General features: G+C 41.2%; 53 protein-coding genes, 2 tRNA genes, 2 rRNA genes and 1 CRISPR repeat array (1 of these 58 only partly in view). Of the genes, 27 read left to right on the forward strand and 30 right to left on the reverse strand.

What is annotated here, in order from left to right:
- Positions 1 to 507, reverse strand: partial view of a BMP family lipoprotein gene (locus tag TES1_RS05280; RefSeq protein ID WP_042680871.1) — the 5' end (the start) only. The gene continues 819 nt to the left of window position 1, outside the view; 507 of the gene's 1,326 nt are visible here — the first part of the coding sequence; it begins with the start codon at positions 505 to 507; the stop codon falls past the left edge of the window.
- A 132-nt stretch (positions 508 to 639) separates the two neighbouring features.
- On the opposite strand from TES1_RS05280, the gene TES1_RS05285 reads away from it, so the two are divergent.
- Complete coding sequence (locus TES1_RS05285; RefSeq protein WP_042682735.1) at positions 640 to 1,095, forward strand: hypothetical protein; 456 nt, start codon at positions 640 to 642, stop codon at positions 1,093 to 1,095.
- Positions 1,096 to 1,100: 5 nt separating this feature from the next.
- A CRISPR array of direct repeats spans positions 1,101 to 3,298; the repeat unit is 30 nt; unit sequence ATTTCAATTCTTCTAAAGTCTTATTGAAAC.
- Positions 3,299 to 4,994: 1,696 nt separating this feature from the next.
- Positions 4,995 to 5,252, forward strand: a complete 258-nt coding sequence (gene cas2, locus TES1_RS05290; protein WP_042680872.1) for a CRISPR-associated endonuclease Cas2 — start codon at positions 4,995 to 4,997, stop codon at positions 5,250 to 5,252.
- Here the strand turns inward: cas2 and cas1b are convergent.
- Entirely contained in the window at positions 5,249 to 6,217 is a 969-nt protein-coding gene (gene cas1b / locus TES1_RS05295) for a type I-B CRISPR-associated endonuclease Cas1b (RefSeq protein ID WP_042680873.1), read from the reverse strand. The genes cas2 and cas1b overlap by 4 nt on opposite strands.
- 321 nt (positions 6,218 to 6,538) lie before the next feature.
- Between cas1b and TES1_RS10910 the strand changes: the two genes are divergently transcribed.
- Together TES1_RS10910 and TES1_RS05305 are read left to right on the forward strand one after the other, a co-directional pair.
- Complete coding sequence (locus TES1_RS10910; protein WP_144080598.1) at positions 6,539 to 6,676, forward strand: DotU family type IV/VI secretion system protein; 138 nt, start codon at positions 6,539 to 6,541, stop codon at positions 6,674 to 6,676.
- Positions 6,673 to 7,527: a hypothetical protein gene (locus TES1_RS05305; RefSeq protein ID WP_042680875.1), complete on the forward strand. Its 855-nt coding sequence runs from the start codon at positions 6,673 to 6,675 to the stop codon at positions 7,525 to 7,527. The genes TES1_RS10910 and TES1_RS05305 overlap by 4 nt, the downstream gene beginning before the upstream one ends.
- Before the next feature lie 161 nt (positions 7,528 to 7,688).
- Here TES1_RS05305 and cas4 read toward each other — a convergent pair whose 3' ends face one another.
- From cas4 to TES1_RS05350, 8 genes are all read right to left on the reverse strand, one after another.
- Positions 7,689 to 8,201 (reverse strand): CRISPR-associated protein Cas4, encoded by a 513-nt coding sequence (cas4, locus tag TES1_RS05310; protein WP_042680876.1) that lies wholly within the window; start codon positions 8,199 to 8,201, stop codon positions 7,689 to 7,691.
- A 70-nt stretch (positions 8,202 to 8,271) separates the two neighbouring features.
- Positions 8,272 to 8,622, reverse strand: coding sequence for a hypothetical protein (locus TES1_RS05315; RefSeq protein WP_042680877.1), 351 nt, complete (start codon positions 8,620 to 8,622; stop codon positions 8,272 to 8,274).
- 316 nt (positions 8,623 to 8,938) lie between these two features.
- A 23S ribosomal RNA gene (locus tag TES1_RS05325) occupies positions 8,939 to 11,963 on the reverse strand.
- A 125-nt stretch (positions 11,964 to 12,088) separates the two neighbouring features.
- A tRNA-Ala gene (locus TES1_RS05330) sits at positions 12,089 to 12,165 on the reverse strand.
- A 53-nt stretch (positions 12,166 to 12,218) separates the two neighbouring features.
- Positions 12,219 to 13,713: ribosomal RNA gene (locus tag TES1_RS05335) — 16S ribosomal RNA — on the reverse strand.
- The 16S and 23S rRNA genes sit together here with 1 tRNA gene alongside, the layout of an rRNA operon.
- Positions 13,714 to 14,080: 367 nt before the next feature.
- Positions 14,081 to 14,935 carry a ribose-phosphate diphosphokinase gene (locus tag TES1_RS05340; RefSeq protein ID WP_042680879.1) on the reverse strand — a complete coding sequence of 285 codons (855 nt, stop codon included), beginning with the start codon at positions 14,933 to 14,935 and terminating at the stop codon, positions 14,081 to 14,083.
- Positions 14,936 to 14,947: 12 nt separating this feature from the next.
- On the reverse strand, positions 14,948 to 15,646 hold the full coding sequence (locus TES1_RS05345) for a DUF1614 domain-containing protein (protein ID WP_042680880.1): 699 nt from the start codon (positions 15,644 to 15,646) through the stop codon (positions 14,948 to 14,950).
- Complete coding sequence (locus tag TES1_RS05350) at positions 15,643 to 15,996, reverse strand: ASCH domain-containing protein (protein ID WP_042680881.1); 354 nt, start codon at positions 15,994 to 15,996, stop codon at positions 15,643 to 15,645. The genes TES1_RS05345 and TES1_RS05350 overlap by 4 nt, the downstream gene beginning before the upstream one ends.
- Positions 15,997 to 16,136: 140 nt before the next feature.
- Here TES1_RS05350 and TES1_RS05355 point away from each other — a divergent pair, with 140 nt between their 5' ends.
- Both TES1_RS05355 and radB read left to right on the forward strand, forming a co-directional pair.
- Entirely contained in the window at positions 16,137 to 16,772 is a 636-nt protein-coding gene (locus tag TES1_RS05355) for an MBL fold metallo-hydrolase (protein WP_042680882.1), read from the forward strand.
- An 11-nt stretch (positions 16,773 to 16,783) separates the two neighbouring features.
- Positions 16,784 to 17,449 (forward strand): DNA repair and recombination protein RadB, encoded by a 666-nt coding sequence (gene radB, locus TES1_RS05360; RefSeq protein WP_042680884.1) that lies wholly within the window; start codon positions 16,784 to 16,786, stop codon positions 17,447 to 17,449.
- A gap of 28 nt (positions 17,450 to 17,477) precedes the next feature.
- Here radB and TES1_RS05365 read toward each other — a convergent pair whose 3' ends face one another.
- Entirely contained in the window at positions 17,478 to 18,893 is a 1,416-nt protein-coding gene (locus TES1_RS05365; RefSeq protein WP_042680885.1) for a DUF402 domain-containing protein, read from the reverse strand.
- Entirely contained in the window at positions 18,859 to 19,617 is a 759-nt protein-coding gene (locus TES1_RS05370) for a hypothetical protein (protein ID WP_042680886.1), read from the reverse strand. The genes TES1_RS05365 and TES1_RS05370 overlap by 35 nt, the downstream gene beginning before the upstream one ends.
- A 122-nt stretch (positions 19,618 to 19,739) precedes the next feature.
- On the opposite strand from TES1_RS05370, the gene moaA reads away from it, so the two are divergent.
- The 3 genes from moaA (at position 19,740) to TES1_RS05385 (ending at position 21,860) form a co-directional block, all read left to right on the forward strand.
- Complete coding sequence (gene moaA / locus TES1_RS05375) at positions 19,740 to 20,663, forward strand: GTP 3',8-cyclase MoaA (protein WP_042680887.1); 924 nt, start codon at positions 19,740 to 19,742, stop codon at positions 20,661 to 20,663.
- A 157-nt stretch (positions 20,664 to 20,820) separates the two neighbouring features.
- Positions 20,821 to 21,294, forward strand: a complete 474-nt coding sequence (locus TES1_RS05380; protein ID WP_042680888.1) for a magnesium-dependent phosphatase-1 — start codon at positions 20,821 to 20,823, stop codon at positions 21,292 to 21,294.
- Positions 21,294 to 21,860 carry a DUF366 family protein gene (locus TES1_RS05385; protein WP_042682736.1) on the forward strand — a complete coding sequence of 189 codons (567 nt, stop codon included), beginning with the start codon at positions 21,294 to 21,296 and terminating at the stop codon, positions 21,858 to 21,860. Before TES1_RS05380 ends, TES1_RS05385 begins: the two co-directional genes overlap by 1 nt.
- Here the strand turns inward: TES1_RS05385 and TES1_RS05390 are convergent, their stop codons facing one another.
- Positions 21,861 to 22,460 carry a hypothetical protein gene (locus tag TES1_RS05390; protein WP_042680891.1) on the reverse strand — a complete coding sequence of 200 codons (600 nt, stop codon included), beginning with the start codon at positions 22,458 to 22,460 and terminating at the stop codon, positions 21,861 to 21,863. It abuts the gene before it with no gap.
- Between the two features lie 68 nt (positions 22,461 to 22,528).
- On the reverse strand, positions 22,529 to 23,428 hold the full coding sequence (locus TES1_RS05395) for a PhoI (protein WP_320406868.1): 900 nt from the start codon (positions 23,426 to 23,428) through the stop codon (positions 22,529 to 22,531).
- A gap of 121 nt (positions 23,429 to 23,549) precedes the next feature.
- Here TES1_RS05395 and lysS point away from each other — a divergent pair, with 121 nt between their 5' ends.
- The 6 genes from lysS (at position 23,550) to TES1_RS05425 (ending at position 30,038) form a co-directional block, all read left to right on the forward strand.
- Complete coding sequence (lysS, locus tag TES1_RS05400) at positions 23,550 to 25,130, forward strand: lysine--tRNA ligase (RefSeq protein ID WP_042680897.1); 1,581 nt, start codon at positions 23,550 to 23,552, stop codon at positions 25,128 to 25,130.
- Positions 25,131 to 25,267: 137 nt separating this feature from the next.
- Entirely contained in the window at positions 25,268 to 25,849 is a 582-nt protein-coding gene (locus tag TES1_RS05405) for an indolepyruvate oxidoreductase subunit beta (RefSeq protein WP_042680899.1), read from the forward strand.
- Between the two features lie 130 nt (positions 25,850 to 25,979).
- Positions 25,980 to 26,894: a phosphate signaling complex PhoU family protein gene (locus TES1_RS05410; RefSeq protein WP_042680901.1), complete on the forward strand. Its 915-nt coding sequence runs from the start codon at positions 25,980 to 25,982 to the stop codon at positions 26,892 to 26,894.
- Positions 26,895 to 26,956: 62 nt separating this feature from the next.
- Positions 26,957 to 27,877, forward strand: a complete 921-nt coding sequence (locus tag TES1_RS05415; protein ID WP_042680903.1) for an isoaspartyl peptidase/L-asparaginase family protein — start codon at positions 26,957 to 26,959, stop codon at positions 27,875 to 27,877.
- Positions 27,878 to 27,879: 2 nt separating this feature from the next.
- Complete coding sequence (locus tag TES1_RS05420) at positions 27,880 to 29,085, forward strand: MFS transporter (protein ID WP_042680905.1); 1,206 nt, start codon at positions 27,880 to 27,882, stop codon at positions 29,083 to 29,085.
- Positions 29,085 to 30,038, forward strand: a complete 954-nt coding sequence (locus TES1_RS05425) for a radical SAM protein (RefSeq protein WP_042680907.1) — start codon at positions 29,085 to 29,087, stop codon at positions 30,036 to 30,038. Before TES1_RS05420 ends, TES1_RS05425 begins: the two co-directional genes overlap by 1 nt.
- Here the strand turns inward: TES1_RS05425 and TES1_RS05430 are convergent.
- Together TES1_RS05430 and TES1_RS05435 are read right to left on the reverse strand one after the other, a co-directional pair.
- Positions 30,024 to 30,548, reverse strand: coding sequence for a hypothetical protein (locus tag TES1_RS05430; protein ID WP_042680909.1), 525 nt, complete (start codon positions 30,546 to 30,548; stop codon positions 30,024 to 30,026). The two genes, TES1_RS05425 and TES1_RS05430, sit on opposite strands and share 15 nt — an antisense overlap.
- A gap of 34 nt (positions 30,549 to 30,582) precedes the next feature.
- Positions 30,583 to 31,512: a serine/threonine-protein kinase RIO2 gene (locus tag TES1_RS05435; protein WP_042680911.1), complete on the reverse strand. Its 930-nt coding sequence runs from the start codon at positions 31,510 to 31,512 to the stop codon at positions 30,583 to 30,585.
- 91 nt (positions 31,513 to 31,603) lie between these two features.
- Here TES1_RS05435 and TES1_RS05440 point away from each other — a divergent pair, with 91 nt between their 5' ends.
- A complete protein-coding gene (locus tag TES1_RS05440; RefSeq protein ID WP_042680913.1) occupies positions 31,604 to 32,716 on the forward strand; it encodes an MFS transporter in 1,113 nt (370 codons plus the stop codon).
- On the opposite strand, the gene TES1_RS05445 is transcribed toward TES1_RS05440, so the two are convergent.
- Positions 32,703 to 33,902 carry a proteasome-activating nucleotidase gene (locus TES1_RS05445; RefSeq protein WP_042680915.1) on the reverse strand — a complete coding sequence of 400 codons (1,200 nt, stop codon included), beginning with the start codon at positions 33,900 to 33,902 and terminating at the stop codon, positions 32,703 to 32,705. The two genes, TES1_RS05440 and TES1_RS05445, sit on opposite strands and share 14 nt — an antisense overlap.
- A gap of 201 nt (positions 33,903 to 34,103) precedes the next feature.
- On the opposite strand from TES1_RS05445, the gene cas6 reads away from it, so the two are divergent.
- On the forward strand, positions 34,104 to 34,853 hold the full coding sequence (cas6, locus tag TES1_RS05450; RefSeq protein ID WP_042680917.1) for a CRISPR-associated endoribonuclease Cas6: 750 nt from the start codon (positions 34,104 to 34,106) through the stop codon (positions 34,851 to 34,853).
- Here cas6 and TES1_RS05455 read toward each other — a convergent pair.
- Positions 34,810 to 35,715: an MraY family glycosyltransferase gene (locus tag TES1_RS05455; protein WP_042680919.1), complete on the reverse strand. Its 906-nt coding sequence runs from the start codon at positions 35,713 to 35,715 to the stop codon at positions 34,810 to 34,812. The genes cas6 and TES1_RS05455 overlap by 44 nt on opposite strands.
- Positions 35,716 to 35,769: 54 nt before the next feature.
- On the opposite strand from TES1_RS05455, the gene TES1_RS05460 reads away from it, so the two are divergent.
- Positions 35,770 to 37,092, forward strand: a complete 1,323-nt coding sequence (locus tag TES1_RS05460; RefSeq protein ID WP_042680921.1) for an HAD-IA family hydrolase — start codon at positions 35,770 to 35,772, stop codon at positions 37,090 to 37,092.
- A complete protein-coding gene (locus tag TES1_RS05465) occupies positions 37,092 to 37,463 on the forward strand; it encodes a DUF2304 domain-containing protein (protein WP_320406860.1) in 372 nt (123 codons plus the stop codon). The genes TES1_RS05460 and TES1_RS05465 overlap by 1 nt, the downstream gene beginning before the upstream one ends.
- Here the strand turns inward: TES1_RS05465 and TES1_RS05470 are convergent.
- Genes TES1_RS05470 through TES1_RS05480 form a run of 3 tightly spaced genes read right to left on the reverse strand, consistent with a single transcriptional unit; the run spans position 37,460 to position 39,215 of the window.
- A complete protein-coding gene (locus TES1_RS05470; RefSeq protein WP_042680925.1) occupies positions 37,460 to 38,005 on the reverse strand; it encodes a deoxycytidylate deaminase in 546 nt (181 codons plus the stop codon). The genes TES1_RS05465 and TES1_RS05470 overlap by 4 nt on opposite strands.
- A 59-nt stretch (positions 38,006 to 38,064) precedes the next feature.
- The gene (locus tag TES1_RS05475; RefSeq protein WP_042680927.1) at positions 38,065 to 38,844 is read right to left on the reverse strand and encodes a M48 family metallopeptidase; all 780 of its coding nucleotides are present in this window, start codon (positions 38,842 to 38,844) and stop codon (positions 38,065 to 38,067) included.
- A 5-nt stretch (positions 38,845 to 38,849) separates the two neighbouring features.
- Positions 38,850 to 39,215, reverse strand: coding sequence for a BlaI/MecI/CopY family transcriptional regulator (locus TES1_RS05480; protein ID WP_042680929.1), 366 nt, complete (start codon positions 39,213 to 39,215; stop codon positions 38,850 to 38,852).
- Positions 39,216 to 39,372: 157 nt separating this feature from the next.
- Between TES1_RS05480 and pyrH the strand changes: the two genes are divergently transcribed.
- The 4 genes from pyrH (at position 39,373) to TES1_RS05500 (ending at position 43,826) form a co-directional block, all read left to right on the forward strand.
- Entirely contained in the window at positions 39,373 to 40,056 is a 684-nt protein-coding gene (gene pyrH / locus TES1_RS05485; protein ID WP_042680931.1) for a UMP kinase, read from the forward strand.
- A 62-nt stretch (positions 40,057 to 40,118) separates the two neighbouring features.
- Positions 40,119 to 41,816 carry a pentapeptide repeat-containing protein gene (locus TES1_RS05490; protein WP_042680933.1) on the forward strand — a complete coding sequence of 566 codons (1,698 nt, stop codon included), beginning with the start codon at positions 40,119 to 40,121 and terminating at the stop codon, positions 41,814 to 41,816.
- A gap of 44 nt (positions 41,817 to 41,860) precedes the next feature.
- Positions 41,861 to 43,180: an NAD(P)/FAD-dependent oxidoreductase gene (locus TES1_RS05495; protein ID WP_042680935.1), complete on the forward strand. Its 1,320-nt coding sequence runs from the start codon at positions 41,861 to 41,863 to the stop codon at positions 43,178 to 43,180.
- Positions 43,181 to 43,220: 40 nt separating this feature from the next.
- Positions 43,221 to 43,826: an RNA 2'-phosphotransferase gene (locus TES1_RS05500; protein ID WP_084340026.1), complete on the forward strand. Its 606-nt coding sequence runs from the start codon at positions 43,221 to 43,223 to the stop codon at positions 43,824 to 43,826.
- Here TES1_RS05500 and TES1_RS05505 read toward each other — a convergent pair.
- Complete coding sequence (locus TES1_RS05505; protein WP_042680937.1) at positions 43,810 to 45,045, reverse strand: MFS transporter; 1,236 nt, start codon at positions 45,043 to 45,045, stop codon at positions 43,810 to 43,812. The genes TES1_RS05500 and TES1_RS05505 overlap by 17 nt on opposite strands.
- Positions 45,046 to 45,216: 171 nt before the next feature.
- On the opposite strand from TES1_RS05505, the gene TES1_RS05510 reads away from it, so the two are divergent.
- A tRNA-Leu gene (locus TES1_RS05510) sits at positions 45,217 to 45,304 on the forward strand.
- A 226-nt stretch (positions 45,305 to 45,530) separates the two neighbouring features.
- Here the strand turns inward: TES1_RS05510 and TES1_RS05515 are convergent.
- The 6 genes from TES1_RS05515 to TES1_RS05540 form a co-directional block, all read right to left on the reverse strand.
- Entirely contained in the window at positions 45,531 to 46,706 is a 1,176-nt protein-coding gene (locus TES1_RS05515) for an NAD(P)/FAD-dependent oxidoreductase (protein WP_042682740.1), read from the reverse strand.
- The gene (locus TES1_RS05520) at positions 46,696 to 46,989 is read right to left on the reverse strand and encodes a (2Fe-2S)-binding protein (protein ID WP_042680939.1); all 294 of its coding nucleotides are present in this window, start codon (positions 46,987 to 46,989) and stop codon (positions 46,696 to 46,698) included. The genes TES1_RS05515 and TES1_RS05520 overlap by 11 nt, the downstream gene beginning before the upstream one ends.
- Complete coding sequence (locus TES1_RS05525; RefSeq protein ID WP_042680941.1) at positions 46,986 to 47,492, reverse strand: 4Fe-4S binding protein; 507 nt, start codon at positions 47,490 to 47,492, stop codon at positions 46,986 to 46,988. Before TES1_RS05525 ends, TES1_RS05520 begins: the two co-directional genes overlap by 4 nt.
- Positions 47,489 to 48,925, reverse strand: a complete 1,437-nt coding sequence (locus tag TES1_RS05530; RefSeq protein WP_042680943.1) for an FAD-dependent oxidoreductase — start codon at positions 48,923 to 48,925, stop codon at positions 47,489 to 47,491. Before TES1_RS05530 ends, TES1_RS05525 begins: the two co-directional genes overlap by 4 nt.
- Before the next feature lie 175 nt (positions 48,926 to 49,100).
- A complete protein-coding gene (locus tag TES1_RS05535; protein WP_042680945.1) occupies positions 49,101 to 50,237 on the reverse strand; it encodes an NAD(P)/FAD-dependent oxidoreductase in 1,137 nt (378 codons plus the stop codon).
- Entirely contained in the window at positions 50,230 to 51,717 is a 1,488-nt protein-coding gene (locus TES1_RS05540) for an FAD-dependent oxidoreductase (protein WP_042680947.1), read from the reverse strand. The genes TES1_RS05535 and TES1_RS05540 overlap by 8 nt, the downstream gene beginning before the upstream one ends.
- Positions 51,718 to 51,871: 154 nt before the next feature.
- On the opposite strand from TES1_RS05540, the gene TES1_RS05545 reads away from it, so the two are divergent.
- Both TES1_RS05545 and TES1_RS05550 read left to right on the forward strand, forming a co-directional pair.
- The gene (locus TES1_RS05545; protein WP_042680949.1) at positions 51,872 to 52,849 is read left to right on the forward strand and encodes an ornithine cyclodeaminase family protein; all 978 of its coding nucleotides are present in this window, start codon (positions 51,872 to 51,874) and stop codon (positions 52,847 to 52,849) included.
- 72 nt (positions 52,850 to 52,921) lie between these two features.
- On the forward strand, positions 52,922 to 53,917 hold the full coding sequence (locus TES1_RS05550; protein ID WP_042680951.1) for a proline racemase family protein: 996 nt from the start codon (positions 52,922 to 52,924) through the stop codon (positions 53,915 to 53,917).
- A 147-nt stretch (positions 53,918 to 54,064) separates the two neighbouring features.
- Here TES1_RS05550 and TES1_RS05555 read toward each other — a convergent pair whose 3' ends face one another.
- Both TES1_RS05555 and TES1_RS05560 read right to left on the reverse strand, forming a co-directional pair.
- On the reverse strand, positions 54,065 to 55,537 hold the full coding sequence (locus TES1_RS05555) for a sodium-dependent transporter (protein ID WP_042680953.1): 1,473 nt from the start codon (positions 55,535 to 55,537) through the stop codon (positions 54,065 to 54,067).
- Positions 55,538 to 55,853: 316 nt separating this feature from the next.
- A complete protein-coding gene (locus tag TES1_RS05560; RefSeq protein ID WP_042680955.1) occupies positions 55,854 to 57,017 on the reverse strand; it encodes an OBG GTPase family GTP-binding protein in 1,164 nt (387 codons plus the stop codon).
- A gap of 140 nt (positions 57,018 to 57,157) precedes the next feature.
- Here TES1_RS05560 and TES1_RS05565 point away from each other — a divergent pair, with 140 nt between their 5' ends.
- Positions 57,158 to 57,610: an Lrp/AsnC family transcriptional regulator gene (locus tag TES1_RS05565; protein ID WP_042682741.1), complete on the forward strand. Its 453-nt coding sequence runs from the start codon at positions 57,158 to 57,160 to the stop codon at positions 57,608 to 57,610.
- Positions 57,611 to 57,671: the final 61 nt, after the last annotated feature.

The following is a 57,671-nucleotide window of genomic DNA, read 5'->3' on the forward strand; positions in this document are numbered from 1 at the left end:
GGCTGAACCTTCGTTTTCCTTGAAGAGGATACTCATGACGTTTGGCTTGTCTGGAATATATCCGTCAATGATTGCGAACTTCTGGTTGGGGAACTCATCTGCAACTTGCTTGACAGCGTCAGTCATCATGAAACCAACTGCAATGATTATATCATACTTTCCGCTTTGAGCAAGAACTCTAAGGTTTGGTAAGTAGTCACTCTCACTCTTACTTTGTACTTCCTTTAATTCAAGTCCAAAGTCCTTTGCTGCTCTTGAAGCACCTAAGTAAGCCATATCGTTAAAGCTCAGATCACCTCTTCCACCAACGTCATAAACGATTGCTATTGCACCTTTGACTTTGGGTTTCTCTGTTGATGTCTGTGTTTGAGCGGGAGTTGTTGTTTGTTGAGCAGGAGTTGTGGTCTTCTCAGGTGTTGTGGTTTTTTCTCCTCCGATACAGCCACTAGCAACTACGCTAAATGCCAACACACCAATTAAAAACAAAGCCAATATTGACTTTCTCATGTGGTAACACCCCTGGAAGTTTTCTCATTCATGAAAAGATACACCCTTAAATATATATTTTGTGGTAGGTTTCCTCGGGTTTTTTGGAGATTTTTCGAAAAATTATTAAGGCTCTTTCACATTATCACCGGCATGTTAAAGGAAATAATACAGCTAAGTAAAGGTGTAATATTAATTACTGGAAATGCAAAAAAGATTACTAGAATCCTACTCAACACTTGGCTTTCGAATGGAATGACGTTTTTAGTGGAGTATTTACCTTTTGATGTAAGATACCCAGAGAATGTTTTTATTGGGGATTTAAATAAGGGTGTGGAATTTGATGGCTACCTAATTTACAACCTCCTTTCCCGATCAAAAAACGAAAGAGCAAGAATTTATGAATGGATAAAAGAGCACCACGATAAATTAATTTTAATCTACGAAACCAAATATATGAAGGATTCTGCGCTCCGTTATGGAATTAAAGAATTAATTAATTATTTAATTGCATATAAAAGGGAAACACTCGGGTTTGAAAGAATTGATGTCTATAAGTTCAAAGAGGGAAAGGTAGTTGAGAAGAAAACTTTTGTGAGAAGAGTATGAGCTAGATTTCAATTCTTCTAAAGTCTTATTGAAACTGGGTCACAATCAACTTCGAAGGCGACGCTGACAAGGATTTCAATTCTTCTAAAGTCTTATTGAAACGCACCGCTCCAAGTCGGCAATGCATTGATGCTGTCAAGATTTCAATTCTTCTAAAGTCTTATTGAAACCTGATCACCGAGGCTAAGCTTTGATGGGTTGAGCAATATTTCAATTCTTCTAAAGTCTTATTGAAACCGTAAGTATCGTTGAACTTAACCCAAACCAAGTAATTATTTCAATTCTTCTAAAGTCTTATTGAAACGGTCTTGCAAAGCCAAGATACAGCTTCTATATACTCATATTTCAATTCTTCTAAAGTCTTATTGAAACCTCCGCGGGGGGACTTAGATGTGAGGCTTAAGAAGTTTGCATTTCAATTCTTCTAAAGTCTTATTGAAACATCTTCCAGGACAAAGTGCATGGTCCAGGAAGATATATTTCAATTCTTCTAAAGTCTTATTGAAACCATCGGCATTAGGATCCCAAAAGAGGTTGCCGAACTGAATTTCAATTCTTCTAAAGTCTTATTGAAACTCACTTTGAGGGTGTAGTTGCCCATCTTTGGCAGAGGAGTATTTCAATTCTTCTAAAGTCTTATTGAAACTGAAAAGTGCATGATAAAGCCTTAATCCACCCTTCTTCGATTTCAATTCTTCTAAAGTCTTATTGAAACAGGAACTCGGAATAACAAAACAAAAACTCAAGAAGCTATTTCAATTCTTCTAAAGTCTTATTGAAACATAGCGAGCCGAGACAGGGAATAAAAGCTGATGTGGTATTTCAATTCTTCTAAAGTCTTATTGAAACCGTAAGTATCGTTGAACTTAACCCAAACCAAGTAATTATTTCAATTCTTCTAAAGTCTTATTGAAACTTGAGGAGTTAAGAGAGAAGGGCTACGAGGATGCACTAATTTCAATTCTTCTAAAGTCTTATTGAAACGGGGAGAACAGAAAAGCCTAAGCATTGACGACGAAGTTATTTCAATTCTTCTAAAGTCTTATTGAAACCTAACTCTAAGATCGATTAAACTGTATTGCTGAGCGAATTTCAATTCTTCTAAAGTCTTATTGAAACCCCCAGCATGGGGATAGGGGTTAGGCGTCATAGGAATATTTCAATTCTTCTAAAGTCTTATTGAAACCAATAACTTCCCTCTCAAGAGGTTCAGGATAGAAGTAATTTCAATTCTTCTAAAGTCTTATTGAAACAAATGTTTTGCGATGAAGCTACAGCAATCTTTATTCAATTTCAATTCTTCTAAAGTCTTATTGAAACTTCGCTCTACTTAGAAGTTTTGCACCTTCCTCTATAAAATTTCAATTCTTCTAAAGTCTTATTGAAACTCTTACCGACATTTCATCAGGCTTGAACGAGAACAGAATTTCAATTCTTCTAAAGTCTTATTGAAACAAGTAGAAAACAAAAAGGTTTTAGAGATTGAGCTTTTATTTCAATTCTTCTAAAGTCTTATTGAAACCCGTGCATTGTTCCCGCAATCCCCTTGCCAGGAACAATTACATTTCAATTCTTCTAAAGTCTTATTGAAACCTCCGCCAACTCTTAGTATGCCTAAACCTCCCGAATCTCTATTTCAATTCTTCTAAAGTCTTATTGAAACTTGAAGACCGATTTGAGGCTGATTTTAGATGGAAAGGATTTCAATTCTTCTAAAGTCTTATTGAAACCGCCAAGTGCCCAAAGTACTACACAAAGAAAGAAGACATTTCAATTCTTCTAAAGTCTTATTGAAACTCAATGCAAACCATCTGCCATCGTGCTTCACATCGTCTATTTCAATTCTTCTAAAGTCTTATTGAAACTCTCACCGACAACTATCATCGCCGTCATGATTTTTGTATTTCAATTCTTCTAAAGTCTTATTGAAACTGAACCGCTATGGCAACCTTTGCCCCTGCTGCTACGTATTTCAATTCTTCTAAAGTCTTATTGAAACCAATTACATGCTTAGAGAAGCTATTCTCAAGGTCGAGGTATTTCAATTCTTCTAAAGTCTTATTGAAACACATCATTCACGATGAAGCTACAGCAATCTTTATTCAATTTCAATTATTCTAAAGTCTTATTGAAACTTCGCTCTACTTAGAAGTTTTGCACCTTCCTCTATAAAATTTCAATTCTTCTAAAGAAGAATTGAAATCCTTTCCATCTAAAATCAGCCTCAAATCGGTCTTCAAGTTTCAATAAGACTTTAGAAGAATTGAAACCCTTTCCATCTAAAATCAGCCTCAAATCGGTCTTCAAGTTTCAATAAGACTTTAGAAGAATTGAAACCCTTTCCATCTAAAATCAGCCTCAAATCGGTCTTCAAGTTTCAATAAGACTTTAGAAGAATTGAAACCCTTTCCATCTAAAATCAGCCTCAAATCGGTCTTCAAGTTTCAATAAGACTTTAGAAGAATTGAAACCCTTTCCATCTAAAATCAGCCTCAAATCGGTCTTCAAGTTTCAATAAGACTTTAGAAGAATTGAAACCCTTTCCATCTAAAATCAGCCTCAAATCGGTCTTCAAGTTTCAATAAGACTTTAGAAGAATTGAAATAATTGACCTTTTAGAGGACTATGGCATAAGTAAGGTTAGTTTCAATAAGACTTTAGAAGAATTGAAATAATTGACCTTTTAGAGGACTATGGCATAAGTAAGGTTAGTTTCAATAAGACTTTAGAAGAATTGAAATAATTGACCTTTTAGAGGACTATGGCATAAGTAAGGTTAGTTTCAATAAGACTTTAGAAGAATTGAAATAATTGACCTTTTAGAGGACTATGGCATAAGTAAGGTTAGTTTCAATAAGACTTTAGAAGAATTGAAATAATTGACCTTTTAGAGGACTATGGCATAAGTAAGGTTAGTTTCAATAAGACTTTAGAAGAATTGAAATAATTGACCTTTTAGAGGACTATGGCATAAGTAAGGTTAGTTTCAATAAGACTTTAGAAGAATTGAAATAATTGACCTTTTAGAGGACTATGGCATAAGTAAGGTTAGTTTCAATAAGACTTTAGAAGAATTGAAATAATTGACCTTTTAGAGGACTATGGCATAAGTAAGGTTAGTTTCAATAAGACTTTAGAAGAATTGAAATAATTGACCTTTTAGAGGACTATGGCATAAGTAAGGTTAGTTTCAATAAGACTTTAGAAGAATTGAAATAATTGACCTTTTAGAGGACTATGGCATAAGTAAGGTTAGTTTCAATAAGACTTTAGAAGAATTGAAATAATTGACCTTTTAGAGGACTATCTCTTTGTTTGACGAAAACCACACATTTCTAACCAAATTTCAATTCTTCTAAAGTCTTATTGAAACAGGGTGCAATTTTGTCCTATTTCTCTAATAAAACTATAAAAACACTTGAATTATAAAAGCTTTTCTCCAAAGGGTCAAAAACAGAGCTAAAGCAAACCTCTGATTGATACCCTACTAGCAATCAATTAAGCTAATTCTCAGCCATTTTCCTATAATTCAACGAACGTACAGCGATGTTCAGACCATCTCCAACAACTTTTTAGGTGTTAAAACTAGAAAAACTAAATAATAAGGGATCTATATTAAAAATGGTCAAATTTCCAAAAGGAATACTTACTAAAGAAACCTCGAGAGTCCCCCCTTCCAAATGAATACATTTAAAATGTTATGATTTCAGTAAAAATGTGCAACACAATGTAATTTAATAACAACTGATTACTAAAATCTTCCAACACATTCTCGAGCCTCCATTTTGGAATCAAACCATATTAGAACCCAAAAATTGCAAAAACTGGAACATCAGTGAGTATCGAAAAATCTTCAAAAAGATTAAATGGAAGTATGGTCAAAGTCACTATGATGAGCCATGTATGTGGTCATCGTTTATGATGTCAATGTCTCGAGAGTAAATAAGGTCAAAAAGTTCTTGCGTCAATATTTGCATTGGGTTCAAAACAGCGTTTTTGAGGGAGAAATTACCTTAGCGGAGTTTAAGCGCATAAAAGAGGGTCTTCTCGATTTGATAGATGAAAACGAAGATTCAGTGGTGATTTACAAGCTCCGCTCAAAACCAAAAAGGGAAAGCTTGGGGATAGAGAAGAATCCTCTGGAGGATATAATTTAGAACCATGCTACCAATGGACTATACTCTTGGCTCCCAATGAGATGTTTTATCAGCTTATACGCCTCAAGCCTAATTAATCGCTTCTTTGTTACGTTCTTCTTAAGCATTGGATGCTTAACGCTCTTCTCCATTTCTTGGTTAAAGGCTTTTAGGACAATCTTTTTACCCTCGTCATTTAACAGAACACCGTTTAAGTCATCTCTAAAGTGTTCCTTCTTAATTACACCTTGCTTTACCAAGCGGTTAGCTATGCGATCAGCTATTATTGGCTTGAATATTTCACTTAAGTCTAGAGCAAGAGAAAATCTTCTTTCGCTCGGCTCATGCAGATAACTTATCGTTGGCGTCAGCTGGGTGTTATAGAGTTCGCTGATTATCACCGGATACAGCCTTGAGTTTAAGAAGCCTATCAAGGCATTCATTTCATTTTGAGGAGGCCTTCTTGTTCTCTTCACAATCTTGAGGTCATCTGGTAAAGTTTCATCCCATAAAACATAATACTCCTGCCTTATTCTTGCCTCAACATTCATAATATCAGTTATTTTCTGGATATCTTCAAGTTCATCCAAAAGATCATTAAATGAAGCATTAACTCCCCAACGCTTTAAGTTGCGCTCCATGTTCTTTGCAGCACCTATGACAAATAGCTTTGCCAGCTTTAGACGTTTTCCTCTGTTAAGATAGTGCTCAGCCTGCTTTATAACTAAATCTCCAGAATGGAGGCTTTCCCTAGGGTAAAATGAACCATCGTAGTAGCCGTAGTGGTTGAAGAAGTGGACGGCTATTCCCTTCTGGGCTAAAAAATGGAGAGCCTGGGAGGTTATAGTGACTTTTCCATAAACGTAGATATCGTAAATGCCCTCCACTGCCAAAGGCTTTTTCCCTTGGGCGTTTTCAAAATAAAGAGTGTTTTCTTTCCGATAGAGAGTTCCATCTGAAAATATAGTTAGGCTTTTCCTTCTCATCTTTATCACCAACTTTGCCGAAATTAGATACTTTTTGTTACAGTTAAATATTCCAATGTTATTACTTTGTTATTTCCAAAATGATATATTAGCATTTCTATGTGATAAATATATCAATACAAAATTTGTACTAAGACATGAAAAAATTATAAAAACTATAAATAATACAAGGTATAAAAACATACTAAGCAAGATTAGACAAACAAGTCAGGATGTGAGAAAATGAGAGCAGTGGGGCTAATTTTGTTACTATTGCTATTGAGTTCTTTTGCTAAAGCTACTGAAACATCTTACGACCCTTTAAATTTCAATGAATCCCAAATGGAACCAGTAAATCCAGATAAAAAGTTTGGGGATAGAGGGCTTAGTCTATGGGTTATAGGTGGAGTTGTTATCATGCTCTTGATTGGGGCATATTTTGGGTACAGATATTTGAAACATTTAGGTGAGTGCCAATGAAATACGCAAAATACACCTTATTCTTATTGATTTTCTTACATTTTTGTTGTGTGTATGCAATGGAGGGAAACGTGTTATGGATTGAGAAGGACTATGACTCATGGATGTATTTAGGTGCGAATGAATCCTTAAGAAACCTGCCTATAAACGATGGTGAGAGTTTTGAATTAGAATATGAGGTTTATGTGGAATATTATGAATCAAGAACAGATTGGGCACCCTTAGCCTTAATGCAAGTTCATTTGAATACAAATACTGTAAATTCAAATCCCGACAAATACTACGATATAAGATTATGGGACGGAGGACGCCTTACCCTTGTGGGTCCTGATAGATATGTAACATATTTGAAAACGGATAGTTTTTCAAAATATGATGACCCAAATGTATGGATTGAAAAAGTGCATAGAATAAAAATTGAAGTGGACAAGCACAACGGTACGAATTTTGAAGTTAAATATTATGTTGATGGAGATTTAGTCGGGAAGTGGGACACTTCATTCATTCTTTCAGCTCCTAAAGATTCATATTTAAGTTGGAAATGGAAGAACTTTACTCTCACTGAAGTCTGCTATGGAATTGGATTTGTTTTTGGAAGTACCGATCCAAACAACAGATTTAAGATGGCAATTGATAATTTAAGAATTAAATTGCCAAATGGAACTGTATTATATGAAGATTTCGAAGACAATAATTGGAATAGGATCTTTGGTAGGATAAGTTATAAGAGAGGATACTCAGATTACGGACTTGGTTCTGCTCCAAAACAATCAGTGAAAGCTTCGATTCCATGGGATGTCATGATAATAGCTTATTCACTCATAACCTTCATTGTGCTTAAAAGGAGATAATACAGCATGAAGGGGTTGTTACCGATAACATTTTTAATTATGGTATTATTGCTCTCAACTCTAGCATAACGCAATGCAAGGATTTGAGAAATACAATAAAGATGAAAGCCAAAATGGCATAAGGATTACCGGATGATTAGAGAATTTTTCACTCTATTACTTCAAACCCAGCAGAGCTCATAATATGCGCACTTTTTGCAGGCTCTGCTCTTTTTAGGTTCTGGAGGTTTTGTGAGTGCTTTTATTCGCTCAACTTCTCTTATAACTTCTTCAACTTCCTTTTCTCTGCCTTCTAAAGTTATCTTTCTGGTTTCTCTGAGTTTTGGATAGTTTAGGATTGCTTTTGCTTTGATGCCGAGCTTTTTGAGGTAGTAGAGATAATACAAAGCTTGCATTTCATGAGCCTTTTCCATTGATTTGCCCTTTTTGACTTCATGCACTTCTATGATGTCGCCTTTCTTGATGAAGTCAATGCTTATTGGACCAATTTTGACTTCTTTTTCTTCTCCGAAGTAGCTCTTTTCGTGAAGGAATTTGCCAAGATCAACCCATTCACTTTCCTGTTCCATGGTGATGCCTTTAGAGAAGTACCAGAGTTTAGTTGAGCAGATGAAGAGATAGTTAATTTCGGTGCCGCGGATGGTGAGGCGGTCTTTGGGGTAGGTATCTGTCATAGTGCAACCTCCACTACACTTGAAGGTGTAACAGTTTGAGTGGTAATAGAAATTACAAGACAAGCTGTAATCATAGTATCATATCATCCTCGTCAAGTCCCTTTTCTAGGCCTTTATCAATTCCAAAATCCCAAATTGTCTCAAGGGTCTCATCTTTCAGACCAACGAGCACTGGGAATCCCTTAAAGGTTCTCTTCAGAGCCTGCTGAAGTTTTGAATGCCTCTCGTCCAAAAAGACCCATACCGGAACGCTAACCGAGTACCTGTAAAGATAACTTTTCAGTTCCCATTTTCCAGCTTCTTTTCCGGTTTTTTCTCTTACCAGTTCCCGTATCTCATCCCAGCTCTTCTTCCAGTTCACTGGATCGCTTAGAATCTCCCCGAGAACCTCTACCACGTCATTTTCTGGCTTGTATTTCATGAGCTCTGGCAGGAGGACATATATCCCGGCAATCTGCCTGAATACTCTCTGGGCTTCACTCCTCTTTTCTAGTGAGACTACTCAGGGTCAGTGAAGTATTCCAGCTTCTCCAGCAGGTTCCTTATCTTGTTGGTGTACCTCTCCAGAAGACCTCCCTTGAAAGTCTCATCTATCATGCTCCGCTCCTCGGAGTACCCAAGTGGTTGGCTCTCATACTCCTTGAGAACTGCTATGGTCTTTTCAAGGCTCTCCCTATCGTAAACTGCTAAGGTTCCCCTATCGATTCCAGTGAAGATGACAACATTGGCTGACCCTGAGTAGTCTCTTTTCCTACTCCGGGAGCGGCAGACTAAACGGGTCGGTTTCCCTTCCCGCTTACATCCCCGCCCCATCAAACCCGTCTTCTGCGGGCGCCCTCGTCCCTGGCATGGGCCGGTCACCCAGGCCCTGCGCCAGGGAATGGCCGCCTATTTTCGGGGACCGCTTCGGCCTTAGATGCCTTCAGGCCTTATCGGACGCGGCGTAGCTGCCCGGCTATGCCCTGTAGGACAACCGGTAGACCAGAGGCCGCGGCACCCTGTTCCTCTCGTACTGGGGGCACCTTCCCCTCAGGCGGCCAACACCCCCGGTAGATAGCATCCGACCTGTCTCACGACGGTCTAAACCCAGCTCACGTTCCCCTTTAATGGGTGAACACCCCCACCCTTGGCCCCTGCTGCAGGGCCAGGATGGGAAGAGCCGACAGCGAGGTAGCAAGCCTCGGGGTCGATATGGGCTCTCGCCCGAGACGACTCTGTTATCCCCAGGGTAGCTTTTCTGTCATCCCAGGCCCCCACCGGGGAGGCACTGGGGTTCGCTAGGCCACCCTTTCGGGGCTGGACCCGCCTCTGTTACGGGTCCAGTCAGGCCGGCTTTTGCCCTTGCACTCTACGGCGGATTCCTGACCCGCCTGAGCCGACCTTAGGGCGCCCTCGATACCTTTTCGAGGGCGTGCCGCCCCAGCCAAACTGCCCACCTACCGCTGTCCCCCCGTTCGGGGGTTAGCCGTACGGCAGGAGGTGGGCGGTGTCTCATGGACGGCTCCACCCGGCCCGGAGACCGGGCTTCGACGCCTCCCGCCTACGCTGCGCACCCCCTGCCGTACGGCAACGGCAGGCTGCAGTAAAGCTCCATGGGGTCTTCGCTTCCCACCGGGGGTCCCTGGCATATGCGCCAGGCAGTGGTTTCGCCGGGCCCCAGCCGGGGACAGTGGGGACCTCGTTACGCCATTCATGCAGGTCGGCATTTAACCGACAAGGAATTTCGCTACCTTAAGAGGGTTATAGTTACCCCCGCCGTTTACCGGCGCTTCACCCGGTTGTACCCGGGCTTCACGTACCGGCACTGGGCAGGCGTCGGCCCCAGTACAAACCCTTTCGGGCTAGCTGGGACCTGTGTTTTTATTAAACAGTCGGGCCCCCCTAGTCACTGCGACCTGCGGGTTACGCACCCGCAGGCACCCCTTCTCCCGAAGTTACGGGGCCAATTTGCCGAGTTCCCTCGGCTGGGTTTCCCCCGACACGCCTTAGGCTTCTCACCCAGGGGCACCAGTGTCGGTTCTCGGTACGGTCGCGGGGGATCGTTCCCGGAGGGCTTTTCACGGGCCCCAGGGATCGGCGGAACCCCCCTAACGGGAGGCCATTCGCGCTTTCACCCGGTTCTCACCATTACGGTACTCCCCGGGCTTATACGCTTAGCCGGCCTTATCGACCGGTCCGCCTACCCCGAGGCGTCACCCTCCGGGCTTGCGTTGCCGCACCTACCCCCGCGGTACGGGAATATAAACCCGTTTCCCTTTCCCCGACGCCGAGTTACGGGTCGGGTTAGGACCGACTAACCCACGGCTGACGAACATTGCCGTGGAACCCTGGCCCCTTCGGCGGCCGGGATTCTCACCCGGCTATGCTGCTACTCCCGGCAGGATCCGCAATCCCGACGGGTCCACCGGACCTTACGGCCCGGCTTCTACCCCACCGGGACGCCCGCCTACCCGATCACGGACCAATCGGTCCGTGCGCCGGGGTCTCGGCGGCCGGCTTAAGCCCCGTCCATTTTCGGGGCCCCTGACCTCGACGGGTGAGCTGTTACGCACTCTTTAAAGGATGGCTGCTTCTAAGCCTACCTCCCCGCTGTCTAAGGCCAGGGACACCCTTTGGAGTAACACTTAGCCGGCACTTAGGGGCCTTAACCCCGGTCTGGGTTGTTCCCCTCTCGGGTGACGGCTTACACCGTCCCCCTACTCCCCCCATCTACGGCGGCGGTGGGTTCGGAGTTTGACAGGAGGCCGGGGGATTTCTCCCCCTGCACCTCCAATCAGTGCTCTACCCCACCGCCTACCTCCGGGGAGGCTATCCTGCGGGATAATTCGGCGGGAACCAGCTATCTCCGGCCTCGATTGGCCTTTCACCCCTAGCCCGGGGTCACGGGAGCGAATTGCACGTCAGCACCCCTAGCGGGCCTCCATCCCTCTGTTGAGGGACTTCGCCCTGCCCCGGGCTAGATCGACCGGTTTCGGGTCTCACGGCCGTGACTCCGGGCGCTTTCACACCCCGTCCCTCGGCGCAAAGCGCCTGCGGACCTGTCGGTTTCCCTACGGCTTCGGGGTTTTACCCCCTTAACCTCGCCACGGCCGTGAACTCCCTGCCCCGTGTTTCAAGACGGACGGTGCAACCCCGGTCCCCTTCCCTCGTACTCCCCCGTCGCCGGGGTTTCCTTCGGGAAGGCTCACTCCTTTCGGGCCGCACCCACCTATCGCCGCCTGGTTTCAGGCTCTTTTCACCCCCCTCCCGGGGTGCTTTTCAGCTTTCCCTCACGGTACTAGTTCGCTATCGGTCTCGGGACGTATTTAGGGTTGGGAGCCGATGCCTCCCAGCTTCCCGCCGGATATCCGACCGACGGTACTCAGGAACCCCGCAGAACCCTGGGGGCTTACGCCTACGGGGCTATCACCCTCTCCGGCGCCGCGTTCCAGCGGACTTCGGCTTCACCCCCGAGGGTTCAGCGCGGGGCCCTACAACACCACATCCCCTGGGTGTTTCCACCCAGGGTTCAGTTTGCCCTGTGCCGCTTTCGGTCGCCCCTACTCACGGCATCGCTTTTGCTTTCTTTTCCTGCGGGTACTAAGATGTTTCAATTCCCCGCGTTCCCCCTCCCTGCCGGGAGTGCGGCAAAAGCCGCGGGAGGTCCCATTCGGGAATCCCCGGCTCGACGGCTGCCTGCGCCTCACCGGGGCTTATCGCAGCTTGCCACGCCCTTCGTCGGCGCCCCGAGCCGAGCCATCCACCAGGCGGCTTAGGTTTCTTGCCCCTTACTTGAGGGGCTGGGCATTTTTTGGGCCAATCCGCCTATGCACGGCCCTCATCGTGACCCCTATTCGGGGCCTAGGACCCTTCCACCCCGAGCTTTGCTCGGGATGTGCACCTCTTCGTGGTGGACCGGCCGGGATTTGAACCCGGGGCCTCCGGCTTGCAAAGCCGGCGCTCTCCCAGGCTGAGCTACCGGCCCACTCTATGGCAGGCCCAACACCCCTTAAACCCCCCGGACGGGTTTCCGGCGATAGGAGGTGATCGAGCCGTAGGTTCCCCTACGGCTACCTTGTTACGACTTCTCCCCCCTCACGGAGCCCGGGCTCGACCCGGCCTCCCCGAAGGGAGACCGAGCCTCACCCGGACCCCGCTCGGGTGGAGTGACGGGCGGTGTGTGCAAGGAGCAGGGACGTATTCGCCGCGCGATGATGACACGCGGGTACTAGGGATTCCAGCTTCACGCGGGCGAGTTGCAGCCCGCGATCCGAACTGAGGGCGGGTTTAGGGGATTTCCTTCCCCTTTCGGGGTCGGATCCCATTGTCCCGCCCATTGTAGCGCGCGTGTAGCCCGGGGGTTTCGGGGCATACTGACCTACCGTCGCCCGCTCCTTCCTCCGGCTTATCGCCGGCGGTCCCCCCAGAGTGCCTCCCTCCCAGCGGGAGGGACTGGCAACTGGGGGCGCGGGTCTCGCTCGTTACCACACTTAAGTGGACGCCTCACGGTACGAGCTGACGGCGGCCATGCACCTCCTCTCGGCGTGTCCGGCAAGACCTTCAGCCTGGCCTTCATCCTGCCGTCGCCCCCGGTGAGGTTCCCGGCGTTGAATCCAATTAAACCGCACGCTCCACCCCTTGTAGTGCTCCCCCGCCAATTCCTTTAAGTTTCAGCCTTGCGGCCGTACTCCCCAGGCGGCGGGCTTAACGGCTTCCCTACGGCACCGGGCGAGCTCGGAGCTCGCCCGACACCTAGCCCGCATCCTTTACAGCCAGGACTACCCGGGTATCTAATCCGGTTCGCTCCCCTGGCCTTCGTCCCTCACCGTCGGACCCGTTCCAGCGGGGCGCCTTCGCCACTGGCGGTCCCCCTGGGATTATAGGATTTCACCCCTACCCCAGGGGTACCCCCCGCCTCTCCCGGTCCCAAGGCCCGCAGTATCCCCAGCAAGCCCCACGGTTGAGCCGTGGGATTTCGCCAGGGACTTACGGGCCCGGCTACGGACGCTTTAGGCCCAATAATAGCGGCCACCACTCGGGCCGCCGGTATTACCGCGGCGGCTGCCACCGGCCTTGCCCAGCCCTTATTCCCGGAGCTTTTTACACTCCGGAAAAGCCGTGGCGTTGCCACGGCACTGGGGGTCCCCCCGTCGCGGTTTCCCGCATTGCGGAGGTTTCGCGCCTGCTGCGCCCCGTAGGGCCTGGACCCGTGTCTCAGTGTCCATCTCCGGGCTCCCACTCTCATGGCCCGTACCGATCTTCGGCTTGGTGGGCCGTTACCCCACCAACTACCTAATCGGCCGCCGGCCCATCCTCGGGCGGGCACGAAGCCCCTTTCGGTGTGGGGACCTTCCAGTACCCCACACCTATGGGGGATTAGCCCCAGTTTCCCGGGGTTATCCCCCTCCCGAGGGTAGGTTACCGACGTGTTACTGAGCCGTCCGCCGGTGGTGTCCCAGAAGGGACACCCCCATGACTCGCATGGCTTAGTCGGACCCCCATAGCAGTGGCCTCCGGCAGGATCAACCGGAATTGAAATGGGAGTACGGCCGGTGGGACTCCCCTCAAAGGGGAGTACCAATTCCCGTCCGGGGTTTGGTCGGGGTGTTGGGCCTGCCTTACCCCCGAGGGGTCCCCCATTTCGGGGTTTTCCTCGGGAGTGCATTGGTTGTGCCCATGGCCGGAGGGCGGGGTTCATGTTGGGTGCTTTGCACCCAGTCCCCCCGACGCCGCCGTCTTGTGCCTGGGCTTGCGCCCCCTTATTCGGGGGCTCCACCCAATACTTAGCAACATCACCAATAAAAAATTTTTGCAAAACACTTATATAGTTGGAAAATCTTCAAATTTGTATCAAATAATTACATAATGTGACATAAAATTAGACAAAGAAATGTTAAAAATTAAAGCATCAATATGTCCTCAACGATGCTTATCCTTGAAACTGGGGTTGGAATAGTATTTGTTACTGCAAGCTCATCGACAGCTTTGCTAACTCTTTCAATAGCACCCTCAGCAAAGACTCCATGAGTAGCTACAACGTATATCTTTTTTGCTCCCATTTTTCTCAATATGTTCGCTGCCCTTATCATCGTTCCACCTGTGCTTATAATGTCATCAACTATTAGCACATTCTTTCCTTCAACGTCAATATTGACTGGAGTCATCTGGACTTCAGTTGGGGAAATTCTCTTTTTCTCAAAGTGACTAAACTCTACTCCTAAAATTTTGGCAACGGCTCTCGCTCTTTCTAGAGCTCCTTTGTCTGGTGCTAGGACTATGCCCTCTCTAAGTTTGTCTTTGAAATAGCTAGCAATTGCCCTTGCTGGACTCAGATTAACTGCCTTTTTGGGGAAAAATTCCAGTGTCTTGGGATTGTGCAGGTCAAAAACATAAAGCTCATCATAGTAAATGCTTATCGCTTTCATAATAGCTCTAACGCTTATTGGCTCTCCATCCTTTGTAACTCTGTCTTGTCTTGAGTATGCAAGATAAGGGACAACTGCAATTAGCTTTTTGAATCCTTTTTCTCTAAGTGCATCTCCCAATAAAAGAAGCTCAATTAAATGTTCGTCTTGGGGAGAATATGTTGATTGTACGATAATAGCTTCCTCTCCTTCTCCAAACACTCTGACGTATTTTTCACCATCTGGAAACTTTTTAATCTCTACCTCAAGGAGATCTTTCTTGTAATTTTGACTTTTTTCTTCAATCTCATTTTTCAAGTGCTGAGCACCACTTCCAAGGACAATTTTCATGATATCACCTCCCTAAACCAATAATACCGCAATTATACCAGCGAGAAAAATGCCATCAAATGTGCCTGCGCCACCGATACTTACCATTGGAGCTCCAAGTTCCTTAATTTTACTCCAGTTAAGTAAATCCGCCCCAATTAAAACACCCATGGTTCCACTTGCATATGCCACTGCTGGCTTGTTAGGGCCTCCAATTAAGAGAGCCAGGGAAGCGGCTATGAGGGGAGGAATAAATGTTGGGATTGCAATTCCTAGTCCTTTAACTGGTTTTGAAAAGATGTTGCTGAGTATTGCAGATATCAATATTGCTATGAGTATCCTAGCAATTAACTCTGTATCTCCAATAAGTGCAAACCTGACGAACTCATAGGTAACTATGCTCAAGGGAACTAGTGCTCCACCAACGTTTATAGCAATTATCATCTTTTGTTCTCCCCAATCGATATATGGAACAGGGTATCTAATTCCAAAAAAACTCACTTCCCTTACCTTTAGTATTGGTGCATATGTCCTTGTTTCTGCTATGGGGATATTTATGAAGCTTCCAATTAAGGAAGCCCAAAAGAGAGTATACGCAACGGGCAGAGGAAGACCAAGCTTTTGAAATGCCAGTGTTATAGTTCCCGCAAAGAGCAAAAATAAGATGGGTATTAACAGCAGAAAAAGTATGAGGAATGGCAAGCTTAGTGGGAGAAAGAAAAATTTTCTCATTTCTTAAACCCCCTTATGTTGACCCATATTTGAGCACCATTTGCCATAATGACTTCCTTGGGCTCTTCAAATTTTTGAGGATTTGATAACACCCATGCGTAAAGTTTCTTTCCCTTTGCATATTTTTTCAAAAATTCATAGTCTGCCAGATGCTTATCTTTATGATTTGCAAGTTCTTCTGGTGTAAAAGGTCCAAGAACATCAACAATTTCAACTTTTCCAATTGCTTTCTTTTTAGTTATTATGAAAATCTCTCCTCTGATTTTTGTATTGCTTTTCCTAATTTCCCAGACTTTCTTACCTTCCACTATCCATGAAGCAAAGGGTTCTTTCACTATTAGGCCCTTCATTTTCCTCATTACTTTGTAGTTTGGATGTCATTTATAAATTCAACTATTTACTATGAATCGTTCTGAGGTTTTAGTGAAATAAAGCAAATGGAAAGGTTTAAGTTTAAGGACACAAAACTCTTATTTTGGAGGCAGAGCCAATGAAGATTGTGTGGTATGGGCACGCATGTTTTCTCATTGAAACTAATGGAGTGAGAATTTTAATTGACCCTTACCCGGATGTTGATGATGACAAAATTGGCGAGATAGATTATATCCTAGTTACTCATGAACACAGTGACCATTATGGCAAAACACCCCTTCTGGCAAGACTTAGAAAAGCAAAGGTAATTGGACCCAAAACAGTGTATCTAATGGCAATCAGCGATGGATTAACAGATGTCCAAACTATTGAAGAAGATCAAGAGATCGAGCTTAAAAATGGTGTTAAAGTCAAAGCAGTCTATGCTGAGCATCCATCAAGCCAGTATCCCCTTAGCTACATAATATTTGGCGAGAGGAGTGTCTGGCATACTGGTGACACATATTATACACCATCGTTTAAACAATTGAGAGGAATGGTGGATATTCTGCTAGTTCCAATAAGTGGTCGCTCTACGGCAAATGAGAGAGAAGCAGCTGATATAATCGAGGCTGTTAGACCAAAGATCGTTATACCAATGCATTATGGAGTTTATGGATATGGAAGTGTTGAAAAACTTCAGACAGAACTTAGAAGAAGGAGAGTCTGGACATTAATAAAGCCTCTTAAAGTTGGAGAAGTGTTCTATGTTTAACTGGTGATTCTATGGACAAACTCACAACCGGAAGCAGGAGTCTGGATGAACTTCTTGGTGGGGGGATTGAGAGAGGAATTTTAACTCAGGTGTATGGAGCATTTGCTACAGGAAAGACAACTCTTGCAATGCAGATAGGCCTCCTCAATAGGGGAAAAGTTGCTTACATTGATACAGAAGGTGGTTTTTCTCCGGAGAGACTTAAACTTATGGCAGAAACAAGAGGACTAAATGCTGATGAAACTCTCCAGAAGTTTATAATTTTTGAGCCACAAGACTTTAAAGAACAGAAGAGGATTATATCAAAGCTCAAAACAATAGTTAACGAGCGTTTTTCCCTTGTTGTTGTTGACTCAATAACGTCCCATTACAGAGTGGAGAAGAACAAACAGAGCTTGAATGTTGAGCTGGGAAAGCAGCTTCAAGTACTTCTCTGGCTTGCGAGAAAGTATAATTTGGCTGTGATAGTTGTCAACCAGGTTTATTTTGATTCAAATTCGAATTCTCTCAAACCAATTGCTGAGCATACTTTGGGTTATAAGTGTAAGGATATCTTGCGATTAGAAAAGCTGAGCAGACCTGGAATCAGAATAGCAGTACTGGAGAGGCACCGCTTTAGGCCAGAAGGGGGGATAGTTTACTTCAAAATTACCGACAAAGGGATTGAGGACATTTGATTATTGAGAAAAAGAGAAAAGTGAGGATTTAAATCTTTTCAAAAACTTCCTGTGTAATTCTGAGAGTCGCCTTATAGAGCTTCTCACTTATTATGCCATCTTCATAATGCCTCTTAAGGTCATCCTTATCGATTATTTCCTTCTTTCCATCTGGCCACTTAACGATGTCAACCTCAAGATCTATGTACCTTGCCTTATCTGGATAAATTTCAATCGGTGTGTTTATGTTATAATATTCTCCTTTCAAGTTGCCGTCCTTGTCATAGTAGCTGTGCTTGTACCACCATTTGCCTTCCTCGATTTCAGTTATGGCGTAGTCCCCATACTCAATTGGTATCTCTAAGCCATCATATATTTTCCCAGGCTTAAGATTTCGTTTAATTTTTATTTTAAGAGGATTAACAGATACTTCAAGAATTTCTCCAGGCCCAATTCTCACTTTTTGGCCGTCAGGCTTGATGTGTTCTAGTGTGAATAACCATCCAATTTTTGGCCCTTTATTGCTTATCAACGCCTCAATAAATCCTTCTCTTACTTTTATTCTCTGAGAAGGCATTTTAGCCAAAATACCCTCTGCAATTTCTACTGCAAAGCTGAATTCTGGATCATAAGCTTTAAACTGGTGATGTCCATCTATTGTTGGTAAGACTTCATTTCTAATGTTGTCGAGTTTTTTCCTTGTACCTCCCCCGAATTCGACCTCATAAATGTCTCTTCCTTCGATTATTTTTGCAGGTGCAGAAGATTTGTCAGCATCTTTAAGCTTATCCGCAAGCTTTGAAAGTTTAACAAGTTCATCTCTTAGGGTGTTCCAATCTTTGTATGCAGCAGCAGTCCTCCAAAGAATTCCCCACTCTCCTAGATCAATACTTAGTCCTAAAATCCTGAGCCTCTCTCTTTCTTCCGGATATCTAATTTTTCTTGAAATCTTCACGTGTCTCTGAGCACCAATAGGTTTGGGAATTAACACGGCATAATCTCCAGGAATTGTTAGTAAGGTGCTTAAGTGGGGCAATACGTTGTGTTTTTTAACCTGAACAAGAACTTCATCTCCTTCTGCAGCATCTGGCAACTCTTCAATTAGCACTGTTCCAATTGCACTTCCGATATCAACATAGATATATTGCTCATCTCTCTTAATTACTATTCCCTTGTAAATTCCATAAAGCTGATATGGCATTTTTCTAAAAAAGACATCAATAAATTCCTCTTCAAAGACTTTCTTGATTTCTTCAACCTTAGTTCCAACCAAGATAACACCTTGATTGTCCTTTTTGTCATATATATCAACATCAAATTCACTATAAGTCTTTTCAAGGTTCAATCTTTCCGCTATTTTCTGGCTGGGCTGACTAATTTTAAATCCTCTGTCAAGCAAAAGTTTAGTCAGTGCAGTGCTGTATATCCCTCTAATCCTCACCGAAACCCCTGAGTTTGTAGACACTTTCACCACCCCTTTTCTTTTTTTCCACAATACCGATGAGAGTTAGACCTTCTAATATTTGAGCCACATGGACTCTATCAATCCCAGTATTTTGCTCTACATTTCTCGATTCAACCCAAAGCAATCCCTTGGAATGCCACTCTCTCAAGGATTCCTCAACTTTATGAACCCATGATGGATGAGAGTAAATATGAAACACGAAAGTTGTTAAAGTATTTAATTTCTCTTCAAGATCTTCAATTTTTTTAAGCCTCTCAATTATACTCGTTGGGGACTTTTTCTCTTTTTCGCTTATGAAGATTAAACTATCAATCTCAGCACTTAACTTTTGTAATGTTTGAGTCACTGAGTAATCATAAATTCTATGAAATTGAAACAATCTCTGAAGGGCAGCTTTTGTTTTGAGCTTTTCGCTGAAACTTCCTTTTGAATGACCTAACAAGGTTATTATCTCTTCAATTCTAAATCTCATCTGATGCTCATTTTTCTGAAGTTCTCTCCCTGTTTTTTCAAGATTTCCTCCAACTGAAGCAAGCACTTTATAAATCTGTGATGCAGTTTCAAATTTTTCATCACTTAACTCATGGAGCTTGAGAATGACTTCACTAATACCCTTAAAATAGTCTTGATTTGCATACTCGTAGAGCTTTAAGAACAGCCTCTCGAAGTCTTTATGGAGCATCTCTGCTTTTGAAATTAGCTCTTCCAATTTTTCCACATTCACATTTATTCCCTCCTATAACTCTATACCCATATCCCATACTTTTACTTTTCGTTGTCAAATAGAAGTGTTTACCCATAAGGTTTTTTTAAGTGAGTAAATTAAATCAGGGTGAGGGTGAAATCATGGCGTTAGTCGATAGATATGGGAGGCCTGTAACTAACCTCAGGATTTCTATAACTAAGGATTGTAACTTAAATTGTTTTTACTGCCACAGAGAAGGACAGATGAAAGGAAAGAGAGAAATGACACCAGAAGAGATTGAAAGAATAGTTAAAATTGCTTCTCGCCTTGGTATAAAAAAGGTTAAACTTACAGGAGGAGAACCTACAATAAGGAGTGATATCATTGAAATCATAAAAAGGATCAGGCCTTATGTAGTTGATCTGTCTTTGACTACAAATGGAACTGTCATGTATAGATTGGCTGAGGAACTAAAAGAGGCGGGACTTGACAGAGTGAATATAAGTCTTGATACGTTAGATAGAGATAAATACAAAAAGATAACTGGCTTTGATGTTCTCCCATGGGTCTTGAAGGGTATTGAAAAATCTGTTAAACTTTTCAAGCTCGTAAAACTCAACATGGTTGTTATGAAAGATTTAAATCACATGGAAATATGGGATATGATCAACTATGCAGCCAGAATTGGAGCCGTTCTTCAACTTATTGAAATTGAGGTCCCAAGAGAACTCATGGATTCTTGGTTCTTTAAAAGGTACTTCTACCCGTTAAAACCGCTTGAAGAGGAATTTGCCAAAAAAGCCGTAAAAATTAAGGAAAGAAGGCTTCATAGAAGAAAAAAATACTTCATTCCAACTGAAAATGGGGTAGCTGAAGTGGAGGTAGTTCGTTCAATGCATAATACAGTATTCTGCGCGAATTGTACGAGAATAAGATTAACAGCTGATGGACATCTAAAAACATGCCTTCTCAGAAAAGATGATCTAATTGACATACTAACCCCAATCAGAGAAGGAGCCAGTGACGAAGAGCTAGTGGAAATATTTAAGAAAGCTATGATGATGAGGAAACCCTATTGGATATAATCCCGATTATTTGGATGTATATGAAATTATTTAAGCTAAGATATTATCTTCCCTAGCTCTTCGAGACGGATTTACCCTTTGAGTTATGATTATTAGAAGTAGAATAAACTTGATGATAATTTTTATAATCCTTCTCCGTATTTTATTTGGTGGTCAAATGAAGCTGTTGGTTTTAGATTTGGATGGCACTTTATGGGATCATGAGGATGCTTCTCAGCTTGTACCACCTTTTGAAGTTCATGAGGACACCGTGATTGATGCCTATGGCAATGAGCTTTCACTGTTCCCAGGCGTTAGAGAATTCCTAAACTGGGCAAAGGATAAGTCCATCCTAAGCATCGCAAGCTGGAATATAGAAGAACTTGTCAGACCAATTCTTGAAGCTCTTGGTCTCTGGGATTATTTTACATTCCCCAAAATTGAGAACCACCCAGACAAGGCAGGCATGATTTCAAGAACAGTTGAACAGCTTAAGAGCATAGGGTATGAAGTTGATGAAATAATTTATATTGATGACAGAACACTCCACCTTGGAAACATAAAAAGGGAAATCCCAAACATTAAGTTTATTCAAATGTGGGTTGATGTAAAAAGTTTTGAAGAGCTGAAAAAAGTTTTGGAGGGTCTATGATGGAACTTCTGGTTGTTAAAGACAAAAGAATTGATTACGATGGCTCGGCGATAAGAAGCCACTGGGCTTATAGAAATTTTGGGATTCTTGGAAACTCCATAGTTGTTTTTAGAGGTAAGTGTGATGTGAAAGTCGAAGAGATGATTGACATTGAAGACGTGAGAGCTCAAAAAGAAATCAAAAGCGATGATATGGTCCATTACATAATCGAGGTTTTTGACTTTCCCAATGTCCTACTTGCATCAGCATTGCAAAAGCTGTTCATAGCAAAAATCTGCGAACTCCTGTCTGAATATGGTGTGAAAATCAAACGAAAAGGAGACGACATATACATTAAAGACAAAAAGCTCAGCATCTCAATAGCAACTGTTTCTCCGGTTAGCATTAAAATCCACATAGGTATAAACGTTGAAGCTAAAGGAATACCCAAAGATGTCAATGCTATTGGCTTAAAGGAAATTGGAATTGATGACATCGAAGCATTTATGGAAAAAAGCGGGAAGGCTTTACAAGATGAGTTCAATAAGATAAAAAAAGACAGCTTAAAGGTTAGATGGACCGAGTAATTACAAAATCCCCTTTATTAAAACTCCAACAAGAGGAACTGCTAAGTTATCATCAAGAAATCTTTGATACTCTGCCAATGTAAGTATCCCAGCCCAAATAATCTTTGATACAATCGAAGATTGTGGGAAAATAATTGCCACTATTATAACCGCAGAAATTAAGTAGCCTACGCTACCAATCCAATGCTTTCTGAGCCTAACATTGAATCCCTTTGCCTTAAAGTAGAAAAACCTCAGTATTCCAGTGACACCGTCACTTATTGCCATCACAAGAAGGATTACAACGGCGTATTCCTTCTCAATAAACCAAACAACAGCTGCCGCTGAAAATGCAAAGAAAACTTCTCCATAGTTATTTCTTATTTGGTACCAAGAAAGCTCATCTCTTTTTATATGGGTGAGCAGTTGAAAAGCTCCAAATAAAAATGCAGCTACTGCAAAGATTTCTCGAGCAATCAACCCAGCATTATAAAACAACACAGCTGGAACAATGCTAAAATGAATTATCTTCCTGTTTATCCATGCATATTCTTCTCCGAGATACCTAGTTATCCATATTGCAAAGAGAATAAATGCCGCCGCAATCCCAGCATAGAGCATGATTTCACCAAATGAAAAATTGAAAATGGGACTAATATATTTTTCGTCTGATGCCTAACATTGGGTAGCTAAAAGCCGAAAGCATTCTTGGTATTTAGAAGAGCCCAATAGAAGTCATTGGAATGAACTATAACAAAGTGCTCCTTCTCCTTACTAAGCTCTCCTCTTGACTTTCCTTCCAGCTCTCCATAAAGCCCGGCAATCTTAATTTTTGGATATGTTGTTGAAAGCCTAAGTGTTATCCTCTCTGCCTTTCCTTCTCTCCATACTATGCCAACCTTTAAGCCAGCTTTTGTTTCCTTTCTCTTTTTCAAGCCTAGCTTAAGATATGGCAAAACTTCATTGTTTACTCTATTTTGCTCTGCCTTTTCGTTTAGGTACTCTTTAACCAGTTCAAATGACTCTAAGCTCAGATTGTAGCCAAAAACGGGGATGCCAAGATTTTTGGCTTTCCTTCCTTTATAGGAATAAACCTCAATCTCTTTTCCATTGCTTTTTGATGCAAAATACATACCTTTCGGTCTTTCATTAACGAATCCTTCGAGTTTTTCGCTTATATTCTCAAAAATGTTGGTGGACAACGAAAAGCTAGCCCAAGTACTCCAGATTCTCGGAGGCACTCTCACAAAACCTAAATCCTCAAGATGGTAAGTTTCAACTTTAAATTCCAATTTCAAGAACCCTTTCTCATTTATTAGCACTCTCAAAAGTGCTTTTTCTGGACTAATCTCAGCAAAATTACCGTTCTCTTTAATTTTCCTACTCTTCAACAGCTTATCTTTTCTGAGTTTTCTAGCAGTTTTAAAGGCTACTACAACTGGTATTGGAGTTGCAATGCCTTTTTCTTTATCATAGGGCACTTTGAATCCTGCTTTTAGAAGTTCTTCTTGGATTTCCAAAGATGCTGGAAAGAACACTTGAAAACTTTCAAGTTCATAGCTTCCCAATTCCTCCCAACTCATTTTCATCAACACTTTTAGTTTTAAATTTACTTTTTATATTCGTTATATATAAACAACTTTATAAAGTTTTCGGAGAAAGAGCCAAAGCTTAAAAAGTATCCCTCATATTTACCAGCAGGTGGTGAGAATGGTTCATTGGGCAGATTATATGGCTGAAAAGATAATACGAGAGAGAGGGAACAAAGAGGAGTACGTCGTTGAAAGTGGCATAACTCCGAGTGGATACGTCCATATCGGCAATTTTAGAGAACTTTTTACCGCTTACATTGTCGGTCATGCACTAAAAGATAAAGGGAAAAAGGTTAGGCACATTCACATGTGGGATGATTACGATAGATTCAGAAAAGTTCCAAAAAATATTCCAAGCGAATGGAAAGAATACTTGACAATGCCGGTCAGTGAAGTTCCCGATCCTTGGGGATGTCATAATAGCTATGCAGAGCATTTCATGGAGCTCTTTGAAAGTGAAGTTGAAAAACTCGGTATAGAAGTTGATTTCCTGAGAGCAAGCAAGCTTTACAAGAGTGGAGAATACGCCAACGATATAAGAAAAGCTCTTGAGAATAGGGACAAAATAGTCGCAATTCTTAACAAATTCCGTGACATGGCGAAACAGCCCCATTTAGAAGAAAACTGGCAACCAGTTCAGATTTACTGTCCAAAGTGCAGAAAAGAGGCGGATTTTATCCAATGGGATGGTGAATGGAAAATAAAATACAAGTGCCCACATTGTGGAAGTGAAGGAGATACAGACATAAGAGAAGGAAATGTAAAGCTGAGGTGGCGTGTGGATTGGCCCATGAGATGGGCACATTTTGAAGTTGACTTCGAGCCTGCAGGAAAAGATCACCTAGCAGCTGGTTCGAGCTTTGATACTGGAAGGGAAATCATAAAAGCAGTTTACGGCAAAGAGCCTCCACTAACACTCATGTATGAGTTTGTTGGAATAAAAGGGCAAAAAGGCAAAATGAGCGGCTCAAAGGGCAACGTTATCTTACTTAGTGATCTCTATGAAGTTCTTGAGCCCGGAGTGATAAGATTCCTATATGCCAGACACAGGCCAAATAAGGAGATTAAGATTGACCTCGGCTTGGGTTTGCTGAACCTCTATGATGAGTTCGACAAAGTCGAGCGCATATACTTTGGTCTCGAAAAGGCAAAAAATGAGGAAGAAGAAATTGAGCTCAAGAGAACGTATGAACTCTCAATGCCAAAGATCCCAGAACGATTAGTTGCCCAAGCACCATTTAGATTCCTTGTTGTACTAGTGCAGATGCCTCATTTGGATGAGGGTAGAATTATTGAAATCCTCAAAAAGCAAGGTCACGTCCCCCAGAATCTTACCGAAGAGGATACTGAAAGGATTAAACTTAGGATTACGCTTGCAAAGAATTGGGTAAGCAAATACGCTCCAGATACCGTGAAATTCTCAATCCTCCAGGAGGTTCCAAAAATCGAGGTAAGTGAAGAAATTAAAGAAGCTCTCAGAGAGGTTGCTGAGTGGTTGGAGAGTAGGAAAGAGTTTAGTGTTGATGAGCTTAACAATATAATTTTTGATGCTGCAAAGAAGAGAGACATTCCAAGCAAACAGTGGTTCAAAGTTCTCTATCAGCTATTCATAGGTAAAGACAGAGGGCCAAGATTAGCAAGCTTCTTGGCTTCTCTTGACAAAGAATTCATAATTAGAAGACTTAAGCTTGAAGCCTAAAATTTCTTGTGTCCTTTTCTGTTTTCGATTATATTTTGCTCAAAAAAGAAAAAGCCTCAAAATTTTCAGAAGATCATGCATTTACTCCTGCACTAGCTTTTTAACATTTTATTTTCAAATCTCTATGGTGATAACGAATGGAGTTTAATCTCATCATTACTGGCGTTGGAGGCCAAGGAGGACTAACTCTTTCAAGGATAATTGGAAGTGCCGCAATGCATGAGGGTTACAAGGTCAGGATAGGGGAAACACTTGGCATGAGTCAGCGATATGGTAGTGTTCTCTCATATCTGCGCTTTGGTGAAGACGTTTATTCTCCACTTATTGAAGAGGGTGAAGCCAATTTAATGCTCGCTTTAGAGCCAGCAGAAGCTTTAAGAAATGCACGCTTCTTAAGCAAAAAGAGCTATGCTATTGTCAATGCATATCTGATACACACAGCAACTACACTTGTAGGAAAAGAGAGATATCCAGATTTAGATGAGATAAAAGAAGCGCTCTCAAAGATTTGTCCTACTGATATGTTCAATTTCCAAGAGGTAGCAGATAAGATAAATCCAAGAACTCTTGGGGTTATTATGCTTGGCTACGCATATGGGAAGGGCCTTATACCCCTCAAGAAAGAAAGCTTAAAAGAAGGAATAAAAGAGACACTCAAAGAAAAACTTTGGGAAATCAATTTCAGGGCCCTTGAGAGGGGTATAAAACTAGCTCGTTAATTTACTTTTCTCACAATCTTTATATATACCACTTAATCTATATAGACACTGACTGTTAATAATCTGGATATTATGAGATATTGTGAAGATATCTATTAAAACTGTCAAGATGGTTCCTAAGGTGATTGAGATGGAGTTCAGAAAAATTCAATTTACTGGCAGGAGCTCCTACATAATCTCCTTACCAAAAAAATGGATTAAAGAAAACAATCTGAAGCAGGGGGATGTTGTGCCGTTAATTGTTAATCCCGATGGTTCGATAACGATATTCCCTAAGGAACCTAAGGAAATTAGTGAAAAGAAAGAACTAACAATCTCAGAGGAATACTCGCCGGATATGGCTGTCAGACTAATTATTTCAGCATATGTCCAGGGTTATGATGTTCTCGAAGTCAAATTTACAAAAGAGTTGCCCCACTACAAAGTCAAAATTAGAAAGGTTATTCAAAGCCTACCAGGAGTAGAGATAATCCTCGATGAACCTACAAGAATAGTTGGTAAAAGCTTGCTTGCCGATGAGGAAATAAACCTTAGAGAAATACTAGAGAGAATAAATTCAATAATAGTCTCCATGTTTGAGGACTTATACTTCATGAAGAAATCACAGACAAAAGAATTAATCAGAGACATAAATGACCTAGAAAACGAGCTTGATAGATTTTATTTCCTCACAATTAGGGCTGTCAATAAGATACTTTCTAAGAGAAGTTTAATTGAAGAAAGTGGAATTGTCAAAAGAAGCTTTGATTTAATTGGGATTTTGTTTATGGTCCGCAACATTGAAAGAATTGGGGATCATATCATCAGGATTGCCGAGAACTTTGATTATGACATTGAAGTTGAATACGTAAAAGAAATGTACATCGAAATGCTAAGTCAGATAACCAAGAAAGATCTAAAGAAAATAGATTCCCTCATGCTTGCCCTAAAGGAAAAAATCAAACAAATTGACTACAAAAAGTCTATCGCAATGGATAGCTATCGCAGAATTCTTGAATATCTTGAAAATATAGGTGAGACAATAATTAATATGGCACTAAGCTGATTATTTTCTCGCTTCCACAACTTTTTTAACATTCTCAAATTCATTAAATAGCGGTGGTTTTGATGGTTGCGATTATCGTTCATGGGGGAGCTGGGACTATCAAAAAAGAGGAAAAAATTCCAAAGGTCATTAAAGGAGTGAAAGAGGCAGTTCTAGCAGGTTGGAAAGAACTTAAGAACGGTTCAGCGCTAGATGCCGTTGAAGAGGCTATTAAAGCTCTAGAGGATAATCCTGTCTTTAATGCTGGTACTGGGAGTGTGCTAACCTTAGATGGCAAAGTCGAAATGGATGCTGCTATTATGATGGGTAAAACCCTTGAGGCTGGAGCAGTTGCTAGCATATGGGGAGTTAAAAATCCAATAAGTGTCGCAAGGAAAGTTATGGAAAAGACCGACCACGTTCTTTTGGTTGGTGAAGGAGCCCTCAAATTTGCCCGCATAATGGGTTTTGAAGAATATGACCCAACAACTGAGGAGAGAATGAGACAATGGAAAGAACTTAGAGAAAAACTCCTAAAAGAGGGTACAATCCCATATTGGAAGAGAATCAGTGAGTTAATCAAAGAATATCCTGAAGTTCTAAGGAGCACAGTTGGAGCCGTTGCTTTTGATGGAGAGGAAATTGTAGCTGGAACTTCAACGGGAGGAGTTTTCTTAAAAATATTCGGCAGGGTAGGTGATACTCCAATAATCGGTGCTGGAACTTATGCTAATGAATTCGCTGGGGCGTCTTGTACTGGGCTTGGAGAAGTTGCCATAAAGCTGTCTTTGGCAAAGACTGCAGTTGATTTTGTCAGACTTGGGTTAAGCGCACAAAAGGCAAGTGAAGCAGCGATTGAACTAGCAACCAAGCACTTTGGAAGAGACACCATGGGAATAATCATGATTGACCGAGAGGGAAACGTTGGATTTGCAAAGAACACAAAGCATATGAGCGTTGCATATCTGAAGGATGGAATGAATGAGCCATTTGCAGGGATATGATTATGACATTCAAGAAGTTTTCAAAAGACATCTGGCTACTCCACTTTTCAACGTTTTTCTTTTTCCTTGGCATTGCGTTAGTTTTTCCTTTAATCTCTCCTCTAGCAATTCTTTTAGGTGCAACTCCACTCATAGTCGGTTCAATAGCGTCAATATCCTCAATAGTTGCTCTTTTTTTAAAGCCTTTTGGAGGATTTCTCGGAGACAAAGGTTGGAAGTTTCAAGTTATGATGCTAGGTAGCATTTTAGGTGCTGTTGCTGGAGTCTTTTATGTACTATCTGTCTCACTTGGAAATTTAACACTGTTTGCAGTTGGAAGAGGTATTCACGGTTTTGGTATGGCATTATTTTTCCCATCTTCACTTGCAACGGCAATCGAGCTGGCTCCAAAAGGCAGGGTTGGAGAAACCCTCGGCTGGCGTGGAATGATGTTCTCTTTGAGCAATCTAATTGGTCCCGCAGTTGGTGGTTTTGTTGCTGACTATTTTGGCTTCCAATCAGCTTTCATCTTTACAATATTGCTATCTCTGATTGCAGCGGGTTTTGTATCGACGGCATACAGGACTAACCAAAAGAAGAATAAGCAAAAAAAGACAGAAACTTCCGAAAATGTTTCCTATCGTTTACTCCTAAATCCATTCTTTATTGCAGCAAGTCTATCTTTACTTTTGCTCTCGCTTGCATATAGTGGAATGTTCACATTTCTTCCAGCATTGTATAAAGTTATAGGTTTAGGAACAAGCGCCTTTGGAATTTATGCAAGCATAATGGGAGGTTTTAGCCTTCTTACGAGAGTCTTCGGAGGGAGAGAGGCCGATAGAAGAGGTCCAATCCCAGTTGCAACTTTTGGATTTTTACTGTTATTATTGGCCTATGCCTTGTTAGCATTAAATCCAACCCCACCTAAAGCATATCTAAGCGCAATTCCTCTAGGAATGGGTTTTGGTTTTGCCATCCCTTCCCTTCAAATGATGGCATTGGCAAAATTGCCTCAGAAGATTAGGACATTCGGCTCAAGTATTTACACAATGTTCTTTGACCTTGGCTATCTATCTGGTCCCCTTATATTTGGCTACATCGCTCAATTGAAAGATAGTTATTGGGTTGTTTTCCCAATCCTTCCAGCTGTGATTTTAATAGCCGTGATTATTCTTCAGCTCCCAAGGTTTTTTAAAGGAAAAAAGCCAAAGCAAAAAAGGTGTAGCTGATGCTCATTAGAGTCTCATATGGGACAGCCATTGCAATGGGATTGATAAAAGCAAAAATGCTCGCAAGACCAACAACAGCATACTTAATGATTTACCATAATGGAAGGTGCATAAATAACTGCGCTTTCTGCCCCCAAGCAAGAGAGAGTAAAGCGGATTTAAGAAAACTCTCAAGGATAACATGGCCAGCTTTTGACCTTAAGACCGTTCTTGAAAAGTTAAAGGATGGGAAATTTGCGAGGATATGCTTACAAACTATTGATTATGAAGGTTTAGAGGAAGATGTGCTGACACTTCTTGGTGCCTTTTATCATCTAAATCTACCAATCTCTATTTCTATAACTCCCGTTGATAGAAACTATCTTGAAAAGTTCAAGGAACTGGGCGTTGATTATGTTGGCGTTGGATTGGATGTCGCTAGTGAGAGACTCTATAAAGAGATAAAGGAATCATTGTACTCATGGAATGACATGTGGGAATTTGCCGATGAGATAATTGATGTATTTGGTAAAGGAAAGGCTTTCATTCATCTGATAATTGGGTTAGGGGAGACAGATAAAGAAGCAATTGAGACAATTCAGAGGGCATATGACATTGGGGCTGAAGTTTCCATCTTTGCTTTCACCCCAATAAAAGGAACGAGGCTTGAAGATCACAAACCACCAGAGCTTATTAGATACAGGAAAATTCAAATTGCAAGATATCTAATTCAGAAAAGGATAAAAAGAGCTGAGGATTTCAAATTTAATACGAACGGGGATCTAGTTGATTTTAGAATGAGCAAAGACGAGTTTACTCAACTTCTCAGTGAGGAAGCATTTATGACCCACGGCTGTCCAGGATGTAACAGACCATACTACAACGAGAAGCCAAGTAAAGAGCCCTACAACTTTCCAATTGTTCCAGGAAGGGGATATTTGGAAGAAGTGACATCAAAATTACTCCCGGATTAACATAGTCAGGATTTCCTTAATCTCTGGGGTGCTGATATCATCTAAATATTTTTCAATTTCTCTGTTCCCTTCGGCAATTGAAATTAGGGCCTTTACAAATGAGCACAGCTCTGGATTGCCCTCAATAAGTTTGCATGTTAGAGCCATATTTTCTTTAAAACTATCAAGCAGTCCACGCTGCTTGAGAACAAAAAGAACATCTCTCAGTCTCTTTGCACCCAAGATATATAAATCCCAGCTTGGAGCATAGTACAAAGCCCGCAAAGCACACTTCACACAGCCCCTGTAGTTTTCTTCCTCATAGAAAACCTCAGCCAGCTTGAAGCATGCTTCAAAGTAAATTTCAGGAAATTCATCTCTCGAGAGTTCCATTATCTCATCAAGCTTTTTCTTTGCTATTTCAAGCTCTCCCCTATTTTCGGCTTCTAAAGCCTCTCTAAAAAGCTCAGCTATCTTACGCCTCTTCTCCCACACTTCAAACTTCTTCAGAAATCTTGGCTTCTCTCCCATCTCACTTCGCCACTCATTGGTACTCGCTTAATCCTTAATTATCTTTCCCTTCTCGACTTTCTAACCAAGCCTCATAAAACTCCTTCCAAACCTCATTAAAGTCCTTTTTTACCCTCCATCTTCTATGAAATGCATTTAACAAAACGGATATATCCCTCTTTAGATATTCAAGGCTCTCAGGATATGCGGTTGGCAGATACTGAGGCCAGTCAATGATCAAGATATCATCATTTTCCGTCAGAACTATGTTGAACTCGCTCATATCAGAATGAACAATCCCAAAACGTACAATCTTAAGGTATTCTTTTAAAACCTTGTTGAGGATTTCCTCAGCCTCATCTCTCGTTAAGTCATCATCCCTAAGCTCGCTCAGCTCAACTCCTTCAATAAACTCCATCACTATTGCATGTCTGTTCCATGCTATAGGCTTTGGAACTTTCGCTATAGGAGAAAGCAGCTGCAGTGCCTCATATTCTCTCTCAGCAACTAAACGGGAAATGTAAAGCCAGCTTATGTGGTGTTTGTCAATGAAATCCCTTCTATATAGCTTAATTCTGGTAAAGCTTGTCCTACCAATGCGGTTGAACTTAACCGCAACTTTCTCTCCTTGAGGAGTTATTCCAACATAAACGTCAGCCTCTTTCCCAACACCAATCTGGGTCTGACTTATCGCCTCAATCACACCCTTCTTTGCAAAAGCTCTAATTGCCAGAACATCATACCCGTGAATCGTGAGCTGATATCCAATGTACCCGATATCACTCCTTCTCCTTACAAGCATCCAGTTGTCAAGCCTTCCTAAACGGTATGATGCAGTTTCAACATCAGTCCTAGCAAATTTTGCAATATCCTCCAATGGAACCCACTGATGATAGCGCATATTCAGCTCTACTCCTCTCAATATTCGGAAATCTATGTCTTTGAGATTGTGATAAACTTCAAGCGCCACTAGTTTGCTGACCATCTTTACCCCAGTAAGGAGTTGTGGAGGATTATTTTTAACTCTTGCCTTATCTCAGATAAACTTTTAAACGCTTAACTCTTTATCTAAAAGCATGCGGAAGAAACTTTTACTGCTCCTCTCCCTCGGCTGGATATTCAACTATGCTCACAGAATGGCTATTCCACCCCTCATTCCTATAATCAAGGCGGAGCTTGGAATTAACAACGCCCAAGCAGGGCTTTTAATGACTTCCCTCCTCTTGCCTTATGCTTTAATCCAAGTCCCCGCTGGATATTTAGGAGATAGGTTTGGAAGAAAAAAGCTTGTTGTAGTCAGCATTCTTGGTTATTCCTTTGCAAGTGCGTTCATAATTTTTGCAAAAGATTATTGGGAATTGTTAACCATAAGAGCCCTTTACGGCATTTTTGCAGGCCTTTATTATGCTCCAGCAACAGCTCTAATCAGTGACATTTATAAGGAGAAAAAAGGCTCAGCACTCGGTGTTTTTATGGTTGGCCCACCAATAGGAAGTGGAATCGCACCTTTAATTGTTGTCCCTATTGCATTAACTCTAGAGTGGAGATATTCATTTTTGATTCTCTCCATTATGAGTGCAATAATAGGCATTGCGTTACTGATTTCAATAAAAGGTGAAGTCCACGAAATCAAACATGCAAGGCTTAAGATTCCAAAGCACGTAATTGGGCTGAGCATTATGAATTTTATTGGCTTAGCTGCATTTTTTGGCATGCTGACTTTTCTTCCGGACTTCTTTGTAAATAAAGGAAGAAGCTTGGGAGAAGCTTCATTATATTTTTCCATTCTTTCAATAGTTGGAATTATAGGCTCTTTGACAGGTGGAGTAATTTACGACAAACTCAAAAAGAAGAGCTTACTTTTATCACTCAGCTTCAATACTGTTCTCTCATTTTTACTAGCAAAAACAGCTTTGCCATTAATAGTTCCAATTCTTGGTTTGTTCTTTTATTCAGTTGGACCAATAGTTACAGCCTATACCGCAGAACAAGCAACAGATGAAAACAAAGGTGCAGTGATGGGATTTGTCAATATGATGGGATTCTTTGGAGCCACTCTTGGCCCCTATCTTTTGGGAATTCTGATTGATAACCTAAGCTATGAAAAAGCCTTTTACTCAATCCCCTTGATGTATTTAATCGCATTGAGTATAATTGGAATAGAAAAGAGAAACGTCATCCGTACATAACTTCGTGCATAGCTATTTGTTGAGCTAACCTTTGCTCTGAGCCTATGACCTTCTCAACAGCCTTTATGAAGTCTTCGTGAATTACGTACTCTCTTCTCTCTCTAATGGCGAACATTCCAGCCTCAGTTGCTATTGCCTTCAGGTCAGCACCACTTGCACCTTCTGTCATCTCCGCTATTGCTCTTAGATCAACGCCTTTAAGGTTCATCTTTCTTGTGTGGACCTTAAGTATTTCCAGTCTTCCTTCAAAGTTGGGCAATGGAACTTCAATGAGTCTGTCAAATCTACCCGGTCTGAGTAATGCTGGATCTAAAATATCCGGCCTGTTGGTTGCTGCTATAACCTTAACATTGCCTCTTGGATCAAACCCATCAAGTTCTGCTAAAAGCTGCATGAGAGTTCTGTTGACTTCCCTTTCTCCACCGGTTGTTTCTTCCAATCTTTTAGCACCAATCGCATCAATCTCGTCAATGAAGATTATTGTTGGAGCTTTTTCTTTTGCTAATTCAAAGAGCTCATGGACTAACCTTGCACCCTCTCCAATATACTTTCTCACAAGCTCACTACCAACAACCCTAATGAACGTTGCGTTAACTTCACGAGCCAATGCTTTAGCCATCAATGTTTTCCCACATCCCGGTGGACCATAGAGCAACACTCCCTTTGGAGGTTCTATTCCAACCTTCTCAAAAAGCTCCGGGTGTTTAAGAGGAAGTTCTACTGCTTCTCTAAGCTCCTGAAGCTGCTTTTTCAAACCACCAATGTCGTTATAGGTAACGTTTGGTTTTTCAATTACTTCAAATCCAAGAACTGATGGATCCTTTGGTGATGGCAATATTTCAACAACCGCCATAGTTCTCTGATCAAGTGCTACTCTACTCCCGGGTTTGAGTTTTTCTTTTTCAATCCATGGTGCTATTCTGACCACAAACCTTGGGCCGTTATAGTTCTGAACTATCGCTCTGTCATCATCAAGGAGTTCGAGAAGGGTTCCAGCAAATGCTGGAGGTTGCCTTAACCTCGACATTTCCATCCTTAAACGTGAGAGCTCCCTCTCCAGTCTCTCCTTATCGGCCTCAAGTGTTCTCACTTGGAGTTCAAGCTGTCTTATACGTCTCTTTAGATAGATGATGTAATCATCATATTCATCATGAGATTTAATTTCTACATCATTAATGTCACTCATAATTTAATCCCCCCATAATTAACTTTGCGAGAAGAACTTTTAACTCTATCTAAACTTGTTCTCATTAGACTCTCCTAACTCCCACTTTCCCCATTTCTTTATAAAGTTTTGGTATATCCCCTTGTGCATACTAATCCCACTCGAAATTCTTATTAACAATGAATGCGTATATTGTAATGCTTAATCAGGAGGGTGGGTTTAATGAGAATAGAAATCAAGCTCAAACCTAGAGATGAGGGGACAATTCTCCCGTTTAATTATAACTATGATGTTTATAATCAGATCATCCAGAAAGTTGCCCTTACCTCACCAGAACTTGCTAGACTCTTAGAAACCACACATAAAGATTACTTTACATTCTCGAGAATTATGGTCAGAAAAAGAGAGTTAATCCCAGATAAGGGCATTAAAATTCTCTCTGATGAAGTTTGTCTCTACATTTCCTCTTCAGTTATTGATGTAATAAAATCCATAGTTGAGGGATTTATTGAAAATCCTATACTTCAGATTGAAAATTCTATCTTCGTTATGGATGGGGTTAAAGTTCTCAGGGAACCAAAAATAAAGGACGGCACCTTATTTTCAACTCTTAGCCCAATAATGGTCAGAACAGTAAAGCTTGATGGAAATAAGATGAAAATCTGGGATTTATATCCAAATGAGGAAGCATTTCACGATAAGCTGAGAAAGATAATGCTGATGCGTTTTTCTGAAATAGAAGAAAGAATGCCGGAGGAAAAGGAATTCAAAATAGAAGTTATAAAATACAAACCCGTAAGAATCAAAGTTAAAGATACCTATTTCCGCGGTTCTCTTATGGTTTTCAGGTACTATGGCTCAAGGGAGATAGCAAAATTCGGTTATGAAAATGGATTTGGAGAAAAAACAAAATATGGATTTGGCATGGTCAAAGTAATTGATGAAGAAGAAGTACAACGAAACCAAGAGTAATCTCAATTGCCCAAACAATTGCAACAAGTTCGTACTCTTTTACTCTCTTTATCCTCATTATCAACCCCAAAAAACTCAGATATGGTGGCGCTTTCAATGTTCCATCTTCTAGAACTTCCGTTTTTCCTAATGGACGTCCTTTAAACCTTATTTTTGTTTTAAGCAAGAAATCAAGTGCATGAGGAACAAGAAGAATTGCAGCAAAAAGCTCTACTTTCCCAAGTATCCCTACCAATCCTATCAAAGCCCCCAAGCTTAAAGTCCCAGTGTCTCCTGGAAAAACCCTTGCAGGATACTTATTCCACCATAAAAATCCAAGAGCAACCGCAAAGCTCACAAAGGCTAATATCTGGGCATCACCTGAAGTTATTAAGCCCAAAAAGAGCAGAGCTATCGCTGAAGTTCCAACTTCAAGTCCATTGAAGCCCGCAAGCATGTTAACCAAGTTTGCAGAACCAGTTACAAATAAGACAGCGAATAGGTAGTACAGTATTTTCAAATTAACTGTGAGAATTAGTAAATCAATCTCCTTATTTACATCCAAACTCAAAAGGGGCAAAGAAACTAACAGAGACAGCAAAACTTTATGTGACTGCTTGAGATTTGTTAGATCATCAAGAATCCCAACCAATCCAAAGAGTAGAAATACTAACAGAGCTTTTGAGAGATTACCATTCAAAGCAGGTATCAGAGCCAATGGTAGAGATACTAGAATGGCAATTCCTCCCATCTCAGCAACTTCTGGTTTGTGTAGCTTGTGTATGTCCCTTCCCACTATCCCCGCTTTCTTCATAAGACTTGCTACGTAGGGAGTTAAGATCAATGAGAGGGATAACCCTATAAATATCAGTACCCAAATCATCTTCAACCCCAAAGAAGTGAGAGGAAAGACAAAATAAATCCTTCGGTGATTTCAATGGACATAAAGTTGGCAATCTTTGACTTGGACGGAACACTCATAGGCGCCCCCACATCCTTTGCAGAGATTAAAGAAAAGCTGAAGGAAGAACTCCTCGAGATTGGAATTCCCAAGGAAATCATAGGTGATCTAACGCCTATGTATGAGAGCCTATTCAGAATTGCTGAGGAAACTGGAAGAGACGTCAATGAGTTAAAAAAGTTGCTCGAAGATTTAGAAGTCCAAAGAGTCGACGAAAGCTTTCTATTTGAGGGCACAAAAGAAGTTTTGGAGTTCTTAAAGAGCCAAGGAATAAAATTAGCAATTATGACCAGAAATTGCAGGAGAGCTACTCTTAAAGCTTTAGAAATGCACGAAATAAAAGACTACTTCGAGTTAATTCTCACACGAGATGATGTCTCTTGGAGAGAAGTTAAGCCCAATGAAATGCATATTAAAAGAATCCTTGAACATTTCAAAGTTCCCCCCACAAAAGCCGTCGTTATTGGCGATCATGGATATGACATCATCCCAGCAAAAAAGGTTGGAGCTTTAAGCATTCTAATAACGGAGCATGAAAGCGGAAGAATGAGCTTCTCTGTTGAAGAAAAAGCTGACTTTGAAGTTCCAACCATGAAAGAACTTTTATTTCTCTTTCACAGAATTTTAAATGCCTATGTTGTTGTTCCAGCATACAATGAAGAGCTTACTATCGGGAAGGTTCTCGATGACCTCCTGATGTACTTCAGACCGAAGCATATAATTGTAGTTAATGATGGGAGCAGGGACAAAACAGAAGAAATAGCAAAAAGCAAAGGCGTCAGAGTTCTAACACACCTCGTCAACAGAGGACTTGGAGGGGCACTTGGAACAGGGATAACATTTGCTCTCAAAAAAGGAGCAGAGCTTATAATAACTTTTGACGCCGATGGACAACATTTAGTTGGGGATGCGCTTAGAGTGATGAAGCCCGTAGCTGAAGGAAAAGCTGATTTAGCTATCGGTTCGAGACTTAAAGGAGATGTAAGCCAGATGCCCATTATAAAGCGCTTTGGAAACTTTGTTCTTGATACCATAACAGCAGTTTTTGCTGGTAAATATGTTAGCGATTCTCAAAGTGGTCTAAGATGCTTTAATAAAGAGTGTGCATCTAAGATTAAAATAACATGCGACAGATATGCAGTTTCAAGTGAAATAATAATCGAAGCTAGCAAAAAGGGGTGTAGGATTGTTGAAGTTCCAATCAAGGCAGTTTATACCGAATACGCTATGAAAAAAGGGACAAATGTGTTTGAAGGTATTAAAATTGCCCTAAACTTGCTCTTTGATAAATTGAGGTGATGATGATGTTAGTAGTTCAATATATAGCACTTGTGGGCATAATCAGTCTCATGCTCTATGTTCTGAGCGAATATGGCAAGAAAGAATTCGACTGGAGAGACTTGCTATTTTGGGAATCTCTACTTGTGGCAATGCTAATAATTTCTCTTAAGCCAGTAGAGATTTCACTTGAGATAAAAAGAATCCTTGGACTTGGTAGGGGTATAGATTCCCTCTTTGTAGTAGCCATTGGGATAAGCTACTTAATGATATTCAGAGTTTATCTTGCAGTCGATAAAGCAGAAAGAGAAATAACAGAGCTTACAAGGAAGCTTGCAATAGAATTGGAAGAAATTAACGAGAAATTGGAGGAAATTAAGAAAAAAGACTAATCTTTCCCACAAAACTCATTTGCAAATAGCTCCTCTAGGAATGCTTTAACCCTATCTTTAGAAAGTTTAAACTGCCTAATTTTTATTATACCCTTTTCTTGAGCCTCCTTAAGCAGAATTTCCGTTGCTTCATTAGGGTACATTTCCTCGTAGACAATTTCTTTTATTCCTGCATTTACTAGGAGCTTGAAGCAAGTATCGCAAGGAAAATGAGTAACATAAAGTGTTGCTCCTTCAAGGCTTATCCCCTTTCTTGCCGCCATCGCTATAACGTTCTGTTCGGCATGAACTGCTCTGTGGCAATGTCCATCAACAATTAGACAGCCAACATCAATGCAGTGATCCATACCTCTCGGAGCTCCATTATAGCCTGTTGCAAGGATGTATCCATCTTTAACAGCAACTGCTCCAACCCTCAGCCTTGGGCAGGTGGCTCTAAGTGAAACAAGCTTTGCTATCAGCATGAAATATTCATCCTTAGTAGGGCGAATGTCCTTTATTTTCTCCGCTTTTTCTCTATCAAGGATAATCTCAACCGCCACAATCTCACCCATGAAAGAATTGGGGGTTATTCTTAAAGAATTTTTGGAAACTAACGTTATCACTTGAGAGTATCCCTAAACGCCCTCCCTTCAATCTCTACAATAATCTTCCATATCCTCTCATCGTAACTTGGATGGGTAGCCATAAAACTCTTTTTTTGCTTCCTTTCAATATTTGGCTCAATTCCAGGCAAAGCTGACGCCCTAACATTCATTCTCAGATCCTCATAGTATTTAAGCTCCTCGAGTGCTTCTTTAAGAGCAAAAGGCCTGTCCAATAGATAGAGTGCAGTTTCGTCAGCCTTGAATTCTCTTTCCTTGAAGAATTTAACCCTCTCGAGCTCATAGAGGATATACAGCCCAAAAGACAAAATCACCGATACTGCCGTATGAACAAATACAGCAATCACAATACTAAGAAAGAGCATTAAATATCTGACATATGCCACCAAGGGAAAAAGTATTGTGTCCCCATTCTTAATGTGGCCAATTTCATGAGCAGCAACACCTAAAATCTGATCTTCATCAAGAACTTCAAACAGACCTAATGAAAGGACTATGGAATTCCCAAATGAATAAGCATTGGGAATGTAATCATCGAGAATATAAACATAAGGCATACCTATTCCAGCCTTATTTGCCATCCTTGCAATGCCATCATAAAGCCAAGGCATTTCGTCCCACTGTAACTTTGAGTAATCTTTTGTAATGGAGTGTCTTGTTATCCAAATATAGGTTAAAAACAAGAACGAAACAGCACCAAATATAGTAACTAATCCAAATTTACCTAAATATAATAATGTAATGAGGAGCTGGGCTAATACAATAAACCTCAGCATCTAGATCACTTCTTTATTTTCGAAAGGTATGCAAATGTCGCCTCTTTGAAATTGCTCATTAATGCATTTAATATTGTCTCAACAACCCTCTTTTCGAATTCCTCTCTGGTTGTTGTTATACTATAAACGTATCTCATGCCTCCCCTTCCTGTTTCAACGCTTCTCTTTAAAAGCCCTCGCTCACAAAGACGATTCATCAGTATACTAACTGTTGAACGCCTCATCTCCGGGTGCTTCTTCTTCATGTGCTCATAAACCTCTCCAGCCGTGGCTACCTTTACTTTCCACATATACTCCATAATTTCTGCCTCTAGCGGTGGTAAAACAGCCTTAAGGCCCTCCTCATTAAGCTTAAATTCATGAGGTTCCATTATCCATCACTCTCCCATAAGTGATTTATTTGATAAACATAAATAAGCTTTATGCTTATATAGGTAAGCTAGGAGATTTTGTCATTCTGACAATTTGACAAGTTTAACGCTAAGAAAAAGTTATAAAGCATACAAGATTAACTTCGTGAGGGTCATCATGAGGATAGTCTTTGATATCGGGGGTTCTGTTCTCGTTCCTGATAAGCCTGATATTGATTTTATCAAAAAGATTGCTTACCAGCTCGTCAAGATAAGTGAAGATCACGAAGTCGCTGTCGTCGTTGGAGGTGGAAAGGTTTCAAGAGAATACATTAAAGCGGCAAAAACATTTACACCAAACGAGACGTTCAAGGACTACATAGGTATCCATATTACGAGGGCAAATGCAATGCTCCTCATAGCAGCTCTTGGGGAGAAGGCTTACCCATTCGTTGTTCAGGACTTCAGAAAAGCCTGGGAGGTCATACAGCTCAAAAAGATACCGATCATGGGTGGAACCCACCCAGGTCATACAACAGATGCCGTTGCCGCTCTTTTGGCTGAATATCTGCAGGCAGACCTTTTAGTTGTAATCACAAATGTTGACGGCGTTTACGACAGCGATCCAAGGGAGAATCCAAATGCCAAAAAGCTCAGGAAGATTACAACCGCTCAGCTCGTTGAAATTGCCATGCAGGGAGAAAGCAAAGCTGGAGGGAGCAGCGTAGTTGATGCTCTCGCTGCTAAGTTCATCCAAAGAGGAAAAATTAGGACTTATGTTGTTGGCAAAAACGATGCGATAAACCTCTTTGATGTCATCAGAGGAAAGCACAACGGAACGATTGTTGAGCCTGAAGACTGAATTTCCGTTTTTTGCTTAATTTTTGATAAAATTTTTATAGTTTTGCAGAGTAACATACATTCATGTGCAAGATGGCTCATTTTGGGAACTGCGACCCCGAAATGGCTGACCAAGAGTACTGCATTTTTCGCAAGCCGGATAAAGATGAAAAAGAAGCAAGGAAGTTTTACAATAAGCTAGTTCTGAAGTTTTTTGGTTATGTACTTAATATCAAAGGCATTGCAGTAAGAAAATTAGAGAATTTTGAATACAACCTTCATTTCTCTAAGAATATTCCTGTGGGTGGCACTACATACTCCCACAGGGCAAATTACAGATTTAGGTTGTCCCTACGTTGTGAAAAGTTTGTATTCCCCGAGATTCCTACAGATGTGGCATTTTCCTTTGAGTATGCAATTTTTGAAAAGAAGGCAAACTTTAGATCGGCAATATTTATTGGCTACACTACATTTGAAGGAGCCGTATTCAAAAATGAGGCAATATTTGACTCTGCAATATTTAAAGGAAACACAATCTTTGAAAAAGCACAGTTCAATGGAGTAAGTAGATTTTCAGATGCAACGTTTGAAATGTCAGCATACTTTGAGAATTCAATGTTTAATGGAAACGCTGTTTTTGAGAGGACTGAATTTCGTAGAGAAACATACTTTGAGAATGCAACCTTCGATAAAACAGCAAATTTTGAAGAGACAATGTTTTTTGGCAAATCAAACTTCCAGAAATGCAGATTTCTGGGGGATGCAAAATTTTCGGAGGCGTGTTTTGAATTAAGTAGTGATTTTGAAAGATGTATTTTTGAGAAAAACGCAGATTTTTCAGCAACTACTTTCAACGGGTATGTATATTTTGACAAAACAATATTCAAAGGTGACTGTTTATTTGAAGGTGTTACTTTTAATGAACCGGTTTCACTTAAAGGAAAGCCCAAGGAATATGAATACAAATTCTACGGCAAACTTGACTTCTCTAACGTCGATATTAGAAAAGGTATCAGCATTATAGACTACAAAGAAGATGGCAGTCTCTATGAAGAAGGATTCTTATCGTTATTTAAAAGAACCGACGCCCTGATCGAAGCCGCCCGCGTCCAGCGCCTCAGCTTTGAAAAAGAAGGAAAACGCGAAGAGGCCGATAGGATGTTCGTTATCGAAATGCGCGCCAAACGAAAACTACGAAAATTGGAGCTATTTAATAGAGCATTAAACCGAGCTTTGAATGTGCGAGTGATTAAGTACTTGCTAAACCTCTCCGAGAAAGGAACTGGCTGGATGAGGAAAGATTCGGAGAGTCTTTTGGAGTTCCTAAAGTTGATACTACTCACATTCACGATTTATCCTCTAACAGCTTTAGTCGTGACATTCGCAATATTACTAATTAGTACCCTCTATGTTCTAGGATACGTGACTGAGGTAGTCATAGGAGATTGGGTTTCACTATATGGAACAAGCTGGGAACGAGTTCTGGAATCGTCGTTAATTGTTATTCTTGGTTCTACTCTGCTGTATTGGCTTGGTCAAAAAGCTGGGTTTGGGACAGTTTGTATTCATTCAACTGTCACCTCTAACGGCGTTGTGTGCAATGCTCCAATCTCCAGCTTCTGGGATGCCCTCTACTACTCCCTCGTAACCTTCACCACCCTTGGCTATGGCGACATGCATCCAACTGGCTGGCTTAAAGCTCTAAGTGCAATAGAAGCCCTCACAGGTGCAGTCTTTATGGCACTTATCGTTGCAGTCATCGCAAGAAAGTGGATGCGCTGAATAGATTTTTATACCCTCTTTTCAATTTTCCTTTGGTGGTAGTGATGAGAATTGTTGTTATTGGTTCTGGAACAGCTGGAAGCAATTTTGCACTTTTTGCAAGGAAAATTGACAGAAAGGCTGAGATTATTGTCATCGGGAAGGAAAAGACCATGCAGTACTCACCCTGTGCCTTGCCGTTTGTTCTCAGCGGAAAAATACCAAAGCTTGAAGACATAGTTGTCTTTCCAAACAGCTTTTATGAGAAGCAGAAAATCCAACTGATGCTTGAGACGGAGGCAAAGGAAATTGACAGAGAGAGGAAAGTTGTGATTACGGACAAAGGTGAAGTTCCCTATGATAAGCTCGTCTTGGCAACGGGTTCAAGAGCCTTCGTGCCTCCAATAAAAGGGGTTGAAAATGAGGGTGTCTTTACACTTAAGAGCATGGATGATGTGAGAAAAATCAAAGCTTATATCGAGGAGAGAAAGCCGAAGAAAGCTGTTGTTATCGGTGCTGGCCTCATTGGATTAGAGGGAGCTGTGGCATTCAGAGAGCTCGGTATGGAGGTTTTAGTTGTAGAGCTTTTAGAACATTTATTACCAACCATGCTCGACAAGGATATGGCAAGAATTGTGCAGCAGTACTTAGAAGAGAAAGGCATAAGCTTTAGATTCGGTGTTGGAGTAAGCGAGATAATTGGAAGCCCAGTCAAAGCTGTCAAGATTGGAGACGAAGAAATCGAGGCCGATCTCGTTCTTGTAGCTACTGGAGTTAGAGCCAACGTTGATTTAGCTAAAAAAGCAGGTCTCGAAGTCAATAAAGGAATAGTTGTAAATGAGTATCTACAAACCAGCGACCCAGACATTTACGCTATAGGAGACTGTGCAGAGGTCTTTGATGCAGTAACAGGTAAACGAACCCTCAGTCAGCTCGGTACAACTGCTGTGAGGATGGCAAAGGTTGCTGCTGAGAATGTCTTCGGCAAAAACGTGAAGTTCAAGCCCGTGTTCAACACGGCAATAACAGAGCTTTTTGATCTTGAAATTGGAACTTTTGGAATGACAGAGGAGAGAGCTAAGAAAGAGGGAATTGATGTTGTCGTTGGAAAATTCAAAGGCTCAACAAAGCCAGAGTACTATCCTGGCGGAAAGCCAATTCACGTTAAGCTGGTTTTCGGAAAAGAAGACAGAAAATTAATTGGAGCCCAGATAGTAGGTGGCGAGAGAGTTTGGGGCAGAATAATGACTCTTTCTGCTTTAGCACAGAAAAATGCCACAGTTGAGGACATCATTTACCTCGAAACTGCCTATGCTCCACCAATAAGTCCGACCATTGATCCAATAACCGTTGCAGCGGAGATGGCCTTAAGGAGGTTTAAGTGATTTTTCCCTTCTTTTTACACTCTCTTCTGGTGAACTTCCTATGAGGGACATCTACATTCACAACGGCAAATTCACAGAAGAACATAAAGGTAAGCTGTTCTTAGATGGCAGAAGAAGGGTTAAGTTGAGCAAGCTCATGACTTACATTTTGAGACACTCTCCGTGGGAATTCAACCTCGATCCAGATGATTTCGGCTTTATTGAGCTTGACGAGTTCGTTAAAGCCCTTAAAAGTGTTTATCCTTGGGTTGAAGAAGAGCACGTCAGAGCTATTGTTGAGCTCGATCCAAAGGGGAGATTCGAAATTAGGGATGGTAAAATTAGAGCCCGCTACGGGCATAGCTATGATGTGTTTTTAGACCACGAGGAAGACAAAGAAAGCAGAATCCTCTATCATGGGACACCACGAAAAAACCTAAACAAAATCCTGGGAGAAGGATTAAAGCCCATGAAGAGGAGATTTGTTCACTTAACGACAGATAAGACTGAGGCATACTACACTGGCTTGAGGCATGGACGGGATGTTGTAATTCTCGTTGTTGATGCAGAATGCTTAAGGAGAAAGGGTTACAAGATATACAAAGCTGGCAAAAACGTTAGAATAGTCAAATACGTTCCTCCTGAGTGCATTATTCTTGAAGTTTAAGGGTTAAGATAAGCGCAAGCCCGAGGGGGACCAAAGTCGAGAGAAACATGAGCCTAAAGCTGATTCCAGCCAAATAACCTCCTAACATAGGACCAATGACCCAACCGAGACTCATCATGGTATTTAGAAGTCCCATCGCCTGTGCTTTCTCACTTGTCTTGACCTTCAATGCTACATATGTCGAAGCAGAGCTAATTGTCATTGACCACTTAATTCCAGAGAACACACAAACTGCAACCATAAGCCAAAGGCTTGTAGCAAAGATATAGCCGGTAAAAACGGCCATATAGCCAGCAATTGATAAAATGTAGAAAAGCCTTGTGCCATATCTGTCTATCAGCTTTCCTATAAAAACTGCACTCACTGCAGCAGCTAAAGAATCTACTCCAAAAAGAATTCCAACCCATCTTTCTCCAAAAAGCTCACCAAAATAAACAGACAAAACAGAGTACACTTCTCCTGACGCTATCATCACCAGAAACACTGAGATGTAGAAAATCCTTAAATTTCCCTGCATCAGCCTTCTAAAAGCTGCACCTTCAAATGTCACTTTGTCGCTTTCTCTCGCTTCTTGAACTGCTATTATGCCAAAGTCTCTCTTTTTAGACCTTCCCTTTTCGCTTATCATCAGAATAAACAGAGTGCCAAAGGCAGCAAATAAGAACGCAACAAAGAATACTCCTTTAATTCCTAAATATTCAACAATAATACTCCCAAGAAAGTTCCCAAGCATGAAGCCAGCGTTTTCAACGGAGCTAAAGAATCCAAAGGCTGAACCAACCCTGGTTGAAAGTTCTGAAATTAACGCAGAATGAGCTGGCATCATGGCTGAAGTTAAAGCCCCCTGAAAAGCTCTCAAAGTTAAAAGAAATATTGGTGAAGAAACCAGAGCCATAAAAACATAGATCAAACCCGAGGAAAAGACACCAAAGGCTATGAAAGGCTTTCTCTTTTGAGTTTTATCTGAGAGATATCCAAATGGATACTGAAAGACTGTTGAGGTGATGTTGAACACCACACTCAAGAGACCAACGAAGAGCATTGTACCTCCAATTATCCTCATATAGACACTCAGATAGGGAAAGGCTATACCCCAAGAAACATTTGCAAGAAACATCCCAATAGCAAATAGGACGATATTTCTTTTCTTCTTCCGCTTTACAGCAAATTTATTCGCTCTTTCTCTTAGAGCTTGCATCACCGCCTTTTCTCTCTTCATCACTCTCAACTTTTTTCAAAAATGTTTTATAAACCTTTATCTGAACATTCAGAGAGAAATCTCATACGTAAGTTGGGGAAACATAATGTTGAAATCTTCATAATCACTACCTGTTATAATTAAGTCTGTCTCAGAAACCTTTAAATATCCAGCACATTTCATTAATGCTGAGCGGGGGTTGCCGAGCCTGGTCAAAGGCGCGGGATTTAGGGTCCCGTCCCGCAGGGGTTCCCGGGTTCAAATCCCGGCCCCCGCACCACAACAAACTCTTCTGAGAAAAGTTTGACTAAAGCCCCTTTATCTGTTTAAATACAATCTCTTACCAGCTCTTTAAGAGGTAAGAGTTTAGTTCCTTGTTCTCTTTACTATGGAAGCTTCGTCTCCTAACTTCTTCGAATTTGTTCGAATTTTAAAAAAGTTTGTAAATGCAAAAATCATTAGTTCACAAATCTTCAGTTCTGCTAAAATAAAATAAAGAACAAAACTCATCCAATCTGGAATGCTGCACTTCTTAATTCTCCACGCTCGAATCTGTGTGGGTCATACCACTCCCAGTCAAGTGGCACTTTTGATTTGCCTTTTATTATAAGCTCTGCAATTGCCTCACCGACTCCCGGTGCCATCATGAAACCGTGCCCACTAAATCCTGCAGCTATGTAAAGTTCATCTACATACTGAATCCTCCCAATTGCAGGATTGCTGTCTGGAGTCTTCGCATAAAATCCTGCCCATTGCCTGACTACATGTACATACTTCAAAGCTGGAATTATTCTTGTTGCCCATTTAAGAACCTCTCTCAGGAAATCATAGGTTGGCTGAACATCATCTAAGCTTGTCGGTTCTTTTTCAAGTCCTGTTCCACAGATGACGCCTCCATCTTCCCCATCTTGTATGACATAGGAATCGTTCCATGCTGGAGGACACGTCAAAGGCTCAATTTGACCAGGAGCTATTGGTTCAGTTTTTGCTATTTGATGCTTATACGGCTTTATTGGGACAAAATCTCTGCTTAATCCGGCCATTTCATTTATTATTGGTGCCCAAGCATTTGCAGCATTCACGACTATACCAGTCTTTATTACTCCCTTTTCTGTTTTTACACCCTTAATCTCTCCATTCTCAACAATAATTCCAGTTACTGGTGTGTGTTCGTATATCTCAACTCCCATTTCCCTAGCCTTCCTTGCAAATGCATGGACAACTCTGAATGGACAAGCCTTACCATCTTCTGGATTCCATGCCCCTGCCAAGAAGGCTTCTGCATTCAAGGGGGGAACGATTTCTTTGGCTTCCTCTGGTGTTATGAGTCTTGTAGGGACACCAAATTTATTCTGAAGTTTTATATTCTGCTTAAAAGCCTCAATTTCTTCCTCAGTGGTTGCTAGGAATAAATAGCCTGTCTGTTTGAAGTGAACATCATATTCGAGCTCCTCACTCAAATGTTTCCATCTCTTTTCGATATTATACCTCTGGAGCTTGATGTTTGCCTCGTCTGTGAACTGTGCCCTGATTCCAGAGGCACACCTAAAGGTTGAGCCTGAGCCAAGATAGTTCTTCTCAAGCAAAACAACGTCCTCAACACCAAGTTTTGCCAAGTGATATGCAATTGAAGTTCCTGTGCTTCCACCACCGATAATAACAACTTCAGCCTTACTCTTCATTCCCATCACTCTCCATCTCACCCACCAATACTCCAGCTGGAACAGGCCTCACGGGAATTCTCGTTGCAGGAAGCTTGATCTCATCTGGTTTTTTGCCGGTTTTCCTTGCAAGAATTGAGATAACCATCGGAAGACAAGTCCTTCCTTGACACGGCCCCATGCCAATTCTTAAAAGCCTCTTTATCATCTCGATGTCAGTAACTCCTTGGTCTATTAGAGCTTCGATTTCTTCCTGAGTTACTTCATTACAGCGACAAATTATGATGTTTTTCTTGTCACTCATTTTCTCACCACCTTGACAGCCCTAACATCCCAAGCGAGTTCAATTGGCATTTCAACCGTTATTATTGGCGTGTCTCCCTTGCTCTTTTCTCTTGGCACTACTGTGATCACTTTTCCTCTTCCCACTTCTTCTCCAATCCGGTTAAGCAAAATTACTTCCTCTCCAATCTTTGGAACTGGTAAAAGCTCGTGTGGCATGGTTACTCTAGCTTTATCACCAACGTAGTGAACCATGAAAAACGCCAAGCCGGGACAAATCTGCACACAGAGAGAACAGCCGATGCACTTCTCGTAATCAACAATTGGAATTGCATTTGGGTTTTCCATAAGAACAGCATTTGTAGGACAAATTTCCTTACATGGCGTACAAGGGATTTCTTGAGGACATTCCGGAATCGCAACAGGTCTTTTCCTCAAGCGCTCCTCGCTGGGAAGCTCTATGACTTGCTTGAGCTCCTCAACTGTTATGAACCCTTCTCTGAGGTAGTGTGGAATTTCACTCATTCTACCACCACCTTCTTAATACCCTCAAGAACTTTCCTACCAAATGGCCCAGCTCTAAACTCATCAAGCTCTTTCTGGGCTTTTTGTATTTCCTTGAGCCATTCTGGTGAAGCAATGCCAATTTCCAGAGCGGCAGCAATTCCAGCTATCTTTCCTTCAAGCATTGCCGTTGTTGCCTCCTCAATTCCTGCTGAATCTCCTGCAACAAAGATTCCCTTAATTGTTGTTTCCATTCTGCTGTCCCTAATCACTACGTGCCCTCCAAGTTCTGGAACGTATTTGATTTGACAGCCAACCTGATGAAGGAGCTCTATGCTTGGCCTTAATCCAACAGCTAAGGCGATTACATCAACATCAAATACTTTCTCGGTTCCCGGAATTGGTCTCCATCTCTCGTCAATTTGAGCAACAACTGCTTTCTCAACTTTTTCTTCCCCTTCAGCTTTAAGAATGGTGTGTCTTGTCAGAATTGGAACACCTAATCTTCTAACCTTTGCTGCATGAACGAAATAGCCTCCAATCTTTGGCATAGCCTCAACTATTGCTTTTACTTCAACTCCAGCTTGGATTAACTGATAGGCTAAGATTAATCCAACGTTTCCAGCACCAACAATAAGAACCCTCTCTCCCGGTTTGACCCCATATGTGTTCATTAATGTCTGAATTGCTCCTGCCCCATAAACGCCCGGTAAGTCATTACCTTCAAAGGGTATCATCTTTTCCATTGCTCCAGTTGCCACAATAACAGCTTTTCCTCTAAACTCAATCAGCTCTTTATTCTTCCTGACCCCAACTACGAGCTTTTCATCTCCATCCTGAAGAAGCATTATCGCTGAGGTTTCAAGGAAAATCTCTATGTTTTCTCTTTTCCTAACCTCATCCTCTAAAATCTCTGCTATCTTGACTCCCCTAACTCCTGCAAACTGCTCCCTCTTTCCAAAGAACTTATGAGTCTGCTTTACCAACTGACCTCCAAGCATTGGATTTTCATCAAGAAGGATAACTTTGGCTCCAGCATCGGCAGCATTTATTGCGGCCATTAAACCTGCTGGACCACCACCAATAATTACAATATCACCGAAAACTTTTTTGGCATCCTTCCATTTGGAAGGCTTTGCATCCTTGGGCAGTTTTGGCTTATCCCGTTGCATTCTTATATCCATGCCATCCTCAACGAGGGTTATACAAGTTCTTACGTTTGGAATTCCATTCACTGTCATTAAACACGAAGCACACTTCCCAATTGCACAGAATAAGCCACGAGGTCTGTGTTTGTTAGGAGTATATGCCAGTACCCTTATGCCCGCAGCATGTAGTGCCATAACTATTGTTTCTCCTTCATATGCTTCAATTGGTTGCCCTTCAAAATAAATTGTTACTTTTCTGCCACGCTTTTCCTGAAAATTTAGAATAGGATGTTCGGTGAGTCGCATAAGGTTTCACCAGCATGAAATATGTAAAACTCATTTATGAGGATTTTTTCATAAAAAAGTTTTGCACCTTTGGTTGTGTCTCTATTTAATATCCTGACTTTTTGATAAAAGAAAATTTCATAGAAACATTTGTTAAAGCAAAAAAAATTTCATAGAACAAAAGAAATTCCACAAATTATCCCATCTGGATAGCCTTTTCTCTAAGTTCCCCACGTTCAAATCTATATGGGTCGTACCACCAAATCGGTAGGTGAGTTCTTCCTTTGATTATTAACTCAGCTATCATCTCCCCAACAGCAGGACTCATCATGAAGCCGTGTCCACTGAAACCCGCTGCAATGTACAATTGGTCAATTTCCTCTATTCTGCCAATTGCTGGATTGCTATCTGGAGTCTTAGCATAGTATCCAGCCCACATTCTTAGAATTCTGAGATTCTTTAATGCTGGAACAATCTGAGGCAGTGTTTTTGTGACTTCTTTTAGGTATTCGTAGGTTGGTGTTAGATCATAGGTTGGACCATATTCCAGTCCAATTCCTCCAATGACACCTCCATGGTGGGTTTGGGTAATATAGGCATCATGATGTCTGAAAGAAATAACCATTGGTTTGATGGAACCTCTCTCTATGGGCTGTGTTATTATTGACTGATGTTTGTATGGCCTAATTGGTATGTCAATTGGTATACCAGCCATTATGTTTATTAGAGGAGCCCATGCATTTGCGGCATTCACTACTATATCCGCTTTGAAAAACCCTCTATTGGTTTTTACTCCCTTAATCTCACCTTTCTCAACTAGTATATCTTTAACTTCCGTGTATTCATATATCTTTGCTCCATACTCCTTTGCTTTTCTTGCAAAGGCTGTAACTGCAAAGAATGGGTCTGCCTTTCCATCAGTTGGATTCCAAGAAGCGGCAATAACTTCGTCAATATTTATTAAAGGTGCTATTTCCTTAGCTTCCTCAGGAGTTATCAACCTAGTGGGGACCCCAAACTTGTTCTGTAAAGCAATATTCTTCTTAAAGTCCTCAACTTCCTCTTCACTGTAGAGAAGAAATAAATAGCCAGTCTGGTCAAATGGAAATTCGTATTCTTCACTGTACTTCTTCCAAAGCTCTACTGAGCGCTTCATAACCTGAATATTGGCCTCATCTCCAAATTGCTGCCTTATACCTGTTGCACATCTAAAAGTTGAACCAGAACCTATATACCTTTTTTCAAACAAAGTTACATTCTCACCGCGCTTTGCCAATTCATGCGCTATTGACACACCAACAATTCCCCCACCAATAACAACAATATCACTCATTGCCAATCACCTTCATTGTAACGGGTTTCAACGGAGGCCTAGCAGTGGGAAGATCTATCTTATCCATATCAATACCAGAAAGCTTGCTTACAATAACTGCTCCGTTAAATAGACAATATCTCCCTTGACAAAATCCCATTGCTAAGTGAGTGAGACGTTTTACTATTTGGAGATTTGTAATACCACCGTTGACAACATCAACAACAGATTTCAGTGTAACGTCACACCCACAGATATATGTTTCCTCAAGATTCAGCTTTGATAGGTCTATTTGGGGCAAAGGTTCTTCAATTTCCTTGTTGATCTTTTCAAATTCTTCTTTGAGCTCTTGAATGCTAACTCCAACTCCAAGCTCATTCAGTATGTACCTGGCAACCAGTCTCCCCTCTAAATAATTTGCATAATGACTTTTCAGAGAAGCAACGCTTCCAGCAACGTAAACTCCTTCAATTATTTCATTCTTATCATTCTTTACTGGAACATATGCACCGTTCTTGAAGATTATTTTTCCTCCCACTAGAGTTATTGGATTCATGTCCGGTCTCCTACCGTCTGACATTATGACTGCATCGACCTCATAAACATTCCCTTCAATGTCAATTATCCTTTCTACACTCTCTTCTCCTTCTACCCTTTTTGGATTTTTCACAATGATATATTCAATACCAACTCTTTCAAGTTCTGGCACTATGTCCTCCGGCTTTCTTCCAACAACAGCAACTTTGTTACCCGGTTTAACTCCCCAGACATTTATGAGTTCAAGAGCAAAATCCCGTCTAAAAACCCCGGGCATTTCATTGTTTTCAAAGAGCATGAAGTTATCAACAGCTCCTGTAGCTAAAATCACTTTTTTAGCATATATCTCAACCAGTCGTTCTCCTTTGGCTGCAGAAAGCAGGAAAAGATTCCCATCCCTATAAATGCCAAGGAGTGTAGTTCCTTTAAACACTTTAACATTCTTGTTGAGTTTTGTTACAAGATCTTTCACGACTTCTTTTGCTTCTTTGTTATCAAATTTCTTCACTGGAACACTTTTTCGTCTCATATCACCCCCAAGGTAGCCTTTTTCTTCTATCAATGCAACAGTTAGATAATCTTGGAGCTCTAAAGTTGCACCAATGCCAGCTATTCCTCCACCAACAATAGCAACATCAATCACATACTTCTCAGGCGGCTTGCTTTTATCAACTTCTACGCTCTCTTGGTACTCGAGATATGTCTGCCTTTCAATTCTCATACCGTCTTTGACTTTGGTTTTTCTGGCATCTTTGTTTTTAATGCCATTTATCTTTACGAGAGCTGGCCCAAATGCAAAAGCACCTCTTTTTCTTCCTTCGCTGCTTATACTAATCCACCGAATTCCATTAGCTAAAAGAGCAACTGAAATTTTTTCTCCTTCATAAGCTATCAAGGGAGTGCCTTCAAAGTATATTGTTACCTGCTTAGAAGGGTCTTTCTCATATATATCAAGAGGTCTCATACTCTTCACCTGCAAAAATCTTCATTCGAAAATAAATTAGGATGTTTTGTAATATAAAACTTTAGGTTCATAAAGACTATTGTCAAACCTATTGTTAACAAAACTACGCTAAGTTTTATTATATAGTCATCCCAAAATTTAGGGGGTGTTGTTCATGTTAGTCTTAAGTAGAAATGACTTGGAAAAAATTCTCTCAATGAAAGAGGTTATTAAAGCCATAGAAAAAGCATTTCTTGAACTTTATAATAGAACAGCTAAAGTTCCATTAAGAATCATAATCGATATAGAGAAACATAAAGGCACTATGCTTTATATGCCTTGCTATCTTGAAGAAAATGATGCATTGGCAATAAAAGTTGTATCGGTCTATGGGGAAAATCTGAAAAAAGGTTTCCCCACAATCTTTGCAACTGTTCTCGTAAATGATCCTGAAACAGGAAAACCTTTAGCAATCATGGAAGGAGGATACTTAACTGCCATGAGAACTGGAGCAACAAGCGGTGTTGCAACTAAGTATCTTGCAAGGAAAGATTCCAGAACTGTCGGAATAATTGGAGCTGGGGTGCAAGCAAGAACCCAGCTATGGGCAGTCTATGAAGTCAGACCACTTAAAAAAGTCTTTGTCTATGACATATCCATGGAGCGAGCAAAAAGTTTCGCTGATTATATGTCCAAAAAGCTTGGGATTGAAATTATAATCGCGAAAAGTCCCGAAGAAGTCGTTAGAAATTCGGATATACTTATCTTAGCAACCACTGCAAAACAGCCTGTAATAGATGGAGACTGGATAAGAGAAGGTACTCACATAAATTCCATAGGATGGGTAGGTCCAGAAGGCAGAGAACTCGATTCAAAAACTGTAAGAAAAGCAAAACTCATTGTTGATTCAAAAGATGCCGTCTTAAAAGAGTCAGGGGATATAATTATCCCAATAAAAGAGGGTATTATTGATGAAAGCCATATATACGCCGAGCTTGGAGAGATTGTAAGCGGAGCCAAAAAAGGCAGAACTTCTAATGAGGAAATAACACTGTTTAAGAGTGTTGGACTAGCGATTGAAGACGCCATTACTGCAAAACTTGCTTATGAGAAAGCCATCAAAGAAAACATTGGTAAAGAGATAGAATTTTGACCCATTATTTTGATTTTTATCCATCAAGAGTTTTATATATAACAAGTTCTCTTATGATATTTGGTGAATTTAATGCTAGCTAAAAATGTCCTATATGTTGTTGATACCCATACTGAAGGAGAACCAACTAGAATTCTTCTTTCAGGAGTACATGTCAAAGGAAAGGACATTATAGAAAAAAGGGAGTACTTCAAAAAGCATTATGACTGGATAAGGACAGTTCTCCTACATGAACCCAGAGGACATGCAGACCAATTTGGAGCCGTGTTAGTTTCTTCTGAAATAGCAGATTTTGGAGTTATATACATGGATACCTCGGGCTATTTAGATATGTGCGGACATGCAACCATGGGAATTGCGACTGCATTAGTTGAATTGGGCATAGTTGAAGCCAAAGAGCCTTACACTACCGTGAAACTTGAAACACCTGCGGGGTTAGTGAAGGCAAAGGCAAGGATCGAGGATGGGACTGTTAAAGAAGTCACCGTTGTCGATGTTCCAAGCTTCCATGTGGGAGAGTTTGATATAGAGTTTCCCAATGTGGGAAAAGTGAATGTAGATGTAGCATTCGGTGGTAATTTCTACGTGATAGCGGATGCAAGAGAGTTGGGTACTAGGGTTAGAAGAGAGTATATACGAGAGTTAATTCCCACAGCCCTAAAGCTGATTAAGGTTGCCAATGAACAAATAAAAGTTCATCATCCAAGAAGGGGTGTTCAAAATAGAATAAACTTGGCTATGCTTACCGATGAGCCAGAAAGAGAAGACTCCAATGGTAAGAATGTTGTGATATGGGGAGAAGGAAGTGTTGATAGAAGTCCCTGTGGCACTGGAAGTGCAGCAAGAGTGGCAACACTTTACTCAAAAGGCATCCTTAAGATTGGAGACACATTTGTCCATGAGAGCATACTCGGAACGCAATTTAAGATTAAAATTATAGATACCACAAGGATCGGAGAGTACACTGCCATAATCCCAGAGATAACAGGAAGTGCATACATAACAAAGGTATCTCAGGACATAATTTCCAGAAATGATCCTCTATGGAAAGGATTCCTATTAAGATAAAGGCTAACTAAAATAAAAAAGAAAATCAAGAAGCAGCCTTCTCTTTTTCTTTTTCCTTTTCTAGTGCCAACTTGACGAAATAAAGGGTTAACCCCCAATAGAATCCAAGGACTATTATCATTGAGAGTATAACTGACGCCTCCATCGTCATCCCTCCTCTGCAAGTCTTGCCTCAATCTTTGGCATGAGGAACTTGTTAACTACCACATAGATTACTATCATTGCTAATGCCCACTGGAATATCACAGTACCAGTGCTATAGATCTCTGTGGGCTTCCACCAAGTGTCTGGATACCATGAGATTGACTGCTTAATCCACCAGAGCATGACAATGATTATGCTTAGCGGTGTAACATAACCGACTAAGATGTCCCACCACTTGCCAATCTTGATATCTGAACCTCTGTTGGCGATCTCTCTGTTCTTCTCTAATCCTGTCTTGAGCATCACGTATGATATCACAACTGAGCTGACAAGCAATCCGACACCCCATGCCCAGTCTTGATTGTTGAGCCAGTTAATGCTGATTGCTGCTGGAATCCCGGCAACAAGACCTACAACAGCAGCGTATGTGGCTGCCTTCTTTCTTGGAACTCCAAAGTCAACAACGTTCTTAACGAAGACATCTGTAATAGCAATTTGGGATGTAAATGCTGCAAAGAACAGCGCTAGGTAGAACAGTGTTCCAATTAGGAACCCTAATGGGACTTTCGGGAACAGCTCAGTGAGCCAGATGAATGTTAAACCGACGTTACCTTCTGCGTACACCTTGAATGGATCAAGACCGATGAGTGGAGCAGTAACAGCTACTGTTGTAATCACGGCAAGTCCACCGAGCAAAGCACCGCTTGTATCACCGAATCCTGTGATATGTGCGTTTAAGTTTATATCATCATTCTTCCTGAAGTATGATGTATATGTTAGGAATATACCCCATCCAGCACCTGTACTCCAGAGCACCTGACTATATGCCTGAAGCCAAGCTTCTGCATTTGAAAGCTTAGAGATATCAAACTTAAACATGTAGTTCAGGGCAACTTCTGAGCCAGGCATTAATATTGCTCTTATTGCGACAATTGCCAAAAACACCAACAATGATGGTACCATAAACGTTGCAACTTTTTCAATTCCTCTGACTCCCTTTGCCATTACGTACCATGTAAATATCCAAACTAATATCGTGAATAGCAGTGGTTGCCATCCAGAAATGAATGCATTCCATGTTTCTAGACCCTTACCTGGGGCATAGCTGGCATAGAGACCTGTCAATCCTTTAACGAAATATGCCAGTGCCCAACCGTTGACAACAGCGTAATAGAACATAATTGCAATGTTAACCCATGCAACCCATGCTCCCAACCATGCATACTTTTTCCCTGCATATTTTGCGAATCCGAGAATAGTGCTCTTTCCAGTTTCTCTTCCAATGATACCCTCTGCAATTAACAATGGAATTGCAACTGTGAACAGTGCAATACTGTATGGAATTAAGAACGCTCCACCACCGTACATTGCCATCATTCTTGGGAAACGCCAGATGTTTCCACTTCCAATCATTGCACCAAGTATTGCAAAAATAAAACCCAATCTAGTACCCCAATGTTCACCCTTTTCTGCCAATAGCCACACCTCCTCTATTGGAGTTCATAGAAGTGCCCCTCCGGCATAGATTTATACATAAGCAGTTATATTTATACTTTTCTATATGTCCAACTATCTATTAGTATTAGACAAAAGTAGTACACTGGAAAATTTTGATTTGGATTAAAATTAACCCAAATTTGACAATACTAAATATTTGTTCATATATTCTGTTTGGAAGAAACCTTAATACAGTACATTAAATCACAAACCTAAGGAAGTAAATCATAAAATAAAGTTAAAAGGGTGAGTATTCCTATTCCTGCTGGAATAAATAACTAAAATTAACTTCCAATTATCGGGCGTGAATCTCAACAATATCACCATCTTCTAATACATGATCCGCCCCTACCCTTTGCCCTGGGAACTTTACGCTCTTACCCCACACTCGAGCATATTTAAAGTTCTTAGCAAAATCCTTATGGATTCTCTTTGCAACATCTAAAACAGTTGAACCCTTCTTAAGAGCAATAGGTGGATAAGCTGGCTCCTCCCCTGGTGATTTAGTGAAAACTCTTATTATGTCAGCCAGCTCATAGAGAGCATCCTTAACAGCATCAATATTTATTCCCTTTTCCGCTGAAACAGGAACTATCTTAAAGCGGTCTCCATATGCTTTGACCAATTTCTCATAATTCTCTTTGCTTCCCGGAGCATCGCCCTTGTTTGCTATAATAATAGCCCTCCTCCAAACCAAGCTATCATCTAAAGCATCAGCAAACTCTTCAAGGGTTACGGGCTCTTTAACAGTTATCTCAGCTGAGTGGATCTTCTCCTCACGGAGCATTTTCATGACTTCCTCAATATCACCCTTGATGTTTTCCTGTCCATTAATTATAATTCCCCCATAGGGCATCTTTTTGATTTCAATTCTGGGCCTTCTCTTGTTGAGTTTTATTCCAGCTCTTTCAAACTCTTTCAAAATTATTCCCATCTGCTTGATAGGATCCTGTGAGAGGTCAATAACAATGGCAATTGCATCAGCATTCCTAATCACAGCCAAAAGCTGAGTTCCCATTCCTTTCCCCAATGCCGCACCTTCAACCAAACCCGGAACCTCAACTACCTGGATTTGAACATCTTTATGTTTCATCATTCCCGGAATGGGCTCAACAGTTGTGAATGGGTAATCAGCAACATCAGTATCTACTCCAGTGAGCTGCCTTAGAAGGGAAGATTTACCTACATTTGGAAGACCAGCAAGGACTATCTGGGCTGCACCTTCTTTTTTAACACTAAACGAATACCCACCTCCCTTCCTCTGAGCTTGTTGCTTTTCGAGTTCCTTCCTAAGCTCTGCTAGTCTTCGCTTTATTTGGAGTCTGAGCTTTTCTGTTCCTTTATGCTTTGGAACAGTTGCATACATTTTTTCAAGTGCTCTAATTTTCTCTGCAATTGTTCTTGCGTTTCTATACTCTTCCTCGGCTGCTAAGTACTCTGCTGTAACATTGGTCGGCATAGAAATCACCTCTCTAAGAGCTCCACTCTCGCATTAGATGTTAATGAAGTGGTTTTATAAAGATATGGTTCTCAAGCCCCTCGTTCAAATATCGTCAAATTTATATAGTTTGTCGAAAAATTTTAGATGGGTGAGTAATGGTGAGAGGTACCTTAGATGAAACTGATAAAAAAATTTTAGGAATACTTCAAAAGAACAGCCGGACTCCTCTGAGGGAGATTTCTAAGGCTGTTGGATTAGCCGAATCCACGATTTATGAAAGGATAAAAAAGCTTAAAGAAAATGGAATAATCAGAAAATTCACCGTTATCCTCGATCCAGAAGCCCTTGGGTTTACAATGTTGTCCTTTATTTTGATTAAAGCAAAAGCAGGAAAATATTCTTATGTCGCTCAGGAGCTTGTTAAATATCCTGAAATTGTCGAGATTTATGAAACCACAGGGGATTACGACATGATAGTTAAGATTAGAACAAGGGGTAGCGAAGAGCTGAATGAGTTCCTTGATAGAATTGGAGAAATTGATGGAGTTGAGGCAACTCATACAATGGTGGTTCTCAAAGTCCATAAAGAAACAACCGAGTTACCACTCTAATCTTTGCTACTCATTTTTGTCCTCTCTTGAATGAAAATGTTTATAAATGTCCTACTTCTAA

Source organism: Thermococcus paralvinellae, assembly GCF_000517445.1.
GTDB lineage: Archaea > Methanobacteriota_B > Thermococci > Thermococcales > Thermococcaceae > Thermococcus_B > Thermococcus_B paralvinellae.

Excerpts from the sequence above, each read along its gene's own strand:
- TES1_RS05285 (WP_042682735.1), top strand. The coding sequence starts at position 640 with ATGTTAAAGGAAATAATACAGCTAAGTAAAGGTGTAATATTAATTACT.
- cas2 (WP_042680872.1), top strand. The coding sequence starts at position 4,995 with ATGTATGTGGTCATCGTTTATGATGTCAATGTCTCGAGAGTAAATAAG.
- cas1b (WP_042680873.1), bottom strand. The coding sequence starts at position 6,217 with ATGAGAAGGAAAAGCCTAACTATATTTTCAGATGGAACTCTCTATCGG.
- TES1_RS10910 (WP_144080598.1), top strand. The coding sequence starts at position 6,539 with ATGGAACCAGTAAATCCAGATAAAAAGTTTGGGGATAGAGGGCTTAGT.
- TES1_RS05305 (WP_042680875.1), top strand. The coding sequence starts at position 6,673 with ATGAAATACGCAAAATACACCTTATTCTTATTGATTTTCTTACATTTT.
- cas4 (WP_042680876.1), bottom strand. The coding sequence starts at position 8,201 with ATGACAGATACCTACCCCAAAGACCGCCTCACCATCCGCGGCACCGAA.
- TES1_RS05315 (WP_042680877.1), bottom strand. The coding sequence starts at position 8,622 with ATGAAATACAAGCCAGAAAATGACGTGGTAGAGGTTCTCGGGGAGATT.
- TES1_RS05340 (WP_042680879.1), bottom strand. The coding sequence starts at position 14,935 with ATGAAAATTGTCCTTGGAAGTGGTGCTCAGCACTTGAAAAATGAGATT.
- TES1_RS05345 (WP_042680880.1), bottom strand. The coding sequence starts at position 15,646 with ATGAGAAAATTTTTCTTTCTCCCACTAAGCTTGCCATTCCTCATACTT.
- TES1_RS05350 (WP_042680881.1), bottom strand. The coding sequence starts at position 15,996 with ATGAAGGGCCTAATAGTGAAAGAACCCTTTGCTTCATGGATAGTGGAA.
- TES1_RS05355 (WP_042680882.1), top strand. The coding sequence starts at position 16,137 with ATGAAGATTGTGTGGTATGGGCACGCATGTTTTCTCATTGAAACTAAT.
- radB (WP_042680884.1), top strand. The coding sequence starts at position 16,784 with ATGGACAAACTCACAACCGGAAGCAGGAGTCTGGATGAACTTCTTGGT.
- moaA (WP_042680887.1), top strand. The coding sequence starts at position 19,740 with ATGGCGTTAGTCGATAGATATGGGAGGCCTGTAACTAACCTCAGGATT.
- TES1_RS05380 (WP_042680888.1), top strand. The coding sequence starts at position 20,821 with ATGAAGCTGTTGGTTTTAGATTTGGATGGCACTTTATGGGATCATGAG.
- TES1_RS05385 (WP_042682736.1), top strand. The coding sequence starts at position 21,294 with ATGGAACTTCTGGTTGTTAAAGACAAAAGAATTGATTACGATGGCTCG.
- TES1_RS05390 (WP_042680891.1), bottom strand. The coding sequence starts at position 22,460 with ATGCTCTATGCTGGGATTGCGGCGGCATTTATTCTCTTTGCAATATGG.
- TES1_RS05395 (WP_320406868.1), bottom strand. The coding sequence starts at position 23,428 with ATGAAAATGAGTTGGGAGGAATTGGGAAGCTATGAACTTGAAAGTTTT.
- lysS (WP_042680897.1), top strand. The coding sequence starts at position 23,550 with ATGGTTCATTGGGCAGATTATATGGCTGAAAAGATAATACGAGAGAGA.
- TES1_RS05405 (WP_042680899.1), top strand. The coding sequence starts at position 25,268 with ATGGAGTTTAATCTCATCATTACTGGCGTTGGAGGCCAAGGAGGACTA.
- TES1_RS05410 (WP_042680901.1), top strand. The coding sequence starts at position 25,980 with ATGGAGTTCAGAAAAATTCAATTTACTGGCAGGAGCTCCTACATAATC.
- TES1_RS05415 (WP_042680903.1), top strand. The coding sequence starts at position 26,957 with ATGGTTGCGATTATCGTTCATGGGGGAGCTGGGACTATCAAAAAAGAG.
- TES1_RS05420 (WP_042680905.1), top strand. The coding sequence starts at position 27,880 with ATGACATTCAAGAAGTTTTCAAAAGACATCTGGCTACTCCACTTTTCA.
- TES1_RS05425 (WP_042680907.1), top strand. The coding sequence starts at position 29,085 with ATGCTCATTAGAGTCTCATATGGGACAGCCATTGCAATGGGATTGATA.
- TES1_RS05430 (WP_042680909.1), bottom strand. The coding sequence starts at position 30,548 with ATGGGAGAGAAGCCAAGATTTCTGAAGAAGTTTGAAGTGTGGGAGAAG.
- TES1_RS05435 (WP_042680911.1), bottom strand. The coding sequence starts at position 31,512 with ATGGTCAGCAAACTAGTGGCGCTTGAAGTTTATCACAATCTCAAAGAC.
- TES1_RS05440 (WP_042680913.1), top strand. The coding sequence starts at position 31,604 with ATGCGGAAGAAACTTTTACTGCTCCTCTCCCTCGGCTGGATATTCAAC.
- TES1_RS05445 (WP_042680915.1), bottom strand. The coding sequence starts at position 33,902 with ATGAGTGACATTAATGATGTAGAAATTAAATCTCATGATGAATATGAT.
- cas6 (WP_042680917.1), top strand. The coding sequence starts at position 34,104 with ATGAGAATAGAAATCAAGCTCAAACCTAGAGATGAGGGGACAATTCTC.
- TES1_RS05455 (WP_042680919.1), bottom strand. The coding sequence starts at position 35,715 with ATGATTTGGGTACTGATATTTATAGGGTTATCCCTCTCATTGATCTTA.
- TES1_RS05460 (WP_042680921.1), top strand. The coding sequence starts at position 35,770 with ATGGACATAAAGTTGGCAATCTTTGACTTGGACGGAACACTCATAGGC.
- TES1_RS05465 (WP_320406860.1), top strand. The coding sequence starts at position 37,092 with ATGATGATGTTAGTAGTTCAATATATAGCACTTGTGGGCATAATCAGT.
- TES1_RS05475 (WP_042680927.1), bottom strand. The coding sequence starts at position 38,844 with ATGCTGAGGTTTATTGTATTAGCCCAGCTCCTCATTACATTATTATAT.
- TES1_RS05480 (WP_042680929.1), bottom strand. The coding sequence starts at position 39,215 with ATGGAACCTCATGAATTTAAGCTTAATGAGGAGGGCCTTAAGGCTGTT.
- pyrH (WP_042680931.1), top strand. The coding sequence starts at position 39,373 with ATGAGGATAGTCTTTGATATCGGGGGTTCTGTTCTCGTTCCTGATAAG.
- TES1_RS05490 (WP_042680933.1), top strand. The coding sequence starts at position 40,119 with ATGTGCAAGATGGCTCATTTTGGGAACTGCGACCCCGAAATGGCTGAC.
- TES1_RS05495 (WP_042680935.1), top strand. The coding sequence starts at position 41,861 with ATGAGAATTGTTGTTATTGGTTCTGGAACAGCTGGAAGCAATTTTGCA.
- TES1_RS05500 (WP_084340026.1), top strand. The coding sequence starts at position 43,221 with ATGAGGGACATCTACATTCACAACGGCAAATTCACAGAAGAACATAAA.
- TES1_RS05505 (WP_042680937.1), bottom strand. The coding sequence starts at position 45,045 with ATGAAGAGAGAAAAGGCGGTGATGCAAGCTCTAAGAGAAAGAGCGAAT.
- TES1_RS05515 (WP_042682740.1), bottom strand. The coding sequence starts at position 46,706 with ATGAAGAGTAAGGCTGAAGTTGTTATTATCGGTGGTGGAAGCACAGGA.
- TES1_RS05520 (WP_042680939.1), bottom strand. The coding sequence starts at position 46,989 with ATGAGTGACAAGAAAAACATCATAATTTGTCGCTGTAATGAAGTAACT.
- TES1_RS05525 (WP_042680941.1), bottom strand. The coding sequence starts at position 47,492 with ATGAGTGAAATTCCACACTACCTCAGAGAAGGGTTCATAACAGTTGAG.
- TES1_RS05530 (WP_042680943.1), bottom strand. The coding sequence starts at position 48,925 with ATGCGACTCACCGAACATCCTATTCTAAATTTTCAGGAAAAGCGTGGC.
- TES1_RS05535 (WP_042680945.1), bottom strand. The coding sequence starts at position 50,237 with ATGAGTGATATTGTTGTTATTGGTGGGGGAATTGTTGGTGTGTCAATA.
- TES1_RS05540 (WP_042680947.1), bottom strand. The coding sequence starts at position 51,717 with ATGAGACCTCTTGATATATATGAGAAAGACCCTTCTAAGCAGGTAACA.
- TES1_RS05545 (WP_042680949.1), top strand. The coding sequence starts at position 51,872 with ATGTTAGTCTTAAGTAGAAATGACTTGGAAAAAATTCTCTCAATGAAA.
- TES1_RS05550 (WP_042680951.1), top strand. The coding sequence starts at position 52,922 with ATGCTAGCTAAAAATGTCCTATATGTTGTTGATACCCATACTGAAGGA.
- TES1_RS05560 (WP_042680955.1), bottom strand. The coding sequence starts at position 57,017 with ATGCCGACCAATGTTACAGCAGAGTACTTAGCAGCCGAGGAAGAGTAT.